Source organism: Balneolaceae bacterium (assembly GCA_034521495.1).
GTDB lineage: Bacteria > Bacteroidota > Rhodothermia > Balneolales > Balneolaceae > Rhodohalobacter.
On the sequence record JAXHMK010000008.1, the window covers coordinates 1 to 56,233 of the forward strand.

The 56,233-nt window shown below is 41.9% G+C and carries 69 protein-coding genes (1 of these 69 cut by a window edge); 49 read left to right on the plus strand and 20 right to left on the minus strand.

All coding sequences use genetic code 11. The annotated features are described in order from the left end of the window. The 12 genes from U5K72_04460 to purB form a co-directional block, all read left to right on the plus strand. On the plus strand, window positions 1–235 hold a 235-nt coding region (locus tag U5K72_04460), incomplete at its 5' end, for an addiction module protein (protein MDZ7718059.1). Next, on the plus strand, window positions 232–522 hold the full coding sequence (locus U5K72_04465; protein ID MDZ7718060.1) for a type II toxin-antitoxin system RelE/ParE family toxin: 291 nt from the start codon (window positions 232–234) through the stop codon (window positions 520–522). The genes U5K72_04460 and U5K72_04465, both read left to right, overlap by 4 nt. A gap of 351 nt (window positions 523–873) precedes the next feature. Beyond that, window positions 874–2,223 (plus strand): lysine-sensitive aspartokinase 3, encoded by a 1,350-nt coding sequence (gene lysC, locus U5K72_04470; GenBank protein MDZ7718061.1) that lies wholly within the window; start codon window positions 874–876, stop codon window positions 2,221–2,223. After that, a complete protein-coding gene (locus U5K72_04475) occupies window positions 2,223–2,918 on the plus strand; it encodes a dihydrodipicolinate reductase C-terminal domain-containing protein (protein MDZ7718062.1) in 696 nt (231 codons plus the stop codon). Before lysC ends, U5K72_04475 begins: the two co-directional genes overlap by 1 nt. Beyond that, entirely contained in the window at window positions 2,915–3,793 is an 879-nt protein-coding gene (gene dapA, locus U5K72_04480; protein MDZ7718063.1) for a 4-hydroxy-tetrahydrodipicolinate synthase, read from the plus strand. Before U5K72_04475 ends, dapA begins: the two co-directional genes overlap by 4 nt. A 138-nt stretch (window positions 3,794–3,931) precedes the next feature. Next, window positions 3,932–4,678: a 2,3,4,5-tetrahydropyridine-2,6-dicarboxylate N-succinyltransferase gene (locus tag U5K72_04485; protein ID MDZ7718064.1), complete on the plus strand. Its 747-nt coding sequence runs from the start codon at window positions 3,932–3,934 to the stop codon at window positions 4,676–4,678. Between the two features lie 74 nt (window positions 4,679–4,752). Beyond that, a complete protein-coding gene (locus tag U5K72_04490) occupies window positions 4,753–5,190 on the plus strand; it encodes a single-stranded DNA-binding protein (GenBank protein ID MDZ7718065.1) in 438 nt (145 codons plus the stop codon). A gap of 274 nt (window positions 5,191–5,464) precedes the next feature. After that, window positions 5,465–6,859, plus strand: a complete 1,395-nt coding sequence (locus U5K72_04495; GenBank protein MDZ7718066.1) for a hemolysin family protein — start codon at window positions 5,465–5,467, stop codon at window positions 6,857–6,859. 9 nt (window positions 6,860–6,868) lie between these two features. Further along, complete coding sequence (gene murB, locus U5K72_04500) at window positions 6,869–7,906, plus strand: UDP-N-acetylmuramate dehydrogenase (GenBank protein ID MDZ7718067.1); 1,038 nt, start codon at window positions 6,869–6,871, stop codon at window positions 7,904–7,906. Window positions 7,907–7,908: 2 nt separating this feature from the next. Further along, entirely contained in the window at window positions 7,909–9,789 is a 1,881-nt protein-coding gene (locus U5K72_04505; protein ID MDZ7718068.1) for a DUF2779 domain-containing protein, read from the plus strand. A 60-nt stretch (window positions 9,790–9,849) separates the two neighbouring features. Next, window positions 9,850–11,340 carry a M48 family metalloprotease gene (locus U5K72_04510; GenBank protein ID MDZ7718069.1) on the plus strand — a complete coding sequence of 497 codons (1,491 nt, stop codon included), beginning with the start codon at window positions 9,850–9,852 and terminating at the stop codon, window positions 11,338–11,340. A 7-nt stretch (window positions 11,341–11,347) separates the two neighbouring features. Next, window positions 11,348–12,640, plus strand: a complete 1,293-nt coding sequence (purB, locus tag U5K72_04515; GenBank protein ID MDZ7718070.1) for an adenylosuccinate lyase — start codon at window positions 11,348–11,350, stop codon at window positions 12,638–12,640. A gap of 150 nt (window positions 12,641–12,790) precedes the next feature. Here purB and U5K72_04520 read toward each other — a convergent pair whose 3' ends face one another. Beyond that, window positions 12,791–13,303 (minus strand): Fur family transcriptional regulator, encoded by a 513-nt coding sequence (locus tag U5K72_04520; GenBank protein MDZ7718071.1) that lies wholly within the window; start codon window positions 13,301–13,303, stop codon window positions 12,791–12,793. A 151-nt stretch (window positions 13,304–13,454) separates the two neighbouring features. On the opposite strand from U5K72_04520, the gene U5K72_04525 reads away from it, so the two are divergent. Together U5K72_04525 and U5K72_04530 are read left to right on the plus strand one after the other, a co-directional pair. After that, on the plus strand, window positions 13,455–15,020 hold the full coding sequence (locus U5K72_04525) for a long-chain fatty acid--CoA ligase (protein MDZ7718072.1): 1,566 nt from the start codon (window positions 13,455–13,457) through the stop codon (window positions 15,018–15,020). Between the two features lie 13 nt (window positions 15,021–15,033). Further along, window positions 15,034–15,336 carry a hypothetical protein gene (locus U5K72_04530; GenBank protein ID MDZ7718073.1) on the plus strand — a complete coding sequence of 101 codons (303 nt, stop codon included), beginning with the start codon at window positions 15,034–15,036 and terminating at the stop codon, window positions 15,334–15,336. A gap of 155 nt (window positions 15,337–15,491) precedes the next feature. Here the strand turns inward: U5K72_04530 and U5K72_04535 are convergent, their stop codons facing one another. The 5 genes from U5K72_04535 to U5K72_04555 all read right to left on the minus strand — a co-directional run bounded on the left by U5K72_04535 (window position 15,492) and on the right by U5K72_04555 (window position 19,086). Further along, complete coding sequence (locus U5K72_04535) at window positions 15,492–15,872, minus strand: hypothetical protein (GenBank protein MDZ7718074.1); 381 nt, start codon at window positions 15,870–15,872, stop codon at window positions 15,492–15,494. A 4-nt stretch (window positions 15,873–15,876) separates the two neighbouring features. Further along, window positions 15,877–16,284, minus strand: a complete 408-nt coding sequence (locus U5K72_04540) for a DUF1499 domain-containing protein (protein ID MDZ7718075.1) — start codon at window positions 16,282–16,284, stop codon at window positions 15,877–15,879. A 38-nt stretch (window positions 16,285–16,322) separates the two neighbouring features. Beyond that, a complete protein-coding gene (locus tag U5K72_04545; GenBank protein MDZ7718076.1) occupies window positions 16,323–16,862 on the minus strand; it encodes a TIGR00730 family Rossman fold protein in 540 nt (179 codons plus the stop codon). A gap of 320 nt (window positions 16,863–17,182) precedes the next feature. Beyond that, window positions 17,183–17,848: a hypothetical protein gene (locus U5K72_04550; protein MDZ7718077.1), complete on the minus strand. Its 666-nt coding sequence runs from the start codon at window positions 17,846–17,848 to the stop codon at window positions 17,183–17,185. Between the two features lie 77 nt (window positions 17,849–17,925). Next, complete coding sequence (locus U5K72_04555; GenBank protein ID MDZ7718078.1) at window positions 17,926–19,086, minus strand: cysteine desulfurase family protein; 1,161 nt, start codon at window positions 19,084–19,086, stop codon at window positions 17,926–17,928. A gap of 292 nt (window positions 19,087–19,378) precedes the next feature. On the opposite strand from U5K72_04555, the gene U5K72_04560 reads away from it, so the two are divergent. Further along, a complete protein-coding gene (locus U5K72_04560; GenBank protein ID MDZ7718079.1) occupies window positions 19,379–20,572 on the plus strand; it encodes a phosphoglycerate kinase in 1,194 nt (397 codons plus the stop codon). A 42-nt stretch (window positions 20,573–20,614) separates the two neighbouring features. Here U5K72_04560 and U5K72_04565 read toward each other — a convergent pair whose 3' ends face one another. The 3 genes from U5K72_04565 to U5K72_04575 form a co-directional block, all read right to left on the minus strand. After that, window positions 20,615–20,935: a four helix bundle protein gene (locus U5K72_04565; GenBank protein ID MDZ7718080.1), complete on the minus strand. Its 321-nt coding sequence runs from the start codon at window positions 20,933–20,935 to the stop codon at window positions 20,615–20,617. A gap of 113 nt (window positions 20,936–21,048) precedes the next feature. Next, entirely contained in the window at window positions 21,049–21,450 is a 402-nt protein-coding gene (locus U5K72_04570; GenBank protein ID MDZ7718081.1) for a type II toxin-antitoxin system VapC family toxin, read from the minus strand. Beyond that, window positions 21,447–21,689 carry an Arc family DNA-binding protein gene (locus tag U5K72_04575; GenBank protein MDZ7718082.1) on the minus strand — a complete coding sequence of 81 codons (243 nt, stop codon included), beginning with the start codon at window positions 21,687–21,689 and terminating at the stop codon, window positions 21,447–21,449. Before U5K72_04575 ends, U5K72_04570 begins: the two co-directional genes overlap by 4 nt. A gap of 246 nt (window positions 21,690–21,935) precedes the next feature. Here U5K72_04575 and U5K72_04580 point away from each other — a divergent pair, with 246 nt between their 5' ends. Beyond that, window positions 21,936–22,550: a hypothetical protein gene (locus tag U5K72_04580; GenBank protein ID MDZ7718083.1), complete on the plus strand. Its 615-nt coding sequence runs from the start codon at window positions 21,936–21,938 to the stop codon at window positions 22,548–22,550. 709 nt (window positions 22,551–23,259) lie between these two features. On the opposite strand, the gene U5K72_04585 is transcribed toward U5K72_04580, so the two are convergent. From U5K72_04585 to U5K72_04620, 8 genes are all read right to left on the minus strand, one after another. Then, entirely contained in the window at window positions 23,260–23,430 is a 171-nt protein-coding gene (locus U5K72_04585; GenBank protein ID MDZ7718084.1) for a hypothetical protein, read from the minus strand. A gap of 148 nt (window positions 23,431–23,578) precedes the next feature. Next, on the minus strand, window positions 23,579–23,782 hold the full coding sequence (locus tag U5K72_04590; protein MDZ7718085.1) for a hypothetical protein: 204 nt from the start codon (window positions 23,780–23,782) through the stop codon (window positions 23,579–23,581). A 322-nt stretch (window positions 23,783–24,104) separates the two neighbouring features. Then, complete coding sequence (locus U5K72_04595) at window positions 24,105–25,283, minus strand: hypothetical protein (protein MDZ7718086.1); 1,179 nt, start codon at window positions 25,281–25,283, stop codon at window positions 24,105–24,107. Next, window positions 25,258–26,031, minus strand: a complete 774-nt coding sequence (locus U5K72_04600; GenBank protein MDZ7718087.1) for a helix-hairpin-helix domain-containing protein — start codon at window positions 26,029–26,031, stop codon at window positions 25,258–25,260. Before U5K72_04600 ends, U5K72_04595 begins: the two co-directional genes overlap by 26 nt. A gap of 319 nt (window positions 26,032–26,350) precedes the next feature. Beyond that, window positions 26,351–27,478, minus strand: coding sequence for a bile acid:sodium symporter family protein (locus tag U5K72_04605; protein ID MDZ7718088.1), 1,128 nt, complete (start codon window positions 27,476–27,478; stop codon window positions 26,351–26,353). Between the two features lies 1 nt (window position 27,479). After that, the gene (locus U5K72_04610; protein ID MDZ7718089.1) at window positions 27,480–28,964 is read right to left on the minus strand and encodes a mandelate racemase/muconate lactonizing enzyme family protein; all 1,485 of its coding nucleotides are present in this window, start codon (window positions 28,962–28,964) and stop codon (window positions 27,480–27,482) included. A gap of 12 nt (window positions 28,965–28,976) precedes the next feature. Continuing rightward, window positions 28,977–29,921 (minus strand): hypothetical protein, encoded by a 945-nt coding sequence (locus tag U5K72_04615; GenBank protein MDZ7718090.1) that lies wholly within the window; start codon window positions 29,919–29,921, stop codon window positions 28,977–28,979. A 208-nt stretch (window positions 29,922–30,129) separates the two neighbouring features. Next, a complete protein-coding gene (locus tag U5K72_04620) occupies window positions 30,130–30,951 on the minus strand; it encodes a hypothetical protein (GenBank protein MDZ7718091.1) in 822 nt (273 codons plus the stop codon). 99 nt (window positions 30,952–31,050) lie between these two features. Here U5K72_04620 and U5K72_04625 point away from each other — a divergent pair, with 99 nt between their 5' ends. From U5K72_04625 to rfbB, 5 genes are all read left to right on the plus strand, one after another. Next, window positions 31,051–31,947, plus strand: coding sequence for a DUF4835 family protein (locus U5K72_04625; GenBank protein MDZ7718092.1), 897 nt, complete (start codon window positions 31,051–31,053; stop codon window positions 31,945–31,947). A gap of 121 nt (window positions 31,948–32,068) precedes the next feature. After that, entirely contained in the window at window positions 32,069–32,776 is a 708-nt protein-coding gene (locus U5K72_04630) for a sugar phosphate nucleotidyltransferase (protein ID MDZ7718093.1), read from the plus strand. 3 nt (window positions 32,777–32,779) lie between these two features. Beyond that, window positions 32,780–33,664 carry a dTDP-4-dehydrorhamnose reductase gene (gene rfbD, locus U5K72_04635; GenBank protein MDZ7718094.1) on the plus strand — a complete coding sequence of 295 codons (885 nt, stop codon included), beginning with the start codon at window positions 32,780–32,782 and terminating at the stop codon, window positions 33,662–33,664. A gap of 9 nt (window positions 33,665–33,673) precedes the next feature. Beyond that, window positions 33,674–34,222, plus strand: coding sequence for a dTDP-4-dehydrorhamnose 3,5-epimerase (rfbC, locus tag U5K72_04640; GenBank protein ID MDZ7718095.1), 549 nt, complete (start codon window positions 33,674–33,676; stop codon window positions 34,220–34,222). 19 nt (window positions 34,223–34,241) lie between these two features. Continuing rightward, window positions 34,242–35,243 (plus strand): dTDP-glucose 4,6-dehydratase, encoded by a 1,002-nt coding sequence (gene rfbB, locus U5K72_04645; GenBank protein ID MDZ7718096.1) that lies wholly within the window; start codon window positions 34,242–34,244, stop codon window positions 35,241–35,243. A 115-nt stretch (window positions 35,244–35,358) separates the two neighbouring features. Here rfbB and U5K72_04650 read toward each other — a convergent pair whose 3' ends face one another. Continuing rightward, complete coding sequence (locus tag U5K72_04650; protein MDZ7718097.1) at window positions 35,359–35,949, minus strand: FISUMP domain-containing protein; 591 nt, start codon at window positions 35,947–35,949, stop codon at window positions 35,359–35,361. 467 nt (window positions 35,950–36,416) lie between these two features. Continuing rightward, complete coding sequence (locus tag U5K72_04655) at window positions 36,417–36,941, minus strand: hypothetical protein (GenBank protein MDZ7718098.1); 525 nt, start codon at window positions 36,939–36,941, stop codon at window positions 36,417–36,419. Between the two features lie 173 nt (window positions 36,942–37,114). On the opposite strand from U5K72_04655, the gene U5K72_04660 reads away from it, so the two are divergent. After that, complete coding sequence (locus U5K72_04660; GenBank protein MDZ7718099.1) at window positions 37,115–38,578, plus strand: M20 family peptidase; 1,464 nt, start codon at window positions 37,115–37,117, stop codon at window positions 38,576–38,578. Between the two features lie 75 nt (window positions 38,579–38,653). Further along, a complete protein-coding gene (locus U5K72_04665) occupies window positions 38,654–39,127 on the plus strand; it encodes an EVE domain-containing protein (GenBank protein MDZ7718100.1) in 474 nt (157 codons plus the stop codon). Window positions 39,128–39,149: 22 nt separating this feature from the next. On the opposite strand, the gene recG is transcribed toward U5K72_04665, so the two are convergent. Continuing rightward, window positions 39,150–41,216, minus strand: a complete 2,067-nt coding sequence (gene recG, locus U5K72_04670) for an ATP-dependent DNA helicase RecG (protein ID MDZ7718101.1) — start codon at window positions 41,214–41,216, stop codon at window positions 39,150–39,152. 190 nt (window positions 41,217–41,406) lie between these two features. Between recG and rpsL the strand changes: the two genes are divergently transcribed. The 26 genes in view from rpsL to map are tightly spaced (at most 42 nt apart) and all read left to right on the plus strand, a layout consistent with a single transcriptional unit that may run on beyond the window. After that, entirely contained in the window at window positions 41,407–41,781 is a 375-nt protein-coding gene (gene rpsL, locus U5K72_04675; GenBank protein ID MDZ7718102.1) for a 30S ribosomal protein S12, read from the plus strand. A 24-nt stretch (window positions 41,782–41,805) separates the two neighbouring features. Continuing rightward, on the plus strand, window positions 41,806–42,273 hold the full coding sequence (gene rpsG / locus U5K72_04680) for a 30S ribosomal protein S7 (protein MDZ7718103.1): 468 nt from the start codon (window positions 41,806–41,808) through the stop codon (window positions 42,271–42,273). Window positions 42,274–42,315: 42 nt separating this feature from the next. Further along, a complete protein-coding gene (gene fusA, locus U5K72_04685; GenBank protein MDZ7718104.1) occupies window positions 42,316–44,460 on the plus strand; it encodes an elongation factor G in 2,145 nt (714 codons plus the stop codon). A gap of 16 nt (window positions 44,461–44,476) precedes the next feature. Further along, entirely contained in the window at window positions 44,477–45,664 is a 1,188-nt protein-coding gene (gene tuf, locus U5K72_04690) for an elongation factor Tu (GenBank protein ID MDZ7718105.1), read from the plus strand. Window positions 45,665–45,677: 13 nt separating this feature from the next. Further along, on the plus strand, window positions 45,678–45,989 hold the full coding sequence (rpsJ, locus tag U5K72_04695) for a 30S ribosomal protein S10 (protein ID MDZ7718106.1): 312 nt from the start codon (window positions 45,678–45,680) through the stop codon (window positions 45,987–45,989). A 22-nt stretch (window positions 45,990–46,011) separates the two neighbouring features. Beyond that, window positions 46,012–46,647, plus strand: coding sequence for a 50S ribosomal protein L3 (rplC, locus tag U5K72_04700; GenBank protein ID MDZ7718107.1), 636 nt, complete (start codon window positions 46,012–46,014; stop codon window positions 46,645–46,647). Window positions 46,648–46,652: 5 nt separating this feature from the next. Then, complete coding sequence (rplD, locus tag U5K72_04705) at window positions 46,653–47,303, plus strand: 50S ribosomal protein L4 (protein ID MDZ7718108.1); 651 nt, start codon at window positions 46,653–46,655, stop codon at window positions 47,301–47,303. Further along, window positions 47,300–47,590 (plus strand): 50S ribosomal protein L23, encoded by a 291-nt coding sequence (gene rplW / locus U5K72_04710; protein ID MDZ7718109.1) that lies wholly within the window; start codon window positions 47,300–47,302, stop codon window positions 47,588–47,590. The genes rplD and rplW overlap by 4 nt, the downstream gene beginning before the upstream one ends. A gap of 13 nt (window positions 47,591–47,603) precedes the next feature. Beyond that, on the plus strand, window positions 47,604–48,440 hold the full coding sequence (gene rplB / locus U5K72_04715; GenBank protein ID MDZ7718110.1) for a 50S ribosomal protein L2: 837 nt from the start codon (window positions 47,604–47,606) through the stop codon (window positions 48,438–48,440). Window positions 48,441–48,448: 8 nt separating this feature from the next. Next, complete coding sequence (gene rpsS, locus U5K72_04720; protein ID MDZ7718111.1) at window positions 48,449–48,718, plus strand: 30S ribosomal protein S19; 270 nt, start codon at window positions 48,449–48,451, stop codon at window positions 48,716–48,718. A gap of 13 nt (window positions 48,719–48,731) precedes the next feature. Continuing rightward, window positions 48,732–49,106, plus strand: a complete 375-nt coding sequence (gene rplV, locus U5K72_04725; GenBank protein ID MDZ7718112.1) for a 50S ribosomal protein L22 — start codon at window positions 48,732–48,734, stop codon at window positions 49,104–49,106. A 14-nt stretch (window positions 49,107–49,120) separates the two neighbouring features. Beyond that, window positions 49,121–49,861, plus strand: coding sequence for a 30S ribosomal protein S3 (gene rpsC, locus U5K72_04730; protein ID MDZ7718113.1), 741 nt, complete (start codon window positions 49,121–49,123; stop codon window positions 49,859–49,861). A gap of 14 nt (window positions 49,862–49,875) precedes the next feature. After that, complete coding sequence (rplP, locus tag U5K72_04735; protein ID MDZ7718114.1) at window positions 49,876–50,301, plus strand: 50S ribosomal protein L16; 426 nt, start codon at window positions 49,876–49,878, stop codon at window positions 50,299–50,301. 14 nt (window positions 50,302–50,315) lie between these two features. Further along, entirely contained in the window at window positions 50,316–50,513 is a 198-nt protein-coding gene (gene rpmC, locus U5K72_04740; GenBank protein MDZ7718115.1) for a 50S ribosomal protein L29, read from the plus strand. Between the two features lie 3 nt (window positions 50,514–50,516). Continuing rightward, the gene (gene rpsQ / locus U5K72_04745) at window positions 50,517–50,783 is read left to right on the plus strand and encodes a 30S ribosomal protein S17 (GenBank protein MDZ7718116.1); all 267 of its coding nucleotides are present in this window, start codon (window positions 50,517–50,519) and stop codon (window positions 50,781–50,783) included. Window positions 50,784–50,805: 22 nt separating this feature from the next. Next, window positions 50,806–51,174 carry a 50S ribosomal protein L14 gene (rplN, locus tag U5K72_04750; protein ID MDZ7718117.1) on the plus strand — a complete coding sequence of 123 codons (369 nt, stop codon included), beginning with the start codon at window positions 50,806–50,808 and terminating at the stop codon, window positions 51,172–51,174. A gap of 12 nt (window positions 51,175–51,186) precedes the next feature. Beyond that, window positions 51,187–51,540, plus strand: a complete 354-nt coding sequence (rplX, locus tag U5K72_04755) for a 50S ribosomal protein L24 (GenBank protein ID MDZ7718118.1) — start codon at window positions 51,187–51,189, stop codon at window positions 51,538–51,540. Between the two features lie 11 nt (window positions 51,541–51,551). Continuing rightward, window positions 51,552–52,097: a 50S ribosomal protein L5 gene (gene rplE, locus U5K72_04760; GenBank protein ID MDZ7718119.1), complete on the plus strand. Its 546-nt coding sequence runs from the start codon at window positions 51,552–51,554 to the stop codon at window positions 52,095–52,097. Window positions 52,098–52,126: 29 nt separating this feature from the next. Next, on the plus strand, window positions 52,127–52,396 hold the full coding sequence (gene rpsN, locus U5K72_04765; protein MDZ7718120.1) for a 30S ribosomal protein S14: 270 nt from the start codon (window positions 52,127–52,129) through the stop codon (window positions 52,394–52,396). 17 nt (window positions 52,397–52,413) lie between these two features. Further along, window positions 52,414–52,809 carry a 30S ribosomal protein S8 gene (gene rpsH, locus U5K72_04770; protein ID MDZ7718121.1) on the plus strand — a complete coding sequence of 132 codons (396 nt, stop codon included), beginning with the start codon at window positions 52,414–52,416 and terminating at the stop codon, window positions 52,807–52,809. An 18-nt stretch (window positions 52,810–52,827) separates the two neighbouring features. Then, window positions 52,828–53,382: a 50S ribosomal protein L6 gene (gene rplF, locus U5K72_04775; protein ID MDZ7718122.1), complete on the plus strand. Its 555-nt coding sequence runs from the start codon at window positions 52,828–52,830 to the stop codon at window positions 53,380–53,382. A gap of 20 nt (window positions 53,383–53,402) precedes the next feature. Beyond that, window positions 53,403–53,771 carry a 50S ribosomal protein L18 gene (gene rplR, locus U5K72_04780; protein ID MDZ7718123.1) on the plus strand — a complete coding sequence of 123 codons (369 nt, stop codon included), beginning with the start codon at window positions 53,403–53,405 and terminating at the stop codon, window positions 53,769–53,771. Window positions 53,772–53,782: 11 nt separating this feature from the next. Continuing rightward, on the plus strand, window positions 53,783–54,307 hold the full coding sequence (rpsE, locus tag U5K72_04785) for a 30S ribosomal protein S5 (GenBank protein MDZ7718124.1): 525 nt from the start codon (window positions 53,783–53,785) through the stop codon (window positions 54,305–54,307). 26 nt (window positions 54,308–54,333) lie between these two features. Then, a complete protein-coding gene (rplO, locus tag U5K72_04790) occupies window positions 54,334–54,786 on the plus strand; it encodes a 50S ribosomal protein L15 (protein MDZ7718125.1) in 453 nt (150 codons plus the stop codon). Between the two features lie 30 nt (window positions 54,787–54,816). Continuing rightward, window positions 54,817–56,124 carry a preprotein translocase subunit SecY gene (gene secY / locus U5K72_04795; protein ID MDZ7718126.1) on the plus strand — a complete coding sequence of 436 codons (1,308 nt, stop codon included), beginning with the start codon at window positions 54,817–54,819 and terminating at the stop codon, window positions 56,122–56,124. After that, a protein-coding gene (map, locus tag U5K72_04800) for a type I methionyl aminopeptidase (protein ID MDZ7718127.1) crosses the window boundary here: on the plus strand, window positions 56,124–56,233 show its start. It continues 700 nt past the right edge of the window; the window shows 110 of its 810 coding nt (coding positions 1–110); its start codon is at window positions 56,124–56,126; its stop codon lies beyond the right edge, outside the window. Before secY ends, map begins: the two co-directional genes overlap by 1 nt.

Consider the following 56,233-nt stretch of genomic DNA (forward strand, 5'->3'; position numbering starts at 1 on the left):
TATGATCAACGATTTAAAAGAGATTGAAAATTCAGCCCTGAATCTGAACAAAAAGGATAAAGCACGTCTGGCTGACAAATTACTGCAAAGCATTCATGGCAAAATTGATCCTGAAGTTGAGCAAGCGTGGATTGATGAAGTCCAAAAGAGAAAAGAGTCACTTAAATTGGGAAAAGCTTCCCTTCATTCTGCATCGAATGTCTTAAATGAAGCAAGAAAACGTCTTCAAAAGTGACTATTAGATTTCATTCGGAAGCCCGAAAAGAATTTTTTAAAACGGCTGAATATTACGAAGAACAGGTAGTTGGCCTTGGTGATAATTTTGTTGATGAAGTAGAAAAAGTGTTGGATGTCATTGAACAACAACCAGCATCGGGGACTAAAATCACGAATTCTGAAAGAAGATTCTTGGTTTCTCGCTTTCCTTATGGAATAATTTATTCTGTTGAAGTTAGTCAAATTGTAATTTTCGCAGTGATGGATTTAAGACGAAAACCAGGTTACTGGAAATCCCGAACATAAACTGTGGGTATAACCAGTGGTTCAAGCACACGAATTTGCGGTTCGGGGCTTTGGAAAGTTGGTAGTCTCGCTGCTTAGCTGCCAGGTCATTAAATAAACTTTACTCAATTTTAAATTTAAGTAAAAAAGGGAATGATCAATGTTTGCAGAGCAATCAGATTATTCCTTTTGAGATGTACAACAAATCCTGTCTTATCTTCATTAAAAGAATCTCATCCATAACCTCGAAAAGAGATTTTAGCGGCTTTTCTTAAACCCAATATTGGCACCTATAAAATTCCTGTAAAACAATCCTGCCAAAGGGCTTAAAATTTCGTTATTTTCCATGCTCAATTTTATTTGAATAAAACAATGCCAGATTTAGTAAAAGTTGCAAAGTTTGGCGGCACCAGTATGGCAGATCTTACAGCCATGAAACGGTGTGCGTCAATCGTATCGTCAGATCCGGACAAAAAAATTATTGTGGTTAGCGCCACGTCGGGGACAACGAATCTTCTCACGGAGTTAACCATTGAAAAATCGGTTGATGCCCGGAGCAAGATTGTCTCCGATATCAGGAAAAAACATCTCTCCATTTGTGCAGATTTGGGAAATCCTGACTCGCTTGTAGAAGATGTGGAATCCCTGGCAGAGGACCTGGAGTCAATTACTTCGCGCAAACAAATTATGACTCCAATGCTGCGCGACGAGATTCTCTCCTTTGGTGAGCGTTTGTCGTCTAAAATCTTTACCGAGGTTTTGAAGAAGGAATCCGGAAGTAATGTAAAATGGTTTGATGCGAGAAAAGTGATCAAAACAGATAATCACTTTGGAAGTGCGGAACCGGATATCCCGGAAATTGCAAAAGCCTCATCAGCGACGTTGCAATCTGTTTTAGTGGATGCCCGCGTTGTAACACAAGGCTTTATAGGATCGGAGCCAAATGGACATACAACCACACTTGGCCGTGGTGGAAGTGATTATTCTGCCGCACTTTTTGCTGAGGCTATAGATTCAGACGTTCTTGAAATTTGGACCGATGTAACAGCTATCTATACAACCGATCCCCGGATTGTTTCTGATGCGAGGCCCATAACAGAGATTAGTTTTGATGAAGCGGCCGAGCTCTCCGTTTTTGGTGCAAAAGTATTGCATCCGGCCACGATGGTTCCGGCTATCCGAAAAAATATTCGGGTTTATGTAGGATCCAGTATCCACCCCGAAAAACCGGGTACGTGGATTGTCCGGGATACGAAAGACAAACCGGTCATCAGGGCTATTAGCCTTCGCCGAAATCAGACTCTTTTGAAAGTCCACAGCCTTGATATGCTTCACCGTTATGGTTTTCTTGCAAAACTGTTTCAGGTTCTGGCTGAGCACAAAATTAGTGTGGACCTGGTAACCACAAGTGAGGTTAGTGTAGCACTTACTCTCGATACAGATGTAAATAAACCGGATCACCCGGTGATGGACACGGAAGTTCTGGAGCAACTACAAGAGTTTAGCGAAGTAGAAATTGTGAAGGATCTATCATTGATTGCACTTGTAGGTAATAACCTGGATGCAACGGCTGGTCTCAGCGGTCCGGTTTTTGGATCTCTTCAGGAAACAAACATTCATTTGATATGCCACGGTGCCAGTTCTCATAATCTCTGCTTTTTGGTTGCAGAAGATGAGGCCGAAGACGTTGTACGCATATTACATAAACGATTTATAAAATAATGACCCAATCAAACCAAAATAGAAAATATGCCGTTATTGGCACCGGTAAAACAGGCGGTACTGTAGCTGAACAGCTTGGAACATCAGCTATTCCTTTTGATGAATTCAATAAACCCACACCTGAAAAATTAAAAGGAGCAGACTGTGCCATTATTTTTGTGCCTGGTGCAGCAGCGGATGAGATTATTGAGATCTTGCTTGAAACCGATATTCCTGCAATTTGGGGAACCACAGGATACCAATGGCCTGAAGAACTTCCTGAACAGGTAAAGGACGCTGGAAATCGCTGGATTATTGGCTCAAATTTTAGTTTGGGAATGAACCTGGTTCGGAAATCACTCGATATTTTGGGAAAGGGATCAGAATTCCTGGATAAGCCGAAGTTTCATATTCACGAAATCCACCACGTTCACAAACAGGATGCTCCCAGTGGCACAGCATTATCATGGAGAGATTGGCTCGGAAAGGATGCGTCAATCTCATCAGACCGCCAGGGGGATGTTAAGGGGGTTCATGAATTACACTTAAAAACGCAGGGTGAATCGATCTATTTAAAACATGAAGCTCACGACCGGTCTATTTTTGCAGAAGGTGCTATTTGGACGGCAAATTATATACTTGATCATCCGGAGATAGAACCGGGTGTGTATCCGTTTTCAGAACTTTTTGATCGTGCATATAAAGAACTGTTATGACTGATATTCAACTTTGGACAGCACTTATCACTCCCATGAATCATGATGGGAGTATTCATTTTAAAAATCTGGAGGATATAATTTCCCGACAGGAGGAAGCCGGAAACGGAATTCTTGTTCTTGGGAGTACGGGTGAAGGCCTGGCACTTTCGGATGATGAAAAGAAAGAGATTGTTGATTTTGTATCCAACCGTAACAATACAGTACCAATTATGGTGGGGGTTGGCGGATTTAATCTTAAAACCCAAACAGACTGGATTTCATACTGTAATGGGAAAGATATTGAATCTTTTCTGCTGGTAAATCCACTTTATTCCAAACCGGGATTGAAAGGACAAATTCACTGGTTCAAGACTCTGATGGATACAGCAGATAAACCGTGTATGATTTATAATATTCCTTCGAGGACCGGAGTGAAATTGTACCCGGAAGTATTGCAAGAGCTTAAACACCATTCAAATCTGTGGGCGGTAAAAGAAGCCAGCGGAAGTATTGCCGAGTTCCAGGAGTTTAGAAAAGCTGTGCCTTCAATTCCTCTTTTTAGTGGCGATGACGGACTTATGCCATTTTTTGCAACAGCAGGCGGAAGCGGACTTGTGTCGGTTGCATCAAATATTTGGCCAAAAGAGACGAAACTCTATGTTGAGAAATGTTTGAAAGGTCAAACCGCTTCACTCTTCCCGATCTGGACGGATGCTGTGAAAGCCCTGTTCTCGGCGTCTAATCCTATTCCGTTGAAAGTATTGATGAAAGAAAAAGGATTTATAGAAACATCGGTTCTGCGTTCTCCGCTAACGGATGAAGAGCTGTCATCGACCAAGCATCTGCGTGCTTCTGATGAAGCGATTACTAACTGGTATCAACTGAATAAATGAAATAGAAATCAACCTGTCAGAGTCCGATAGGTCCTGACAGAGTTGATTGGCAGACTCTGGCAGGAACCGAAAATTCGCCGGCACTCTGCCAGGTCTTTCACAGTATTAACAAATAAATTTTAAACTAAGAAACACCGTATGAGCTGGGAAAAAATATTAGATCAACTGGAAGAAGGAACCGTTCGCGCTGCCAATCCCGCAGCCGATGGATGGGAAGCGAATGTAGAAGTGAAAGAGGCGATTCTTGAAGCATTTAAAGCCGGTAAAAATGTAAACTACGGGGGAATCTACGATGGATTTGTTGATAAAGAGAATCTGCCGCCCCGAATATTTAATGCCGAAGATGGCGTTCGCCTGGTTCCCGGCGGGTCATCCGTTCGCAGAGGAGCGTTTGTTGCGGAAGGTGTGATTATTATGCCGCCTGCGTATGTAAACATCGGTGCATATGTAGATTCCGGTTCTATGATTGACAGCCATGCGCTGGTAGGATCATGTGCACAGATCGGGAAAAATGTACATTTGTCAGCCGGAGTGCAGATCGGCGGTGTTTTAGAACCGGTTGGTTTGAGTCCTGTTGTGATTGAAGATGATTGCTTTATCGGGGCCGGATCGGTAATTGTAGAGGGAGTTCTTGTGAAGAAAGGGGCCGTTATTGCGCCGGGCGTAACCCTCTCAAAATCCGTTCCTGTGTACGACAGCGTGAACGAAACTGTTCTTGGAAAAGGAGCAGCTATTCCCGAAGGTGCAGTGGTTGTGCCGGGTAGCCGACCCATTAATACAGATTGGGGAATTGAAACCAAATTATCTGTTTCTTGCCCCATTATTATTAAGTACAGAGATGAGGGCAGCGATGCCTCCTTAGTGCTCGAAGATGCCCTTCGATAAAAAAAATCTGTAAGGGATCGTAAAATTTTGGTTCTTACAAGTAGAACAATAACAAAAATAAAAAACTACTTATTATGAGTTCATTAAATAAAGCAATGATAATTGGCAGGCTTGGAGCCGATCCCGAAGTACGTTATACACAGTCGAATACGGCAGTTGCAACGTTAAGTGTTGCTACGACCGAACGTTACAAAGACCGAAACGGTGAGCAGCAGGAAAGTACTGAATGGCACAGAATTGTAGCATGGGGACGTCTTGCAGAAATATGCCAGGAGTATCTTAAAAAAGGGTCGTTAGCCTATTTCGAAGGCCCGATTCAAACACGCCAGTGGGAAGACAAAGAAGGTCAGAAAAAATACACAACCGAGATTAAAGCACTGAACATGCAGATGCTCGACAGCCGTGGAGATAAAATGGGTGGAGGCGGAGCACCTGCAAAGCCAAAAAATAGTTCGCCAACCGCAGAAATCGATGATTCATTCGATGATATGGATGACGATCTCCCATTTTAAAACAGAAGTTTTGTACATTTACAGGTGGCGATGGCTTTCATCGTCACCTTTTTTTATTCATATTTAACAGACTTTAAATAAGTCTGATATATTTCAACACCATGGATTGTTTGGGGCAGATTGCTCCGCTGTGCTTAATATTTTGTCAGTTTGAGTGTGCTCGAGGCATTCCTTTTGAGACAGCGAATATGCAGGATGAATGAAGTCGCAAATAAATATGATATGTAGGTAACGATTTTTAACAAGCTTTATCTTTCAACCAACAAAATTATTATTGGAATCTTTAGACGAACCTCCGAGTCATAATTTCAGGTTTTTTCTCGTGCTCTCCGCTGCATTTTTGATCGCCGCTGAACAGGTTGGAACGCTGCAGTTTGGTGAAATAGCTATGGAAGTGGGAGTCATGATTGTTGGCTTATTTTTAAGCGCATTGTATTCAGGCTCAGAAGTGGCTTTCTTTTCGTTGGTAAATCAGTTGGAAGATCTTCACGATTCTGGATTGCATTCAAACACCGATAGCCGGATTCTGACTATGCTAAATAAGCCGCGCCGGTTGTTGGCCACCATCTTGATAGGTAATACATTTGCCAATATTGTAAGTTCTGTATTGGCGGCAGTTTTGGCAGGAAAAATTGCTGTTGCATATGATCTTTCAACATTTGTGATCTATACGATCCAGATTTTTGTGCTCACATTTATGATTTTGATTTTGAGCGAAATCACTCCTAAGGTCATTGCCATTAATAATCCGTTGAGGGTTTCCCGGAATATGAGTGGCTTTATTTATTTCAATTTTATCCTGTTTACTCCCATTTCTAAATTAATAGCAAACAGTACGTTAAGTCTCGAAAAAAATCTCCCCAAACCTGATAACAGAATGACCGCACAAGACCTGAAAACTATGGCGGAGATGGGTGAGAAGGAGGGATCTCTCAAAGGGGATGAACGAGAGATTATTGAGAATGTAATTGAGTTTGGTAATACAACTGTTCGCGAAATTATGACCTCACGAGTGAATATTGTGGCTGTAAATGTGGAATTGACTTTGCCGGAGGTGATTACCCTGATCCAGGAAAAGGGACTTTCCAGGATGCCACTTTATGAAAATGATCTTGATACCATTCTCGGTGTGATCTACTCAAAAGATGTATTGCCATACATCAATACAAATTTGGAAAAAAGTGGAATCAACTGGAAGACAATTGCACGAAAAGCCCTCTTTATTCCCGCTACCAAAAAACTGGATGATCTGCTGCGGGATTTTCAGCATGAAAAAACGCACATCGCCATCGTTGTGGATGAATATGGCGGAACCGAAGGTATCGTTACGCTCGATGATATTCTTGAAGAGATTGTAGGAGATATCGGAGATGAATATGATGAGGAGGAAGAGAAGCTTTACACGAAGTTTAAAAACGGAATCTATATTTTTGATGCAAAGGTAGACCTGGATGACCTTGACGAAATTCTTGGAACTTCCATCTCTGCAGATGACGATGAATTTGAAACACTCGGAGGGCTGGTATATCACCTTACAGAGCGAATTCCAAACGTAGGAGAACGCGTAACTTATAAAAATCTTGAGTTAACCGTCCATTCTGTAAAAAACAATCGTGTACGAAAATTGAGAGTGAAGCCGCCGACATCCGTCAGAAATCAAAAGACTTAATTCACCACTTTGAACAGAGATATTCCGGAAATTAAAACAAACGTCGATCTATCACCTTATAATACCCTTTCCATTTCTGCAGTAGCAACAGAGTTTGTGGATATTACCTCGAAGAATCAACTTCAGGAACTATATAAGAGTGGTTTTTTTGAGGATAAACAACCGTTTGTTCTCGGCGGTGGCAGTAATATTCTATTTCTTGATGATCCCTCTCAACCAATAATGAAAATTTCGATCCGGGGAAAAGAGATTCTCGGGGAGGGTTCTGAATTTGTAAAGATAAATGTTGGAGCCGGTGAGAACTGGCATGAGTTTGTTACATGGGCGGTGGAAAATAATTATGGAGGAACTGAAAACCTTGCGCTTATTCCCGGTACCGTTGGAGCTGCACCCATTCAGAATATTGGTGCTTACGGCGTGGAGTTGGAAAATGTGTTCGATTCACTGGAACTGTTTGATATGCAAGAGGGTAGTTTCAAGACATTTTATAAGCACGATTGCAAATTCGGATATCGTGATAGTGTATTTAAACAAGATTTAAAGGGTAAAATCGTGGTTACCGGTGTAACACTGCGTCTATCAACAAAAAATCATACCATTGAAGATAGTTACAACTCACTTCAATCCTGTTTATCTGATAAGAAGATTTCCAATCCATCTATCCGGGATATTTATGATACGGTTATTGAAATACGGAGATCGAAGCTTCCCGATCCAAATTTAATTGGTAATGCGGGCAGTTTTTTTAAAAACCCGATTATGAATGCAAAAGACTTTAAGGTACTTCAGGAGAGGTACGAGGAGATACCGTTTTACAAGCTCAATCACAATCAGGTTAAAATTCCGGCAGCATGGCTTATTGAAAAAACCGGGTGGAAAGGAAAGCGAATTGGTGATGTTGGAACCTATAAAAATCAGGCACTTGTCATTGTAAATCATGGGAGTGCAAGCGGTTCAGAAATCTTCAAATTTTCCAAAATGATATGTGAATCGGTACAAGAAAAGTTCGGTATTGAATTAGTACCTGAAGTAAATGTTGTAGAGTAACTATGCCTGAGAAAGAAACCATTGTGATAAATGACGATCTTTTTCTGAATACTGTATCCTGTCCGTTGAAGTTTACCCACATTACAAACAACTGCCTGAATCGGGATTCTTCAAAACTATATTTTCGGCAGCGAAATAAGTTGCATATAAGGGATGCAATTGCCAACCGGTTTGAAAATAACAGGCAAACCTCAAACTCCACGAAAGATGCTGCCAATGAGACGAAAACCTGGCTGAAGAGAGATCATGTATCGATCTGTGGTGCAGTTATCCAGCATAATTTATTGTTAACCAGAATTCCAATCCTGGTGAAAGAGGATGAAAAGCTGACAATTATCCAGGTTCATGGAAAATTGCGGAAACGATCTGAAGGAGATGAGATAAAACCGGGTATCAAAAAAAGAAGTATTATTCGATACCTTTTGAAAGCAGCATATCGGCTGGAGGTGTTGAGAAGAAACTTCCCTGAAAGTGAGATTGATATTCATTTCTATTTTCCGGATAAGCATTTCAAATCTTCTGCAGGGAACCTTCACCTGTTCGATCAGCCATCACTTTCTGGTTCTGAAAGAATAGAAAAGCAGCTTAATGAGCTTTTTAGAAAAGTTCGGGCCACAGATGCTGTGAAACATGTGAGTGAACAGATCCCCTCAGAACAGTCCTATCAAATATTCCATGGTAAATCGGTATCAGAAGCAATTCAAAAAATAGAATTGCTAAGGGAAGATTCCACAGAACAACCAAAAATTGATCGGCACAGGAGCTGCAAATATTGTGATTTTAGATTGCCGGGAGATAAGGGTGCTGAAGGATGCTGGAGTCAGTTTTTTCCGACAGAAAATATTCAACATCCTGAAAAACATATTTTTGAACTTATTGGACAGGGTAACAGAGCAGAATCAGAAAATGGTACGTATTACCAGGAGGAGGCAGAATTTTCCAGAAGTTTTGACTCCCTGAAGGATTTGACAGATAAGAATACTCCCACAATCACTATTTTAAATCGCAGAAATTTGCAGATTCTAAAAGCCAGAGATCGGGAGATTCCAAGTTTATGGTTAAAGCAGAGAATAAAATTAATAGACGATCTGGCATATCCTTTACATTTCCTGGACTTTGAAGCAGCTACATATGCTCTGCCCATGAAAAAAGAAACGCGACCTTACACACCGGCGTATTTTCAGTTTTCATGCCATACACTTCGGGAAAACGGGGAGTTGATTCATACAGAGTGGTTGGATATGCAAGCGTGGGATACCCACCCACATGCAGAATTTGTTCAACAGCTGGGAAAGGTTCCCGGCATCTGTGAAGGAACAATTATGCAGTATTCACCCTTTGAAAAGCAGGGCGTTAATCGGTTGATAGCGGATTTAGGGCGGGAGGATATCAGGTACCAGGATGAACTGGAAATTCTTGAGAAAATCCGACGACCCAAGCCGCAGAAGTATGAGCATCGGTTTTTTGATGTGAGCAGAATTATTCGAGATTATTATTTCAATGAATATTTAAATGACAGTCTTGGTTTGAAACAGGTGTTAAAAAGTATACTTCAGTGGGAACAAGCTTCGGAATTAACTGATTTCTTAGATGATACGATGAATGAAATTTTATACGGCGAGACAAGAGATCAGCACAAAAAAAATTTAGATCCATATAAAAATTATCAGAACTCAAATTTTTCAATTAATGATGGATCAGATGCAATGAATGCCTGGCTTTCATTCAAAAACGGCTTAATGTCGGAGGATGAGAAAGAAGTTTTACCGGGAATTCTAAAAAAATATTGTACTCTTGATTCCTATGCACTCTTCGTAATTTTCAAACATATCAAACAGTTTACAAAAGTAATGGGTGATGAAGATTATATCCTGTTTCAATAGAAATAGTCGTTATAATTGCAGGAAACTCTTACCTTTTAATCAAAATTTAATTTATTGGATATGCGTACAGTTCTGTCCTATCTGCTGATATTTTTTTCAATATTTATATTCACAAATTCCTGTACAGTTCAAAAAAGTCCTGTAAGTGGAAATAAGCGGGCCTATGCTTATACATGGGAGGAAGAAATTCAAATTGGACAAGATGTTGATAAACAGATTATCGCCCAATATGGTCTCTACCAGGACGATGAACTGAGCCAATACGTGGAGAGCCTCAGCCAGGATATTCTGGCAAACAGCCACATGAGGCGTGAAGATACCCCCGCCAAATACAGAGATACGGAATTTACATTCAGAGTTTTGGACAGCCCGGTTGTGAATGCTTTTGCGCTGCCCGGTGGATATGTATATGTAACCCGCGGTTTGATGGCGCACCTTGAAAATGAGGCCCAGTTTTCTGTGGTAATCGGGCACGAGATTGGCCATGTAGCAGCAAGGCACGCCTCACAAAGAGGACTCACACAGACAATTGGACAGGTGGTTGCCGTAGGCGGAGCTATTTTGGGCCAGGAGTTCTTAGGGTTATCCGGAGAAAATCTATTGGCCTTGAGCAGTCAGGCTGCCCAGTTATTGTATTTGAGCTATAGCCGAGATAACGAACGGGAATCGGATGAACTGGGTGTTGAGTATGCAGCCAAAACCGGGTATGCTGCTGCCGAAGGGGCGGAATTTTTTACCAGTTTGAAACGAATATCTGAAAACGCAAACCAATCGCTGCCTACATTTCTCTCCTCGCATCCCGATCCCGGAGAACGGGAAAAAACGATTCCGCGAAAAGCCCAAAACTGGGCAGAGCAGGGATACGAGCAAACCATTTATGATGCTGAAGAATACATGAACTATATTGACGGAATTATTTATGGAAATAACCCGCGGCATGGATTTACCGAAGACGGTCTGTTTTACCACCCGGATTTAGAGTTTCAATTTCCTGTTCCCGAAAACTGGCAGGTGATTAACCAGGCTCAGCAGGTAGCATTGGTGAGTCCCGAGCAGAATGCGGTGATGATTTTTCAAATTGATTCTGAGGCTTCCAATCCGCAAAAGTCTGTTCAGAATTTTTTGTCTTCAAATGAACTCCAGGCAGAGTCACAGCAATCCACAAGAAGCAGCGGACGATGGGATGCTTATGCAGCTACAACTACAGCACAAGGCGAACAACAAGATTTGGGTGTTCACGTGTATGCTGTAGAGTATGAGGGCAATATTTATAGATTTATTAATTACTCCTCAGTGGATCAATATTCAACTTTTGAACCTGATTTTAAAGAAACAACCACTGAGTTTGATCGCCTTACAGATCAGCAAATTTTAAATATCAATCCTGTGCGGCTTAAGATCATTTCTGTAGACAGGAGAACACGATTTAGAGACCTTCTTCCAGGCTCTTTACCTATGGATATTCAACCCGAAGAGATTGCCATTCTGAACCAGGTTCAACTGGACGAGATGATTGAAGCCGGCACAACCATTAAAATTCCAATTCAATAATTTTTCAATGATAGACAGATATTCCCGAGAAGAAATGGCCAACATTTGGACGGAACAAAACCAATTCCAGGCATGGCTGGATGTAGAACTTGCCGCCTGCTGGGCGTGGAGTAAGATGGGAAAAATTCCCTCCAAAGATGTTGACAAACTTTACGAGAAAGCAACGTTCGAAGTCGACAGAATCAAAGAAATTGAGAAGGAAACCCGGCACGATGTTGTCGCTTTCACTCGAACAGTTTCAGAATCACTCGGGGATGAGAAGAAATGGGTTCATTACGGACTGACATCAACGGATGTTGTAGATACAGCCAACGGGTATCGGCTCAAACAGGCTAATGAGATATTAAAGAAAGGACTGGACCGGTTTTGTAAAGCTCTTGCTGAAAAAGCAGAAGAACATAAATTAACGGTGATGATGGGCCGAACTCACGGCGTTCACGCTGAACCCACAACATTTGGCTTGAAATGTGCCTTATGGTATGCAGAAATGCAGCGAAATGTTGAGCGGTTTGAACGAGCCGCGAAAGATGTAGAGTTTGGAAAATTATCCGGCGCGGTTGGAACCTTTGCCCACATACCTCCAAAAGTGGAAGCACTGACATGTGAACGACTTGGAATTCAACCGGCGCCTGTATCAACCCAAACTTTGCAGAGAGATAGGCATGCCTACTACCTGGCAACTCTGGCTGTGATCGGATCAACCCTTGAAAAGATAGCTGTTGAGATTCGTCATCTGCAGCGAACAGAACTCAGAGAGGCTGAAGAGTTTTTCAGCAAGGGACAGAAAGGATCATCGGCCATGCCGCATAAACGGAACCCAATCAGTTCTGAAAATATTTCCGGTTGTTCGAGAGTGCTTCGGGGTTATATGATGTCATCCTACGAAAATATTCCGCTTTGGCATGAGAGAGATATTTCTCACTCTTCTGTAGAACGAATTATTCTTCCGGATGCAACTATTTTGCTGGACTACATGCTTCACCGCTTCTCAGGTGTGATTGAAAAGCTGATGGTATACCCCGATAACATGAAAGAAAACATGCAGAAAACACATGGCCTGGTATTCTCTCAAAGACTGCTTTTAATGTTGGTTGAGAAAGGACTTTCACGGGAACACGCATACGATACCGTTCAGCCGCTGGCAATGAAAGCGTGGGAAGAAAAACGAGCATTTCGTGAACTGGTTGAAGCTGATTCTACCATTCGGGAAAATCTCTCCTCAGAAGAAATTGACGATGCGTTCGATCTCAACTATCACACAAAAAGAGTGGACGAAATTTTTGAAAGAGCTGGTTTGTGATAGCCACGAAAAAAGAAAAACACGAAAAGTACGAAGTGAGAGTCATTCTGAACTTGATTCAGAATCTCCTTTTCTAATTTAAGTTTGGAGATGCTGAATCGAGTTCAGCATGACCTTAAAATGTGTTTTCGTTCTTTTATGGTAGAAAAATTATTCCTTTTTCTCTTTCATTGATTTAATCTTATCGCCGCTCTCTTGTCGTTTTTTGCAAGCTTCGCGGTCTTTGCACCGCCCAAATAGGTGTAGGGTGTGCCCCTCAACTTCAAAGTCATGGATTTTTTCCATCAGGTTTTGAATCTCAAGAATCCGGGGGTCGCAAAATTCAATCACCACACCGCACTCTTTACAAATTATATGATCGTGCTGCTGATAGGCATAAGATCGTTCGTAGTAGTATTGATTTTTTCCAAACTGTTGCCGCTGTACGAGTCCGCACTCAATAAGGAGGTCAAGCGTATTATAAACTGTGGCACGTGATACTCGTGTACCGGCATTCTTCATATTGAAGAAAATATCATCGGCATCGAAATGTCCGTCTGAGCGATAAATCTCCTCCAAAACCATAAACCGTTCTGGTGTTTGTCGTTGATTTCGTTCCTTTAGATAGGTTCTGAAAATCTGTTTGACCAATTGTATGGTTTCTTCTTGTGCGTGGTGTGCCATGAAATACGATATTAAAATGAAACTTTAGAAACCGAACGAAATTACTTGAATGTTCTTACAAAAAAAATTACTTACGTTTACAACAGTATATTAAAAAACCTCGAAAATTTTATCTTATTTAAAATCTACCATATAAACGAATCTGAATAATATGCCTACACTCGTTGCTTTTGAGACTTTGACTGATCTGTTTTTAAATCTCACAAAAAAATACGAAAATTCTGATAAAACGGCTTTTGCTTATAAACCATCTCCAAATGAAGAATATAAAACAGTAACATGGGATACAGTAAAGCAAGATGTAACGGCAGTTGCAAGTTATCTGCTGGACAAAGGAGTTGAAAAAGATGAGAGGGTGGCCATCCTCAGTGAAAACAGGTACGAGTGGATGGTGGTAGATTTGGCAATTCAGATGATTGGTGCTATCAATGTATCCCTGTATACAACTCTTCCTCCAAATCAGTGCGAATTTATTTTAAAAGATTCGGAGGCAAAAATATTCTTCGTTTCAACAGGTATTCAACTAAAAAAGGCAGTAAAGGTTTTTGATAATTGCCCCGATTTGGAATCAATTATTGCGTTTGACGAGCCAAAAGTAAAGAAATACCTCGCGGGCAATCATGTAAAATTGTTTGATACCATTTGTGCAGCGGGCATGAAAGCAGAAACAAAAGTTCAGGATAAACTGAAAAAACGGGTAAAAAGTGTAAAACCTGAGGATGTTGCAACCCTGATCTATACCTCTGGTACAACCGGCCAGCCGAAAGGAGCTATGCTTACCCATCGCAATATAGTCAGCAATGTAAAATCCGCTCACGAAGCTATCAATATTAACGACAGTGATCGATGCCTTTCATTTTTACCGCTTTGCCACTCCTTTGAACGAACCGCCGGTTACTATGCAATGATTGCAGGCGGTGCCGAAATCTACTATGCCGAAAGTGTGGATACAGTTGCCCGGAATATGACGGAGGTTCACCCCACAATTGTAGTTAGTGTACCGAGGTTGTTTGAGAAAATTTATAACCTGGTGAACAAAAATGTGAAAGAGGGCAGTGCCATCCAGCAATCGATCTTTTCATGGGCAATGAATGTTGGCGAAAAATACTGGGATGGCAAACGTGGGTTAACAACGATCCAGAAGAAAATTGCCGATAAACTTGTATTCGATAAACTGAAAGAACGCACTGGTGGACGAATCCGGTTTTTTGTGTCGGGAGGGGCAGCGCTTCCGTCTGAAATAGGTATTTTCTTTATGGCTGCAGGCCTGAACATTATTGAAGGATATGGGTTAACAGAAACCTCGCCTGTAATGTGTTGTAATCCATATGGAGATGAAGTAATTGGTACAGTAGGGCAGGTTATTAATGGAGTTACAGTTGGAATTCAAAGCCTGGAAGACAACCGGATTCTTGCCCAGGTGAGTGGTGAAGATTATCCGACAGATATAACCTCTGAGGCCGGCGAAATTTTAAATCGGGGACCGAATACCATGAAAGGTTACTGGAAAAACGAGGAAGCTACACGGGAGATGATTGATGACGACGGCTGGCTGCATACCGGTGATGTGGGACGGTTTGTAGATGGACGGCTCAAAATTACAGACAGGATTAAACATATGATTGTAAATGCCGGAGGAAAGAATATCTATCCCGGGCCGATAGAAGATATGTTTAAAACCAGTCCCGTGGATCGATCAGTTAGTTGTGGTTGGTGAGAAAAAAGCGTTTATGGCGGCTCTCATTGTTCCTGATTTTGAAGCACTTGAGAAACACGCCAAACAGGAAAATGTTGAATACTCTGAAATTGAAGAACTTCTGCAAAAAGAGTCTATTCAAAATATTTACAACAAAGAGATCCGGGAGTTCTCAAAAAAGCTGGCCTCGCATGAGAAAATCCGGGATTTCCGATTGGTTCCAAATGAATTTACAGTTGAAACCGGAGAACTTACCCCCACACTTAAAGTGAAGCGGCGTATTATTGAAGACAAATACGGCCACCTGATTGAGGATATTTTTGCTGAGGATGTTTAACACTAAAAAAAATCCCTCCTTGAGGAGGGTGGGCAAATTCTGGGCTTTTCAGAATTTGGACGGGAGGTGTTACTTCAATTCATGAGAACACCCTTCTGAATTTTTAAATACCTTGTTGAAAAACTTTGTCTCTCCCTCAAGGGGAGAATTTAGCTCTACTCTTTCCGTGCTTTCCTCGCATCCACAAAAGATTTGATTCCCGCAATCAAGAAGATGATGCAAATGACAGCCATAATGGACTGGCTTACTGCGGCAGCCATTCGTTCCGGCATGGTTCCTGAAATAGCTCCGATCAAAGTTATTAATCCGCTAAAGGAACCTCCCAAGCCCAGGAGTGCTAATAATAAAGCGGCGTGCATTGTATGTTTTCGCATCGACTCACTGCTATTGCCCCAGAAGCCAAGTCCGGCGAATACAATTCCAAAAAAAGCGGGGATCAATGCCGTAATGCTGACAAAATCGGTGAGGATATAGGAAAGAATTCCCAGCAGTATTAGCAAAATTCCAATGTTGATAGACATTTTCGGTATGCTCATAATTTTATAAAATTTGTTGATGGATTGTTGATAGTATTTGTTGAATCCGCCGCCTGTTTACACCTAAATCACTTTCACCGATTCGGCTTGAACTTTTTACGTATAAAATACTGCCACCCGTTTCATCCGCTTTGATAATGATTCTCAAATCATCTTTAAATCCAAATACAGGAATTCGAAATACAGCATCTATTTGAAGAGATTTTGAATCGGCGTCCATTCTGTATGGTGATATGTTACGCATCACGGAATGAACAAGCTCAAATAACCCTGTTGCTTCCTTATCGATCTTTACGGCGTGATAGGTGCAATTTGGCGAATCGGGACATTCTTTAAAGGGCGAATTCTCAACGGCTTGGTTAAAATCGTCCGGCGTTGAACCATAAAAGTAGGTGATGATGGATCGTATCAAAGAAAAACCAGTTAGTTATCTAAAGATAAATTAAATGTTCAATTCACTGATTCACAAAACTCCAAACAATCCTCAAGCGTTTCGGCTATTTGTAAAATATTTCTGTTTTCCGGATTGATAAATCCGGTATCCACGGCATGGTCAATCATCTTAATAAGCGAATTGAAGTAACCGTTAAAGTTGTAAACCACAACCGGTTTATCAATAAGTCCAATTTGATTCCATGTGATAATTTCAAACAGCTCTTCGAGGGTTCCGAAACCACCCGGAAGTGCAAGAAATGCATCGGCACGGTCGGCCATAATTGATTTACGCTGATGCATTCCATCTACGGTAATGAGTTTGGAAATTCCCTGGTGAGCAATCTCATCTTTGAATAAATTTTTCGGAATTACACCAACCACTTCACCGCCGTTTTGCATCACCGAATCAGCCAGTACCCCCATAATGCCACGGGAAGCTCCTCCGTAAACAAGGTTATGACCTTTCTGGCACATCAGCTCTCCTAATAAAATAGCTTGTTCTTCAATCGCTTTGTTATTACCCGTCGAGGAACCGCAGTAAACGCAAATATTCATATTTTGAAAAAGTATTCGTCAGATCGAGCGCAGCGAAGCGTAGACGAGATCTCATGTGGTACCAAGAACTTCTCGACTTCACTCCGTTGCGCTCGAAGTGACGTTCTGAACTTTAATTTAGAGAATAGTGTCTTGTCAATGCTGGAATGACAGATCATCATAGACTTCCGAAGTCTCCCGAACCGTTGCTAAAGTTAACTCCTCGTTACAATAAAGGAAGTATTCATCTTGTTCTGAAAGACTTCGGAAGTCTCATCTACATGACACGTTATTGTTGACACAACAATAGGAATGAATACAATGTTTGATGCAAAAACGATCTATAACCCCCACCAGGAAAATACCATCCAATTTTCTGCAGAATCGGCATATTGTGAAACTAATTCACGATTAATTTCAGGTACCTGTTGCTCCATCTCCGACTGCTTTTGTTCAAACTGTTCCAGGTTTATGTTGTTAAAGTTTCCTTCGCTGGCAGTTTCGGCTATTTCGTCGATGTTATAAGAAAACAGTTCCATGCCCAGTGCGCTATAAAATGATTGCTGGACAAATCGATATTCCTGCAAAGAGAAATCGTGCTCATTCAGGGCTTCCACCTGTATCTGTTTAGCATCAGAATAGAGATCAATAATATCCCCCCAGGCATTCATAATATCGGTAATGCCGGGTTCCTGGTTTTGGTTCTGAAGTTCCTGTTCAAGTTCTTCGTATTTCTGTTGAAATTCATTCAGACGATCCTCAACTCCACTTTGTATCTGTTTTTGAACGGATACAAAACGTTTGACCTGTTCTTCAGTCATGGCATTATCTGCGGGAGCTTCGTACGCAGACTGATCCTGTATCTGGTTGTTTGTCTGGTGAATTTCCTTCAATGAATTTACACTGCCCACCACCGGTTTATAGATATAATTGTAGGTTAAAAGGCCTCCGCCGATGAGCAGTACCAATCCAACTCCCAAACATCCAAGTGCAATTTTCTTTCCCATAGTAGTTTTTTATGATTTATAATAAATGCGTAATGTCCCCGAAAAACCTATCAGTGACTCAAGTGATAATAGCTAAATCAACCGGCCATTGCCAACATCCGGTCCAAAATTCCTTCGAGCTTTTCAGCTAAATATTTTATCTCTTTTTTCGTGTTGTGCTTTCCAAAACTGATGCGAATACTCGAATTACAACGCTCCTGGCTCAATCCAATGCCGCTTAAAACGTGCGAAGGTTCCGTGGCTCCAGAGGTACAGGCCGATCCGTTGGATACGCAAATTCCCTCAATATCCAGGTTCAGGAGTAACATTTCTCCATCCAGTCCTTTTTGATCCGGGGATAAAAATGCAACATTCAGCACATGCGGGGCACCACCGGTTTTCGGTCCGTTGATATAAAACCGTTCGCCAAATCTTTCTTCAAGCTGTTGAATGGCAAACTCGCGGAGGGAAAGAAAGTGGCTTGCATTTTCTTCGAGCTCATCCAATGCAATTTCCATCGCTTTGGAAAGTCCCACAATTCCCGGCACATTCGAAGTACCCCCTCGTCGTTCCCTTTCCTGTGAACCGCCTTGTAGCCAGGGCTCCCATGGAGCGCCATTTTTCACATAAAGCACGCCAACACCTTTCGGACCATAAATTTTGTGCGCGCTGATACTCAGTGCATCCATTCCAAGTTCTTTCACATCCACCGGAATTTTTCCAATGCTTTGAACGGTATCGGAATGGAATGGAACACCCTTTTCACGGCACACCGCGGCAATCTCTTTGATAGGGTTGATGGAGCCAATTTCGTTATTCACGTGCATCAAGCTAACGATTGCAGTTTTATCAGAAATGGCTTCAGAAACTTGTTCCGCCGTGATAATCCCTGTCTCGCTCGGCTTTAGATATTTGACACTCACATCTTCATTTTCAAGAGCTTCCACCGGATGCAGAACCGCGTGATGTTCAATCGGGGAGGTGATAATCTCTTTCTTGCCTGTTCCGGCAATCATACCTTTTATGGCGGCATTATCACTTTCCGTTCCGCCACTGGTGAAGATAATTTCCGATGGTTCTGCGTTGAGCATCTTTGCAATATTTTCCCGGGCATCTTCAATCGCTACTTTGGAAGTGCGTCCCAACTGGTGAGCAGAGTTCGCATTCCCATAATTTTCTTTCAGAAAAGGCATCATCGCTTCCAATACCCGGTCTTCAATTGGGGTTGTAGCAGCGTGATCAAAATAGATAGAGTCCATTTCCTTGATTTTTGGCATTAATATCAATCCGAAAAATATCCAAAATGAACTTCAAATACAGGTGCAAATACTCTTCACCTGTCGATTGGTTTTTTCGATTGGCGAATCACAGTTTCCTACACCATGTATTCGGCACCCAAACTGGTACAAGTTTGCAACTTGGACCACTACGAATTTGCCAAAGTGGATTTGGCAGCCGAGGGAGTTTAAAAAGCGCACAAAAAACTTTCTTTTAGAGTATTTAAACCTGTATTTTTCATTAAATTAAATACGAAATTAAACAAATACCAGAATGGCTAAACTAACACTAAACGATGTGGACCTGAAGGGCAAAACGGTCCTCATGAGAGTTGATTTTAATGTACCCATTAAAGATGGAGAGATCTCTGATGATAACCGAATTGTGCAAGCGCTGAAATCGATCAATTTTGTGGTTGATGCGGGTGCAAAATTGATTTTAACAAGTCACCTTGGACGACCGGGCGGCTCACCTGATCCTGAATTTAGTTTAAAACCCGTGGCAGATCACCTCGCAACATTGGTAGATGTACCTGTGCATTTTGCGACAGATTGTATTGGTGATGTCCGCAGAGAAGTTGTTGACAATGCAAGTGAAGGTGAAATTGTTCTCCTCGAAAATGTGCGATTCCATGCCGGTGAAAAAGCAAATGATTCTGAATTTACCAAACAGCTTGCTGAAGGTGCGGATCTTTTTGTGAATGATGCGTTTGGCAGCAGTCACCGTGCGCATGCTTCTGTTGCCGGTGTTACGGAATACTTGCAGCCATCCGTTTCCGGATTCTTGCTTGAGAAGGAGATTAAATATCTTGAAGAGAGTGTGGAAAAACCGGAACGACCGTTTGTAGCCATTCTTGGAGGAGCCAAAGTTTCTGATAAAATTGGGGTGATTGAAAACCTGCTTGGCAAAGTAGACAGCATCTTAATCGGCGGCGGAATGACCTACACTTTTTACAAAGCGAAAGGCCTGCCAATTGGAAATTCTTTGGTTGAAGAAGACAAAGTAGATCTGGCGAAAGAGCTGCTCGAAAAAGCTGAAGCAACCGGAGCTAATGTCATGCTTCCGATCGATTCAGTTGTAGCCAAAGATTTCAACAACGATGCCGAGTATAAAGTAGTCGGTGAAGATGGAATTGAAGACGGCTGGATGGCCCTCGATATCGGTCCCGAAACGGCGATTGCATTTGGAAATACCATCAAACAAGCAAAAACGATTGTTTGGAACGGCCCGATGGGCGTGTTCGAAATGTCGAACTTTGCCGATGGTACAATTGAGGTTGCCAAAGCTCTTGCCGCAGCTACAAAAGACGGAGCGATATCCATCATTGGCGGTGGAGATTCAGCCTCGGCAATCCGCATGGCCGGACTTGAGGATGAAGTTTCTCACGTATCAACCGGTGGTGGTGCAAGCCTCGAATACCTTGAAGGGAAGGAGTTGCCGGGTGTGGCTTATTTGACGGATAAGTGATTTTTGTGAGTGGGTGATAGGGTGATGGGGAGAGTGGGTGAATTACTCCCCAATCGTCCATTGATCGGCCGATTGAACCATGTTGACAATCATTCCAAGAACATGTTCATATTTTTGGTTTAGTTCTACGCAGGTTTCTGAAGTGATATAATTGCAGTCCCGGGCAAAATCAAGCCAGGTTTGAGTTTCGGCTGCTTCTCCTTCCGAATCCGACAATTTTGCGATAAATGCTTTTTTATATCTTCTTTTTCTGAAGGCTTCTGCAAGATTAGCAGCCACTGACCTTGAACTTTTTCGAATTTGAGAAGTGAGAGCGTACTGTTTTTCTTTCGGAAATGCTTTAGATATTTTAAAAATCTCCATCGCTTAATTGTATGAAAGCTGATAGATCAAATTTTAAAACAACTAAAACAATAATCAACGAGCAGATAGCGTATAAATCCATTTGATTTGCTTACCATATCGCTTGTACTGGTTTATAGAGCAAATTCTTCAGGATGGATAGCGATGGCAGGAAATTCACGGAGAATCTTTTTGTCAAATGTTACTAATGGCACATTTAAATCGTCAGCTAATGCTACAAATTCACAATCATATGCCGAACATGAAGAATCTGCAACAAGACTCATAACCTGTGTTGAGTTTACTTCGAATTCATTGGCATCCATTAGCTGTTCGGCTTCTTCTGTTGCCTGCAAGACCACCGAGAATTCTAAAATTTCCTTCCGGAGATATATCGATAATACATTTCTAAATTCAGATCGCCAGAGAAGAGGGGCAATCCAATCATCATCTTTCTTAAGTACCTTATAAACCCATTCATCCATATCGTTGGGTACCCACATGCCGGCAATCACATTCGTATCGACCACAATCATGGACGCCCTTGATCAATGGTTTGTTGAATTTCATCCATAGAGAGTGTGCCTTTCGCTTTTTGTTTAAGTTTTTTGGCACGGGTTATAACCTGATCAGGATCCCGGCGATTACTTTGGACTAACTTTTTCAAATAGACAATCACTTCACTGTTAATACTTCGGTGATGTAGTTCGGCCTGTTTTTTAATTTTTGCATACACTTCATCGGGGATGTCCCGGATTGTAATATTTGTAGCCATGACGAATGAATTTAATTTAGTTACAAAATAAAACTATAAAAAAAAGGCGATTATTACAACTAAAGAGGCATAACGACCTGCGGTTTAACCGGCTTGGCCTTATTGACAGGTAATGTAGTTAGAACTGGGAATTACTTTTAGCCAACAAATTTTGAACTGGCAAACAGCGGCCAATTCCGCGTTGAAACCGTTTTTAGGCATTTTTTTCTTAAGTTATTGCCCCAATAATTTCTCAAAAGTACTGGAATGACAAAGAAGAAACTACCTAATTGGAAAACTTTCAAGGAAATCGGATTTATTTATACAGAGCAAGAACAAGATTATTTACATGCTATCTACACTAATCTTAATGATGAAACATGGAACCACTTCGTTCAACTTTATGGCTCTGAAAAAAGGTTTGTAGAAGCATTTAGTAGGTTTGCATATTGGTTTGTCAAATATCAAAATGATCTGAATCAACCATTTAATCCTGTAGAATGGTTTAAGCACCAACATGATTTAGCAACCAAACTAAAAGAGGCTGTTGAAAAATCAGAGTTAGAAGTAGGGCTACAAATAATTTCAGATTTCAAAGAGAAATATGAAAATAAGGTAGTCTTTAACCTTTGGCGAAATGAGGACTATTATAAAATCATATCCAGAGATCTCTGTGAAATACTTGGAGATTTCGAAAAAAGCTGGGAGTTTCAAAAAACCAGAAAGCGAAATCATGGTTTGCGTGAAACTTGGAGATATTTAAAGCAAATTTCTCCCAAACCATTAAGTGCAAATATCATCATTGCAAGCTTTGGTAAAAACTATTTGGGACTTACTGATTATGGAATAAAAAATCTTACTTCCGTTGAAGTGTGTTGTTAATGAAATCCTTCAGAATTATTTTGAAGAACATGGTAATAACCCTATATATCAATTGGTAAACAAGTATAGAAAACCTATTCTGAATGGCGATAAATTTGATGATTTAAAAAAATATTTTTCTCTTAATGAAGAGTTTGAAGATTGGAAAACTACAACATTAGAGTACTGTATAAATAATGAATCGAGTAAAGGGAATTGAAAACAGGATTTCCTCTTTTTTCTGAACCTTGGTTTAAAAATTTTGATCTATACGTTTCATCAGAGAATGACTACTTTCCCAATATACTCCATAAAGCTTTATCTAATTTTTTTGAAGACATGTTTAGAAAAGCGGAAAATGAGGTTAGATGTTAAACGAAAGGAATCCCCATGAATCTGCGATGAAGGTAGGAGTTAACGAAACTGCAGTTATATTAATGGAAAAAGAGTTTTTCAAGCTTTAAAATCGTTCAACATGCCACCCCGAAATGGCTAAATGGTCAGCATTTCGATATATATTTTCCAAATGAAAGAATTGCTATCGAGTACCATGGGAAGCAACATTTTGAACCTGTAGAATTTTTTGGCGGTGAAAAGAGCTTTAAAGAGCAAAAAGAGAGGGACTTAAGGAAAGCCAAATTATCGAAAGAAAATAACTGCAAGTTGATCGTTGTTAGGAAAGGATATGATTTTGATAAAGTTAAAAAAAAATTAGCACCTATATTCAATCTTAAAAATTGCCGTGATTATCAGCTTTTTGAATAAGCTCGGCTCCGATTTTTAGTTGCTCACTTCTTTCCTGATTAAATAATCTAAGTTTTGATTTTAAATCAATTTGTTCCTCGTTGATTACGGGGCAATTTTCATCAATAAGGACAACCCAATAAACAAAAACCTTCATGTATATTGTTGGTTCATTTTTCAAGCCTTCATAATGAAAACAACACAACGCAAGTAGCTGATCATTAATTGTATCGTCAAAGTCATCTAAAATACCGTCAGGATCTTTGTCTGCATGTTTAAAAAAGTAGAAATCTTGATTAAATATTTTAAAAATTTCTTTTTGTGTTCATCAGAAATGTTTCGTATATATAGAAGCTCGAATCTCCTTTAATCTCAGTTAAGTCACGTAATACTCTAAATGCAGCAGAACCAATTGTATGGACTACAATAGGATCATATCCAAAAAAGTGAAGCTCAATGGCACTATCGATATGTCTTCTTGCAGATTCAATCTTTGTTATTGCTTTCATAATTCAAGTATTGAGGAAATGCCTAACATACAATTCCACGACAAATCACTTGCCGCATTTCATGTCGTAGAATATTCCATTTATGGTTTACTCGCAAAAACGATTTTTTTCAGTGAGGAAAGCATTCAGATGAAAGCCAGATCCATAATCATATAAAGTTTGGAGATTCTGAATCAAGTTCAGAATGACCTTTCTGCTGCCTTTGATTGATCTCAAAACCTAACCCTCGCCTGAATCCCAAAATCACTCCTTCGATCTCCCTGAATCTCATTTAATCCGCTGCTGATGGTTCGACGATCTTCATAGATGGTGGTGGAAAGCTTCATCCAGAGTTCAAGCCAATCGGTCGGTTCGTAATTGAATAGAATGTACATCCGTTGGCCCTGATCGAAAGCATGGTGTTTGACAGCACGTAGAGCAGATCGTTTTCGAATTGATACACGCGTGAATCGTATCCTTCGGTTTCGAACATGGTGACCCTGGCGTCAATCTGAAATCGGTCGCTTACGTAGTACCGGATATCCTGGAAAACGAGATATCCCCAACTGGTATCGCTGTTGGGTGGGGTTGCTTTTGCGAGGTCAAAACGGGTTCGCAGCCGTACGTTTGGATGAACTCGGTATTCGGCCTGGTAGCGAATCGAGCTTCGAATATCATCATCAAGAAGGCTGATTTCCCGGCCGAATTCATCTGTGGAATCGTATTCCTCTTCTCTTGTTTTGGAGCGGAAAAGCAGGTACATGTTCAAATCTGGATTGGGTTCATATTCTATCATCCCGAGCCAGTCGAACCCGGACGTAGGCTGACTTTGCAAAAATCTCGCACCGGGAAATCGGAACTGATCGAAATAACCAGTGAGTTGAATTTGTTCGGTCAGTTCATGTTCAATTCCAATATAAAATCCCTCCTCGTTTCCCGGAGTGCCGGATTGCTCCCCGAAACCGGCGCCGAAAATGGATTGTAGCTGTTTATCATAATATCGGTAGGAGAGGGCAAGATTGGTTCGGTTTCCGACTTCAAAATCGGCCCCGGAAAGGAGTCCGTAACCGCCATTATCGGTATAGGCAAATTCTCCGAACAGGATGACATTTTGAATTAAGAACCGGTAGTCGGCAGAATATCCTGAAAGCTCTTTGCCGGAGAAATCAAACACCTGGTAGGGTTGATTTCCTGCTTCAACGGTCATATCAAACCGATTGTGGTAGGCAGTAAGTCCAAGAAAGCCAAATGGGACACGGGCCCGGATTCGTCCGCCAAAGGTTTCCTGCCCAAGATTATTTCGGCGGCCCACCTCATTTTGTGTTCGGTGATAGCCGGTTTCTGTCGGAAAGTTTACCACGTTCTCTTCAATGAGACTGGCCGTTCGATTGCGGTTGGAGTAAAAACCACTCACTTGAATCTGATCGCCATACGTAGCCGCAATACCGCGAAAACCAATCGCTTCCTGGGCAGAGGTGAATGGGCGAATTCCCCGCTCATTTTTTGATACGCCGTTGGTCACATCGCGTCCTTTGCCAAAAGCTCCGCCACTCCAAAGTAAGCAAGCCCTGACCAAAGGAAATACTGTAGTCGCCAATCACCAAATCCTGCAAATTCCCAACATCATTCACGCCGATGTGCCAGGATGTATAATCAAAATCGGTGGGACCGGAAAGTGGTTCACCGGGATCTTTATCCTGGGTAATATTCAACGAGAGATGGTTGCTGGTATATCGAAATCGCTGGTAGTATTTTGCCGGGCTGCCCAGGTATCCGCCCATCGAATCGGGGCGGGCGTATCCTTCCTGCTCCTGGAGTGTTCGTTGATATCGGGTGAAGCCCTCAAAACGCCCGTTATTCGTCCAGTAATTTGGGTTTAGATAAAGATCCCGGCTCAATTCCATTCCGGTTCCAACAGTGATGTAGGGACGAATTCGGCTGAGAGTTGCCGGTCCGATTCCGGGTACATTGGTGAGATCATCAACGGTAGAAAAGGGTACCTGATTGGATCGATATTGAACAATTCCCTGAGCGAGACGGAAATTCAATCCCGGAATCTGCATCAAATCATCTACAGACGCCCGATTGATGTTAATTGGGTTATTGGCAAGGCTCTCAAGGAACTCAACCAGTTCTTCGAGGTCCAGGTCAGATTCTTCGGGATCGATCTCTTCAATCGCTTCTTCAAGATCGCGTTCTATTTGCGTTCGAACGGTGTCAGCTTCCTGGGCAAAGGATTCAAGTGGAAGAAGAGTACCGAGAAGAAACAAGAGGCAGAATAATAAACTTGCCAGAAGATCTTCCCTTGAAAATAGTTTGCGTTGTGTCTGTTGTGCCCATCAAAATAATAGTTTTTAACGACATAAAAAATGTCGAGTCCTTGCCAACGTTGCGAATGATCTTATTACTCAATCACTCCTGAGAATATAAATTATGAACTTCCTAAAACCTGAAGCTTTTAAAAAGAAGAAATAGCGAGTTGATGAGCATTTACACAAAAACTCACCAACTCAATAACTCACAAACTAATCAACTCACCAACTCACAAACTATCCAACTCATCAATCAAAAAATAAATGCTCTAAATTATTATGTTGCCGGATTCATAGCAGGCTCAGGTGCCTCTTCCTCATCCAGTTCTTCTTCTGTTTTTCGTCGCCAATAGTTGGCAAGAGTCGAACCTGAAATATTCATCCAGGGGCCAAAAATTGCCGGCGCAAGACCAACGGTTGCCAGTCGGCCCATCTCTTGGGCAAGCCCGGAGGCCATTCCGCCATTTTGCATTCCTACTTCAAATGCAATGGTACGGCATGATTTTTCATCCATACCAACAAGACGGCATCCCCAATATCCAAACAGGTATCCAAGAGCATTGTGAATCACAGCTGCAAGAATCAGCAGAAGACCGATTGAAACCAGTGAGTCGCGACCAGCCGCGGTAATTACAGCAATAATAAAGGCAATCCCAGCCATGGATACGACCGGCATAATATCATCCAGCCATTTGATTTTTCCATGCAGAAAGTGATTAAACAACAATCCAAGCACAATTGGTAGAATAATCATATTCAGGATGCTGATCATCATTCCATAGGTATCAATCGGCACAAACTGACCGGCCAGGAGCTGCATCAAATAGGGAGTAGCCAATGGTGATAACATGGTTGAAACGGCCGTGAGCGTAATAGACAATGCAAGATCTGCTTTTGCGATAAAGGCCATTACATTTGAGGCCACACCGCCGGGACAGGAACCAATCAATACAACTCCGGCAGCAACTTCGGCCGGAAAACCAAAACTCAAGGCGAGGCTTATTCCAACAACCGGCATGATGGTGTATTGGCAAATGATACCTACACCCACACCTTTTGGTTTTTTGAATACGCCTTTAAAATCCTGCATGCTCAATTGAGTTCCCATCCCAAACATAATGAGCTGGATAAGCGGAACAATCAGGTTGCTAAGGTCATAACCTCCCCAGGATGTCATGTATTGCGGATAAAACATAGAGAATGTTACGGCCGCAAATATCCAGAGGGAGAAGGCGAAGGATTTAAAGAGGGTCTCTGTGCCTCTCACTCCTATTGCCAGTGAGATAAACATACCGGTTGTGAACACAGCCATTAATGGGGAACTGCTGTCCACAAACAGCATGACGATCATACCGATGAAGCAAATCAGACTCAGCCAAAGAAGTGATTTCAAAACAGATTTCATACTAACTCCAGGTTCTGTCCCATGTTCGGATTTCGTTCCATTCCGGTGTTGGCTCGAAATAATCGGCATCTTCAATCAGGTGTTCGCGAACGGCTTCTTCGTTGATCTCAACACCAAGACCCGGTTTTTCGGGAACGGGTGTGTATCCATCCTGGAAAATCGTGCTCTTGTCCTCCTGGATGAGATCATACCAGTTTGGCGTATCTACGGAGTGATGTTCAAGCGCGACAAAATTTTCGGTTGCGGCCGCCGCATGAACACTTGCCATAAATCCAAAAGGAGATCCTGCGTAGTGCAGCATCATGGCAATACCGTTTTGCATGGCATAATCGCCAATTCGTTTGGTTTCCAGGATTCCGCCGGCAGAGCCGAGATCGGGGTGAATCATATCCACCGCTTGTTTATCGATCAATTCTCTGAAGCCATCGAGCAGGTAGATATCTTCGCCGGTCATGGTGGGAGTGGTTGTTGATTCAGAAATCTCTTTCCATTCATCTACATACTGCCAGGCGATAAGATCCTCAACATAAGCAAGCGTGTAAGGCTCAGTTGCACGGGCAATTTTGATCGCTTCATTCTTATCGAAATGTCCCCAGTGATCGGTTCCCATTGGAATTTCGTATCCAATTGTGTCACGCATTACACGCAAATATTCCATCATTCGTTCGAGGCCTTTTTCTGTAACCTGGACTCTCGTAAACGGGTGATCAATCTGTCCGTAATCACCCTGTTCACCGGAATATTGAGACCGCAATTCGCGCTGTCCCTTCGGACCGTACTCCCGGGTATTGGCCAGCGATCCCTCTTCATCATCCACCAGGCCAATTCCCATATCCATCTTTAAAAAAGTGTAGCCCATATCCACACGCTCCTGCATTCGCCGGGCGTATTCGTGCGGATCATCTGAAGTGGTTGTATCACAGTAGAGGCGCACTTTGTCGCGATATTTTCCACCCAATAGTTGATAAACCGGAACTCCATATGCTTTCCCGGTCAGATCCCAAAGAGCGGTTTCCACACCGGAAACTCCGCCACCCTGGCGTCCATGTCCTCCAAATTGTTTGATGATTTTGAAGACCTTCTCAACATTGCATGGATTTTCACCCAAAAGCCTGCTTTTCAGAAACAGAGCGTATTCTTTCGCACCACCATCCCTAACTTCACCATATCCCGAAATTCCCTGGTTGGTGTCAATTCGAATCAGCGGCACCCGAAATGGAATTCCATCAATTTCTGCAATTCGCAGGTCGGTAATTTCAAGGTCGGAGGGGCTTGAGTTCCTGTTTACATTTTGTGCGAGATGACTGATTTGATCTTCAAAAGGGAGAGCAAACATGCCAAATAATCCGAGTCCACCGGCACCGGCTTTTTTGATGAAATTGCGTCTGTCAACTTTGTTAGGCTGGACACCCCTCCCTCCGACATCCGTCGGAGTACTCCCCTCAAGGGGAGATCTACTTGTGCCATTGCTTTTTTTATTGCTCATAATCTATTCCTCCTAAATTTCTTCGGTTTCAATGATGCGGTCGATGGTTGATTCGCCAATTCCGTACTCTTCGTGAAGCATTGTCCGATTTTCTTCAAGCCAGTTTAAAAAGTCTTGACGGATCGATTCAGTCCAGTCCGTATCCATCTGGCCGGCCGTATACGTTCCTTCCTGGACTCGTTGGTGAGCAAAAATATCGGTAAGACGAATCACGTCAGATTCATTCACAACTTTTTCAGCAAGATGAGCGGGAATAAATATAACTCCGGTCTCTTTAGCCAGAACTACATCGCCGGGCAGTACGGTCGCCTCACCAATCATGATGGGCGTATTCAATCCCATCAGCATCATCTCCTGGAGGAATGAAGGATCCCACTCGCGGACAAAAGCATTAAACCCATCTATAGCTGAAAGTCCTTCACGGTCTCGCGATGATCCGTCAAATACAACGCCATTGCCGGAATTGGCGTAGATTGTATTTCCGAGCCGGTCGCCGATCAGCGTTCCGTCTTTAATTTTTCCAAATCCATCGGCAACATATACATCTCCCTGGACCAACACATCAATTGGCCAGGTATTCATCGGGCCGGAGCGACCGTCTTCCATTCCTTGAGCAATAATGGTTTCCTCGAGTGCGGGCCGGCTCGGCATATATTGAGCGGTTACAGCGCGACCGACCACAGCTTCCCCGGGATTCAAAATTTCCCAGTCTCCGCCCGTAAATTGATTGTGGTATCCAAATCCCCGGATGATGCCCCAGGCTTCCTCAATCGAAACATGTTCCATTCGTTCAAGAACATCATCAGCAACTTTAGGTCTGCCGTCCTCAAACCGTTCACCTTCCCATTGGGGGGTGAGCCAGATCATTTTTTCTTTTGAAATGGTTTGAGCTTCGGCAGGTATGTAAGTCGCAAATATCAGAGCAGATAAAAATAGTAGTGAGATCAGTTTTTTCATGTTAAACGATATGGTTGGATTTGTTACTGTTTGCGCAGCAATAACGAAGCGCTTTTTCAAATAAGAATTTAGTTTGAATTAATCAATATTTCAGGGAAATAAGGTGGAAGATAGTAAGCTATTACATAGATTTTGATGAAAACCAGATTACATTTTGATATCACATTGGGAGATTCTGAGTCAGGCTCAGAATGACGAAATTTGAAATCTAAAACTTCACCGCCAGATCAAGTGCAGGGCTTAGTCCAAGAGGATTGTGCTGCTGTAGGGCAAAGTTTACATTCCACATGTTGGATTGATATCCAAATCCAAACGAATACGTTTCCGGTTGGGTGGTAATGCCGGCACGAATAAAGAGAGACTGAATAATTTCAAACTGAACGCCGCTACGGAAGGAGAGAGGGAACATCACATCTTTTACAATTTCTGCGGTAACCAGGGCTTCGGGAGTGAGCATATAACTCAAGCCGGTGGCCAGTTCTCGGGGCAGTTCCTCATCTGTATCACCGTAGGAGGGTTGATTGAGATTGGTTGCCCGGGCACCAAACCATAAATCTTCCGTGATTTCTGCAGCCAGCCCCAAATCGAAACCGATAGCCCCGGCCGCACCATAATCACCCCCCTGAAATATGTGGGTATACGATACAGATGCTCCATAATGAAAGCGATCGAGATTGTTCTTGTATGCAAGCAGAAATCTGTTTTCGTTGAAGAGATTGAAGCCATACCGGTGAACACCTGCACCGACAGTTCCCCAGCTTGTTTGAGTGGTAAGGTTGGCCGCCATGTCGGTAATCTCCGCAATGCCTACATATCGAAAACCGTAAAATGAAACACGGTTCCCATCCGTCGGCATCAGGGCTACATTAGAAAAGAGTGACCAGTTGGAGTTGGGTACGGCGACACCGGTTTGGCCCATTGCAACAGAACTTGCACCGAGGCTTGTTTGAGCATGTACCTGAGAGCAAATCCCCAAAAATGTAACAAGTAAAACACCCAGGAAGTAATTAAGCCGAATCCTTTGTATCATAAAAGAAATCAAATTATGCCACGTAGTAAGCATCCCCAAAAGACAGTAGTTTTGTTTGAACAGTAGTATCATAAGATGGAAGCTAAACATCAACTAAACATGATTAGAATTTTAATTTTTTCACTTTTTGGTTTGATTTTGCCGTCCGTTGGTGTAGCCCAGGAGTTTCAATGCGATGTATCTCTCAACACCCGCCAGATTAGCGGTACATCGTACGATTATATATCTGAACTGGAAACTGCCCTTGAAAATTATATCAACGATTACCGCTGGACAAATGATCGTTACCAAGATCATGAGCGTATTCGATGCAGTTTTCAAATTGTACTTACAGGAGTGGATAATAATTTTAATTACACTGCAGAAATCGCTCTGTCTGTCCGCCGGCCTATCTACAATACCAACCAGGAGTCGCTTGCTATTCTGCTAAGTGATAACAATTGGCGGTTCCATTATCCACAAAATAACAACCTCATTCACGATGATCTTCAGTTCGATGATCTGACCAGTTTTGTAGACTTTTATGTATATGTGATGCTTGGATACGATTACGATACGTTTTCTGAACTTGGCGGAACCCGTTATTATAGCCAGGCACAATCAATTTTTGAGATTGGCCAGAATTCAGGTTCCCAGGGCTGGGGGCGATCTATCGGGGCCCAGCGCAATCGGTATGGGCTGATTAATGATATTACCAGTCCGGCGTATGAAGAGTTCAGAAAAGCAATCTACCGGTACCACCGGCTTGGGCTCGACCAGTTTACAACTCAACCGGAAGAAGCGCGAAACCAAGTATTAGAAGCCCTTGAAATGATCCAGGAGAACAAACAGCTTACCAATAATAACTACCTGTTTGATATTTTCTTTAGTGCAAAGTACACAGAAATTGTCGCAATTTTTCGCGATGCGGATGCCCAAATGAGAACCCGTGCCTATAATATTCTGAGAGATGTTGATCCTGCCCACACCTCTGAATACGAAAATTTACAAAGCTGAAAAAGGTGTTTTTTATGTCGATGTCTGATGAAGATTCCGTTTCATGGTTCCGATAAAATTTCCGTATTCTTGAGATGTTTGAGAATCCCGTCAAATAAATACTAATCGAAAGTAAGATTTCATGAAAGGAATAATATTAGCCGGGGGAACCGGTTCGAGATTGTACCCACTCACCAAAGTGACAAATAAACACCTGCTGCCTGTTGGCAACAAACCGATGATCTACTACCCCATCGAGAAGTTAACGAGTGCCGGAATTGAAGAGATACTGATTGTAACCGGAACCGAACATATGGGCGATGTTGTAAATCTTTTGGGATCTGGCAAAGATTTTGGTTGTCGGTTTACCTATAAAGTGCAGGATGAAGCCGGCGGTATAGCCCAGGCACTTGGATTGGCAGAAAACTTCTGCGGGGATGAACCGATGACTGTAATCCTGGGGGATAATATTTTTGAAGCAGGGCTCTCCAAAGCTCTTGAGAATTTTGATGGGTCCGGCGCTCAAATTCTGATCAAGCAGGTGGAAGATCCCGAAAGATTTGGTGTTGCCGAGCTTGAGGGTGATAGAATTGTGGGTATTGAAGAGAAGCCCGATCAGCCCAAATCGGAATTTGCAGTAACGGGTATATATATGTACGATCCGCAGGTTTTCGACCTGATTAGAAACCTGGAGCCTTCGGACCGTGGCGAACTCGAAATTACGGATGTAAACAATCACTACATCAAAAATGGGGCGATGAAATATTCCATTCTGGATGGATGGTGGACGGATGCGGGAACCCCCGAATCGTATAAAGTGGCGAATAATCTTGCCCATAAATTGGTTTAACCGATGAAATTTTTGATCACCGGAGCCACGGGACAATTGGGCCAAGAGTGGGTTCATTTTTTGACTGAAAAGAGCTTGCCGTTTGAAGCTTTTTCTTCTGGTGAACTGGATATTACGGACAGAACAAAAGTGGCTGAAATACTGAGCGAGATTAAACCGGATGTGGTGATCAATTGTGCGGCGTACACGGATGTTGATGGATCAGAATCCGAATCAAAAAAAGCCTTTCTGGTGAATGAAAGGGGAGTCCAAAATCTGGCAAATGGGTGTGAATCGGTCGGCGCAAAGTTGGTTCACTACAGCACCGACTATGTTTTTTCCGGCAGTAAGGAGGATCAAAAAAAATATCCCGGCGGATATCCGGAAGAAGCTGAAACAGATCCGGTGAATGTGTATGGAAAATCGAAAGAAGCGGGTGAAAAAATTCTTCAGCAATCGAATGGTGAGTGGATGTTGGTGCGGGTGTCGTGGCTGTGCGGGCGATTTGGAAATAATTTTATAAAAACGATGCTTCGGTTAGGTTCAGAGCGGGATAGGTTACAGGTTGTGGAGGATCAAACCGGCTGTCCCTCGCTGGCGTTTGATGTAGTTGAGAAAACATTTCAGCTTCTTAAAAAAGATTTAACAGGAATATTTCATATCAGTTGTGAAGGAAAAATAAGCTGGGCAGATTTGGCTGAAGAAATTTTTGAACAGAGTGACCTGAATGTGAATGTAAATAGAATTACCTCCGACCAATATCCATTTACTGCAACCCGGCCAATGTTTACATTACTGTCCACCAAAAAAGTTGAAGCAACGGGATTAAATCCTTTGTGGTGGGCATCTGGAGTAGATAAATTATTGGATCAGATTGAAGAACTCAATGAACAGAAAAAAGCTCTTTGAATAGATAGCATGCAATTTGAAAAAACATCGCTGGATGAAGTTTGGTTGATTAAACCCCGAATTTTTGAGGATGACAGGGGACATTTTCTTGAATCGTTTCGAAAAGAGATTTTTAAAGAAAAGGGCGTGGAGTACGATTTTGTACAGGATAATATCTCAACATCGACAAAGGGCACGGTTCGCGGGCTTCATTATCAAAAACATCCGTACAGCCAGGCAAAACTGGTGATGGCCATTTACGGCGAAATACTGGATGTAGCTGTTGATATACGAAAGGATTCACCCACTTTTGGCAAATATTTTTCTGCGATTTTAAATGATCAGAATCGATATATGATGTTGGTGTCATCTGGCTTTGCCCATGGATTTTCTGTTCTTTCTGATCAAGCGACGGTAGCGTATAAATGCAATCAATATTATCACAAGGAATCGGAGCGGGGTGTTCTCTGGAATGATCCGGCTCTGCAGATCGACTGGCAAACCAAATCACCTATTTTATCAGAAAAAGATAAACAGCAACCGTTATTAAAAGACATTCAACCAAACGACCTATTCTAACAAACCTGGAAAAAGAGATATGAAATTAATTGTAACCGGCGGTGCCGGATTTATCGGTTCGAACCTGATTCTTTACCTCCACAATAACTATCCCGATATAGAAATTGTAAATATCGATAAACTTACCTACGCTTCCGATTTGAGCTACCTGGAGCCGATTAAACAGTCGGACCGGTACCGCTTTAAAAAACTGGATATCGTGGACAGGGATGCCATTCGCGACCTGTTTAAGAAATGGCATCCGGACGGAATCATCCATCTGGCGGCTGAATCTCACGTGGATAATTCAATTAAAGGACCTGAACCGTTTGTGTACTCAAACATGGTGGGTACGTTTAACCTTCTGGAAGAAAGCCGGCTGATTTGGGAGCAATACGAAAAAGATCTGAAGCCCAAGCGGTTTTTGCATATCTCAACAGATGAAGTGTATGGAACTCTTGGAGATGAGGGAAGCTTTAGTGAGTCCACTCCGTATGCTCCAAACTCTCCCTATTCGGCATCGAAGGCGGGAAGTGATTTTTTAGTTCGCTCGTACCATCACACCTTTGGAATGAATACGGTGATTACCAACTGCTCAAACAATTACGGTCCGCACCAGCACGATGAAAAACTGATTCCAACCGTGATTCGAAAAGCTTTGAGCGGAGAAGATATTCCCGTTTATGGGAAGGGCGAAAATGTGCGCGACTGGCTCTTTGTGGAGGATCACTGCCGGGCACTGACCACAGTTTTTTTGGAGGGAAAATCCGGCGAGCAGTATAACATCGGCGGAGATAATGAGTGGCAGAATATAGAGCTGGTGAACCATATCTGCGAAATTTTAAATAATGAAATAGGTGACGGGCCAGATGGAGATTACAAGAACCTAATCAGCTTTGTAACCGACCGCCCCGGCCATGACTACCGCTATGCCGTGGATGCCTCAAAGATTAAACAAGAGCTGGGGTGGACACCTTCGCAGGAATTTGATAACATGCTTAGAGAAACGGTTCGTTGGTATATTGACCGGTATGCTAAGTAATCAAAAGGATTACTCGGCACTGGCGCAAGCGTCCGCTTGTGTCAGTTATACTTGTAACCCGGAGAGTTGCCCCAATTAAATGAAAATGAACAGTAGTTATACTTGTAAAAAAAGTTCAGTTATCTTTTACACAACGGCAAGATTGTCCATTTGATTTCATCAACGAGGGAGGTAATGACATAGATTTACCCGATCTTCTTAAAGATAATCCAACAGCTGTGGGTCCTGCATAACCGGTGCTTTCCGTAGAAGACCAAAAATATGCCATTTCCCCCTTATCCATAAAACCATGGCTTTGTGTGTGCTCTCCTTTTTGTATGTATATTCCACTTCCAAATGCAGACCATCCTGAGCTGTTACTGGCGCCAACATTAGGTTCATTCCATCCTGTAAGTCCTTTTAATTTACCACCGGCAACGTCTGTTCCACCTAATGTATTCGCTAAAACCAGCCACTCTTCTTCACTGGGTAAATGCCATCCATCAGGACAGGCAGATTGTGCTGTTTGCCAGTCATATAGTCGCCCCAGGCTTTTACAATTTTCGGAATCATTGTCGTAGCACCAGCTATTACCGGTATTATAGTTCAAGTTTTCAGCAAACCAGGTTTGATCGCCGATACAAGCTAATTCATATTCTTTGTTGTTTCGTGGATCAGTAAACGTTCCGCAACTGTAGCTGTAATCAGCGTCAAAATAATGGTTCAAAAACAGAGGTTTCTTTGCACTTTGTTCATCATATCTTCTGAAGCTAATGGAATCACTTACAGATAAAAGTCTGAATTGTAATCGAGATCGAAATGACCTTCGATACATAAACGGCTGAGGCTATGTACTTCGACTAAATCGCTACTTTTGAGAATCATAACGATTCTGAATGGAAAAGACTTAGTATACTATCGAAGCAAGGCTCGAAGATGCTATGTCCATCAAAAGCATTTACCAATACAGCATCATTAAATGCAAAAAGGTAGTTTTCAGTCCAGACAGCAATGAAACAATCTGTTTTTCGAAATCAGACAAGCGGCAATGAAAGGATCTTGGAACATAAAGCTTCAATAATACCTGGAGTATCAAGTATCTTGAAAACAGGCTTCATGAATTAGCAAAAAAGCTAATCGCTACAATATTGAAAACAATAACACTCCTACTCAATCATCTATTTCTGAACCTGATCAAGCGGAAATGGAAGAATTTCTCGAGAACATTAAAATGCTTGTTAATACGCTTGGCCATAAAGTTTTTGAAGAAAAAAGGGACTTCAGATCTAAACACAAGAAAGAAACTTTTTTTATAAAAGCAGCAAGGGGAGCAGATGCAATATCATTCGTCTCTTTCAATGCTTTACGGTATACCAGTCCGGCACCCTGCTGGATATTCAGAATGTCGGCTACCTTTTCTTGGGTTGGGTCACTGCTGCCGCCGTTAAGCGGAGATTCCCCGCAGGCACTCAAAATCAGCAGGATTACACAGACACTGAGAAGTAGAGTTAATATATTTTTCATGGATTGAATGTTTTGAATAAAGAGAATAATTGGAGCAAAAAGCCCCATATACATTAAATGCAACGAAATCGTAGAAAAAGGATCATTGTCATAAATTTTTGTGTTACCCCCTATAGATTCATCTCTATAAATTTCTAACAATACGTTTTGAATCTTTTTCCCAAAATGTTTAAATCCAATAACTGCAAAGAACACCCAAAAGCAAACATTGTCTTTTTGAGTTACAGGGAATAGGTTATTTAAAGACCTGAATGATTACTACTGAAATACGGAATCGCATAATTTTCATACTATTCAGTTTTTAAAATAGATTTGTTTTATCATTGTCATACTGTAATTTTACAGATTAAGAGAAATTATAATGCGATATGGCCAAAAAAATTCTGTTTATACTTCTGGGAGCTTTCCTAACATTTGTAGTTGTGGTTCTCGTGAGAACTTTTCAGCTCGGAGACACTCAAATTGAACCACAAGCGAATCCGCAGGTAACATGGGATGAGGATGCGATGATTCGCCGTTTTTCGGAATCCGTTCAATACCAAACAATATCCGGGGATGATGGTGCAGAAATGGATTCAACTGCTTTTTATGATTACCTGGATTTTCTAAGAGTATCATTCCCGCGTGTACATAATACTCTGGAAGATACTCTCTTCAATGATTTAACTCCCCTGTATTACTGGGAAGGAACCGATCCATCCCTGGATCCTGTCTTATTAATGGGACATTATGATGTAGTGCCTGTGGATTCTTCAGATATTGATGGTTGGACATATCCCCCGTTTTCGGGAATTGTACAGGATGGATTCATCTGGGGACGGGGTACAATGGATAATAAATTCAATGTGATGGGACTATTGGAAACGGCTGAATACCTGATTGCTGAGGGATATCAGCCCACGCGGAGTATTTACTTTGCATTTGGTCATGATGAGGAGATTGGTGGAGATCAGGGAGCAAGAGCCGTATCGAGATACCTGCAAGACAATGGCGTTTTCCTGCAGACAGTACTGGATGAGGGCGGGAGAGTAGTTGAAGGAGCGTTCCCTCTTGACCGGCCTGTTGCCATGGTGGGGATCGCCGAAAAGGGATATTTGTCACTTGAATTGATTGCAAAATCTTCCGGCGGCCATTCTTCAAGGCCCTCAAAGCAAAATTCTGTTGCAATTCTAAGTGAGGCGATTGTAAATCTTTCGGAGAACCAGTTTCCCGCCCGAATTGACGGAGTTGTTGAACAGATGTTTAATTCGTTTGCGGATGAAATGCCATTTAGCTTTAAGATTGTCTATGCGAACAGATGGTTAACAGAAGGATTCTTCCGAAATCAGTTATTATCTGATCCGGCCACTGCAGCAATGATCCGAACCACAATTGCTCCAACCATGGTAAGAGCCGGCGTGAAAGAAAATGTACTACCAAATGAGGCAAGAGCAATCGTCAATTTTAGAATTCTCCCCGGGGATACATTTGAAACGGTTACGAGCCATGTGAGAAATGTGATTGACGATGAACGAATCAGCATTCAGCGGTACGGTGATATCCAGGTTTTGCCTTCCAGCATATCCAATGTAAACAGTTCCGGGTTTGAATCATTACAACAAACCATTATGGATGTCATGCGGGATGTGTACGTTGCACCCTATCTTGTCTTTGGAGCCACTGATTCAAGACATTTCTCATCCATATCCGACCAGGTTTATCGATTTGCCCCGATGACCATCTCAACAGATGATTTGAGCCGCATGCATGGAACCGGCGAACGTGTGAGCGTGGAATCCTACTTGAATACAGTTCGGTTTTATTCGCACTATATTCGCCTGAATACTGAGTAGCGGTTTGTTGGAATGCAGGATAGTGCCTCGTTGTTTTTAAGCAGTAAATCTTAAACAAAGTACAGAAAAATAGTTATGAGTAAACGACAGTATTGGTTGATGAAGTCAGAGCCGGATGTCTACAGTATTGATGATCTTGAAAAAGATGGAACCGAACCATGGGATTCCATTCGAAATTATGAAGCGAGAAACAACATGAGAGATGAGATGAATGTGGGAGACCGTGCTCTGTTTTATCATTCTAATGTGCGTCCACCTGTTATAACCGGAGTAATGGAAGTTTGCAGTGAATCCTATCCCGATCCCACACAGTTCAATCCGGATCATGATTACTTTGATCCGAAAAGCAGTGAGGAAGATCCCACCTGGCATTTAGTGGATGTAAAGTTTATCCAAAAATTCGACAATCCTGTCACAAGAGATGAGTTGAAAAAGCATGATGATCTGTTGGAAATGCAACTTTTTAAACGAAACAGACTTTCGATTACCAAGGTAAGGGAATCTGAGTATAAGAAGATCTTAAAACTTGCCGATGCCGAAGAAAAATAAACTCAGGTAATTTTAATGGTTTTTACCCAATCCCAAAAAATTCTGCCCTCTCTTTAAAATAAGGTTCAAAAACTTTCTTGAGTTTTTGATGTTTGGATGATCTCAATTCAGAATCCAATTGAATAATCTCTCTTGCGGAGTTTTTTGCACTTTCCAGGAGCAGACGGTCTTCGATAATATCAGCATACTTAAACTCGGGCAGGCCACTCTGTTTCGTTCCGAGAAAATCGCCGGGACCGCGGAGTTTCAGATCTGCCTCGGCAATTTCAAAACCGTCTGTTGTTTCTACCATTTTCTTTAAACGAAAGCGCGCGGATTCTGTCAATTTTTGATCGGGTAACAGAATGCAGTAGCTCTGCTTTTTACCCCGCCCGATTCGTCCCCGAAGCTGATGAAGTTGAGATAATCCAAATCGTTCTGCGTGCTCAATCATCATGATTGTGGCATTCGGAACATCCACGCCAACCTCAATCACTGTAGTAGAAACCAAAATCTGAGTTTCTCCCTCCGAAAATTTTCTCATTTTGGATTCTTTTTCACTCGAATCCATTTGACCGTGAAGTAGATCGATCGAAAAATCAGGAAACCGTTTTTTTAGCTTTTCATATCCCATGGTAGCATCTTTCAGATCCATTACTTCGGATTCTTCAATCAGTGGGAAAATTACATAGACTTGATCTCCGGATTCAACTTGCTGCTTTACAAAACTATAGACGGCTTCGCGTTCACTGTCAGATCGCACAGCTGTTTTTGCCGGTTTTCTTCCTGATGGCAGATCTTTGATAACGGAGATGTCCAGATCACTATAAATCGTCATAGCCAACGAGCGGGGGATGGGAGTAGCAGACATTACTAACAGATGAGGGTGATCACCTTTCTGTAAAATCTCATTTCGTTGTTTCACGCCAAACCGGTGTTGCTCATCAATCACTACTAATCCCAGTTTGTTGAACTGAACTTTATCCTGGAAAATGGCGTGAGTACCAACAGCAATCTGGCAAGTACCCCCGGCAATATCAGAAAGAACATCATTTCGCAATGATGTGGACTGACTTCCCGTAAGCAAGCGGAAATTGACCCCGAGTTGTTCGAGGTACTCTTTGATGGTATAGTAGTGCTGCTCAGCCAGAATTTCGGTTGGAGCCATAAAGGCAGTTTGCCAGCCGTTGTCAATCGCCATTAACATAGCTCCAATGGCAACAACTGTTTTTCCGGCGCCAACATCTCCCTGTATCAGCCGGTTCATTTGGGTACCGGACTGGAGATCTTGCTTAATATCAGAAAGTGAGGTTCGTTGTCCATCCGTTAACTGAAAAGGAAGAATCTCATTAAAGAACGTTTTTGTAAGCGTACCTGGCTGCAATTGAATTCCCGGCGCTCGTTCAATGCGCTGCCGTTTGATCTTCATCATGCTTAGTTCAAACAGGAAGAACTCCTCAAATTTAAACCGTTCAAGGGCACGGGTAGCCTGTTGTCTTGTTTTGGGTTGATGGATCATCTGAAAAGCCTTTCCGCGCGCTGGAAAATTATGGTTTGATAGGATATTCTCAGGTAGAAAATCCTCAAATGATACTGTTTCAAGAATTTCCTGGATCCAGCCGGTTACAATTTTGTTGGAGATGTACGCTTTTGAGAAATGTTTATTCGATGGATAGATAGGAATCAGTGTATCCGGTATTTTCATCTTATCCAGGCTTTCAAGCTGCTCCACTTCAGGATGAGCCATACTCATATACTTACCATACTTTTTGGCTTTGCCATAGAGAGAAACCCATGAGCCTTCTTCAAACTGATTAATGAAATATTTCCACCCTTTAAAAAAAACAGCTTTGCACACAGCGGTGTTATCCTGAACCAAAACCTCGAGTCGCCGTTTGTATTTATAACCGGCTACATTTTTGGATTTAACTTTCCCCACTATGGTTACAGGATCTGAAAATTGATACAAATTTTTAATCGGTTGGATATTTGATTTATCAATATATCTCCGCGGGAAGAGGGTTAACAGATCAAGAGGGGTTTGAATGCCGCTTTGATGAAGAGCTTTGAGCCGTTTTTGACTTAGGTTATGGAGATCAAGTAGTTTCAAATCGATATAAAGTTATATATCAGTATAATATAAAATTAAAGCTTTTTAGGTAGTTAAATCATTGGATAGAGCTAAATATGCCTGATTGTAGATATTTTTGTAAAAAATAGATTAAATTTTTTGCAATCTGTTGTAGAAAATTAGTACCTTTATAAGCTCTTGAATTTACGAAAACAAACAAGGTAAATCCGTGCCAACAATACAACAACTCATTCGCAAAGGTAGAAAAAGCAAGACCAGTAAAACAACTGCTCCTGCTTTACAAAGCTCCCCGCAAAAACGCGGTGTTTGCACACGTGTTTATACAACAACACCCAAAAAGCCGAACTCAGCACTCCGTAAAGTTGCAAGGGTTCGATTAACGAACGGCTTTGAAGTAACCGCTTATATTCCAGGTGAAGGTCACAATCTCCAGGAGCACAGTATTGTGCTTATTCGTGGCGGTCGTGTGAAAGACTTGCCTGGTGTTCGGTATCACATTGTTCGTGGTACGCTGGATACTGCTGGTGTAGATGACAGAAAGCAAGGAAGAAGTCGCTACGGCACCAAGAAACCAAAAGGGTAACAAGGATTTTTAACCTTATATATTATGCGAAGAAAAACAGCTGAAAAAAGAGAAATTCAACCCGATCCAATTTTTCATGACAAACTGGTTACACGGTTTGTGAATAATCTGATGAGGGATGGAAAGAAAGGAGTAGCCAGAAAGATTTTATACCAGGCTTTTGAAATGGTCGAAGAAAAAACCGGCGAACAACCTCTTGAAGTATTTAAATCTGCTTTAAGTAATACTACACCGGTTGTTGAAGTTAAAAGTCGTCGGGTAGGTGGAGCTACTTACCAAGTGCCTGTTGAAGTACGTACGGACAGGGGAACGGCTCTTGGAATGAGATGGATAATTAGTGCCTCGAGACAGAGAAATGATAAATCGATGGCCATAAGGTTAGGCCGTGAACTGATTGATGCCGCTAATAATGAAGGTGGTGCGGTTCGCAAGAAAGATGAAACCCACAGAATGGCAGAAGCGAACAAAGCATTTGCTCATTTCAGGTTCTGATTAAACAAATTTACAATAACTACCAGTAAAAATTTTTTTGAAATGTCTGAAGTAACGACGAAAACAGATCCCAAAATTTTAGAACGAATTCGCCGCACGCGAAATATCGGAATTATGGCTCATATTGATGCCGGTAAGACAACGGTAACTGAGCGTATACTTTATTATACAGGGCGAAGCCACCGAATGGGTGAGGTGCACGATGGTGCAGCCACAATGGACTGGATGGAGCAAGAGCAGGAGAGAGGTATCACTATTACTTCGGCTGCCACCCACTGTCACTGGAAAGATCACAGAATTAATATTATCGATACACCGGGTCACGTTGATTTTACCGTTGAGGTAGAACGTTCACTTCGTGTGTTAGACGGTGCAATTGGAGTTTTCTGTTCTGTAGGTGCAGTACAGCCTCAGTCAGAAACCGTATGGCGTCAAGCAAATAAATACAATGTGCCGCGAATGGCATTTGTAAACAAGATGGACCGGACCGGCGCCGACTTTTTCAATGTAATTCACCAAATGAGAGAAAAACTGAATGCGAATCCTATTCCCATTCAGATTCCAATTGGTGCTGAAGACAATTTCCAGGGCGTTGTAGACCTTATTAATATGAATGGAATTGTTTGGGATGATGAATCTCTCGGTGCGAAATATGAGATTGTTGATATCCCTGAAGATTTGCAGGAAAAGGCTGAAGAGTACCGAAAGATAATGCTCGAAGCTATTGCTGATCACGATGATGAGCTGATGGAAAAATATCTCATGGAAGAAGAAATTTCTGAAGATGAGATTAATGCGGCGATTCGTAAAGCAACATTAGCCCAGGATATCACACCTCTGCTTTGTGGTACTGCTTTGAAAAATAAAGGTGTACAGATTCTTCTTGATAAAGTGATTGAATACCTCCCAAGCCCAATGGATGTTGAGGCTGTAACAGGTACGGAGCCAGGCAATCCTGATAATAAAATGACACGAGAGCCTGATATTAACGCTCCGTTTTCTGCTTTGGCCTTTAAAATCATGACGGATCCCTATGTGGGTAAATTGACTTTCTTCCGTGTGTACTCTGGTACGCTTGAGAAAGGTTCCTATATACTAAACTCTGCAACTGGAGAGCGGGAACGAATTGGCCGTCTTCTTGAAATGCATGCAAATGACAAGAAAGACATTGATGTTGTTCGTGCCGGAGATATTGCTGCCGCTGTTGGAGTGAAAAAAGTAGGTACAGGAGATACATTCTGTGATGAAGAGAATCCTGTACTGCTTGAGAAAATTACATTCCCCGAGCCAGTTATTAAATTGGCTGTTGAGCCAAAATCTAAAGCGGATGCTGAAAAACTGACAACCGGTTTGATTAAACTGGCTGAAGAGGATCCAACATTCCAGGTTAAAACTGACGAAGAAACTGGTCAGACAACGATTGCCGGAATGGGTGAGCTGCATCTCGAAATTATTGTAGATCGACTGAAGCGAGAATTTAAAGTCGAAGCGAATGTAGGCGCTCCACAGGTATCATATCGCGAAACGATTACCAAAGCGATTGATCACCAGGAAGTTTACAAGAAACAGACAGGTGGTCGCGGTAAATTTGCTGATATGGAGTTTGAAATTGGCCCAATTGAACATTTCGAACAATATGATGACGATGATAAAAAAGTTACCGTAAGTGAGGGTTTTAAATTTATTAATGAAATTGTAGGTGGTAATATTCCAAGAGAATATATCCCCTCAGTTGAAAAAGGATTCCGCGAGTCAATGAAAGGTGGAATTCAAGCGAACTACCCGGTACAAAATATAGGAGTGCGATTGTTTGATGGATCCTACCACGATGTAGACTCTGATGCATTTAGTTTTGAGCTTTGTGCCAAAATTGCGTTCAGAAATTCTGCAAGAAAAGCAGGACCACAATTGCTTGAACCGGTAATGTCCGTAGAGATAACAACTCCCGAAGATTATATGGGAGATGTAATTGGTGATTTGAATGGTCGGCGGGGAATAATTTCCAAAATGGACAATAACGCAGAAGGTTCTGTTGTGAAAGCGAAAGTTCCATTATCTGAGATGTTCGGATACTCTACCGATCTCCGTTCAATCACACAGGGACGTGCAGTTTATTCAATGGAGTTTGCAGAATATGCCGATGTTCCAGATTCAAAAGCAGAAGAAATAATAGAACAACAAGGATAATAAAACCTAATTAACCATGGCAAAAGAGACATTTCAACGTACCAAGCCGCATGTAAACATTGGTACGATCGGTCACGTAGATCACGGCAAGACAACGCTAACGGCGGCGATTACGACGGTAATGGCCAAGCACTATGGGGGTGTAGCCAAACAGTTTACAGATATTGATAATGCACCTGAGGAGCGCGAGCGTGGAATTACCATAGCGACGGCTCACGTGGAATATGAAACCGACCAGCGCCACTATGCCCATGTGGACTGTCCGGGACACGCCGACTATGTAAAGAATATGGTGACCGGCGCGGCCCAGATGGACGGGGCGATTTTGGTAGTAGCGGCCACAGATGGCCCGATGCCCCAGACTCGTGAGCACATTCTTCTGGCCCGCCAGGTAGGGGTTCCCCAGATTGTTGTGTTTATGAACAAGACCGACCTGGTAGACGATGAGGAGTTGATTGAGCTGGTAGAACTGGAAGTTCGCGAGCTGCTGACCTCCTATGAATTTGACGGGGATAATATTCCGGTGATCCAGGGAAGTGCCCTGAATGCCCTGAACGGCGATGCCGACAGTGAGCAGGCAATTCTGGACCTGATGGATGCCGTCGATGAGACCGTGCCTACACCGGAGCGGGATATTGAAAAGCCGTTCCTGATGCCGGTTGAAGATGTGTTTTCAATTACCGGCCGTGGTACGGTAGCCACCGGGCGAATTGAGCGGGGTGTTGTAAAGCTCAACGACGAGGTGGAAATTGTCGGGATTGTAGAAGATCCGATGAAGAGTGTGGTTACCGGGATTGAGATGTTCCGCCGTTTGCTGGAGGAAGGTCAGGCAGGCGACAACGCCGGGATCTTGCTTCGGGGAATTAACAAAGAGCAGCTGGAGCGGGGGATGGTACTCTGCAAGCCGGGCTCGATTACCCCACACAAAGAGTTTGAATGCGAGGTATATGTACTGAGCAAAGATGAAGGAGGCCGTCACACGCCGTTCTTCAAAGGATATCGTCCGCAGTTTTATTTCCGGACCACAGATGTGACGGGAGCCTGTGAGCTACCCGAAGGAGTGGAGATGGTGATGCCGGGCGACAACGTGAAGATGAATGTAAAACTGATCCAGCCGGTCGCCATGGAGAAAGGACTTCGGTTTGCGATTCGCGAAGGCGGACGCACCGTTGGAGCTGGTGTAGTTACTAAAATTAACGACTAAGAGGTTTTAATACGTGGCAACACAACAAAAGATCAGAATAAAACTGAAATCATACGATCATAACCTGATCGATAAATCGGCAGAAAAGATTATTCAGACAGTAAAATCTACAGGCGCGGTAGTGTCTGGTCCGATTCCATTACCGACCAAGAAAAATATCATTACTGTGAATCGATCTGTTTTTGTGGATAAAAAATCACGTGAACAGTTTGAATACAGATCACATAAACGGCTGATAGATATTCTTTCAACCGGATCGCAAACTGTTGATGCTTTGATGAAGCTGGAGCTTCCATCAGGCGTAGATGTGGAAATTAAAGTTTAAGATAACAGACAGAGATAGTTTAATGAGTGGTTTAATTGGAAAAAAGGTTGGGATGACAAGTATCTTTGATGACCTTGGAAGAAGTATTCCTGTTACGGTTATTGAAGTTGAACCCTGTACCATTACTCAGATAAAAACGGACGAAACGGATGGATATAATGCCGTTCAACTCGCCGCTTTTGATAAGACCGGTAAGAATACGTCCAAAGCTGTTGAGGGGCATTTCGCAAAAGCCGATACATCTCCCAAAAAAATAGTTTCAGAATTCAGAGATTTCATTCCGGAAGGACTTGAACTTGGAGATCAGCTTACTATTGAAGACGTTTTTAATGTAGGCGACATGGTTGATGTAGTGGGTATATCAAAAGGAAAAGGTTTTACCGGGGTAATAAAGCGGCATAATTTTCACGGTGTTGGTGATCAAACTCACGGACAGCATGATCGTGAAAGAGCTCCGGGGGCGATTGGTCAGGCTTCGGATCCTTCGCGGGTTTTTAAAGGAACGAAAATGGCCGGACGATCCGGAAATGCACGAACGAAAGTGAAAAACTTATCTGTTGCGAAAATTTTATCTGAATCTAATATGATTCTCATAACAGGTTCAGTGCCCGGAGCAAAAGGCGGGTATTTGGAAATTTATAATCAATCAGAGGAATAAACCTCATGAAATTGACGATTTATAAAACTGACGGAAAAAGCAGTAGTAAGAAAGCTGAATTGAATGATGCTATTTTTAGTATCGAACCAAATGAAACGGTTCTCTATGAAGATGTTCGGCGAATTCTTGCTAATAAACGCCAGGGAACGGCCAGTACAAAAGAGCGTGGTGAAGTTCGCGGCGGTGGTAGAAAAGCATACAAACAGAAAGGAACGGGTATGGCCCGTCGTGGATCGATCCGATCTCCACTTTTGAAAGGCGGTGGTACAGTTTTTGGACCAAAACCAAAAAATTATACTGTTCGTCTTACGAAAAAAGCGAAAAGTCTTGCAAGGAGATCCGCACTCTCTCTAAAAGCTACTGAAGAGGGGATCATCATCACTCAAGATTTTACGTTTGAAGAGCCAAAGACAAAACAAGTTGTTGAAATTCTGGAAGCACTTGAACTGAGTGATAAAAAGGTATTGTTCTTAACAGCCGAAACGGATAAAAATCTTTATCTGTCTGTAAGAAATATTCCTGGAGTATCAGTCATTGAAGCGAACAAACCCACATCCTATCAAATTATGAATGCAGATGTTCTTGTAATTCAAGAAGGGGCTTTGGCTGTACTTGAAGAAAATTTTGAGCCTAAAGTTGAGGAGGAAGCAGCATGAGTGTTTTAGTTCAACCATTAATTACTGAAAAATTAACACGGCTTCAGGAAGAGCATCAACAATATGCTTTTGAAGTAGATCGAAATGCAACTAAACCTGATATTCGCCAGGCAATTGAAGATAAATATCCCGATGTGAAAGTAGGCCGGGTTAACACAATGATTATGCCTTCAAAACCGAAAGGACGATATACCCAAAGTGGATTTGTGGAAGGACGAAGTAAGGTTTGGAAGAAAGCGATTATTACATTGAAAGAAGGCGAAATTGATTTCTTCGCAGAAATTTAAAACGATTTAGACAATGGCTACTAAGAAAATAAAACCAAATACTCCAGGGCAACGGCATAGAACGGCACCCGTTTTTAATGACGTTACAACGAATAAGCCCAACAAGAAGCAAACAAAGGGTATTCATAAAACCGGCGGACGAAATAATCGAGGCCGGATGACTATGCGCCATCGTGGTGGCGGTCATAAACGCAAGTACCGGGTCATCGACTTTAAGCGTGACAAAATGGATATTCCGGCAAAAGTTCAGACCATTGAGTACGATCCGAACAGAACGGCTCGTATTGCACTACTTTCATATGCTGATGGAGAGAAAAGATATATCATTGCACCTAACAAATTGAAAGTAGGTGATACGGTGCTAAGTTCCGAAACAGCACAACCGGAAGTTGGAAATGCAATGCCAATGATGAAAATGCCTCCCGGTACATTTATACATAACATTGAATTACAGCCTGGTAAAGGCGGGCAGCTATGCAGAAGTGCAGGAACTGTTGCCCAGATGGTTGCAAAGACAGATCGGTATGTTACGGTAAAACTTCCATCTGGAGAATCACGACTGATATTAGGTAAATGTTTTGCTACTGTTGGAGCTACCAGCAATCCTGATCATTTCAATACATCGAAAGGGAAAGCGGGCAGAAGCCGATGGCTCGGACGGAGGCCACGTGTTCGTGGTGTTGCGAAAAACCCGGTGGATCACCCAATGGGCGGTGGAGAAGGAAAAGCTTCCGGAGGTCATCCAAGATCTCCCTGGGGACAGTCTGCTAAAGGTTTGAAGACAAGACATCCAAACAGATTGTCGTCTAAGTACATTGTAAGACGAAGAAAAACTAAAAAAGCTAAATAAGTTAGAGTATGCCAAGATCATTAAAAAAAGGGCCTTACGTCTATTATAAGCTGCAGCGCAAGATTGATGCGATGAATGACAGCAGTAAAAAGAACGTCATTAAGACGTGGTCCAGAAGTTCAATGGTAACACCAGACTTCATCGGATTAACGATTGCAGTGCATAATGGAAAGCAATTTATACCTGTATATATAACTGAAAATATGGTCGGACATAAACTGGGTGAATTTGCAGCAACCAGAACATTCCGTGGCCATCCTTTAAAAAAGGCAAAATAATTTAGATTGATTCATGGAAACGTCAGTATTAGAAGCAAGAGCAATCCAACGCCATCTTAGAAAGTCGCCAAGAAAAGTTCGGCTTGTGGCCGATGTTGTTCGTGGTGAACGAGTAGATAAGGCATTGAAAAAACTTTCATTTTTGAATAAGGCTGCATCTGTAGATGTATCAAAAGTAGTTCGCTCTGCTGCAGCAAATATTAGAGATAAGTTCCAGGAAGAACGTCTTGATGATGATCAGATCTTCGTCAAAACGATCTATGTAAATGAAGGAACGACTCTAAAACGAATCCAACCGAGAGCACAGGGACGGGCAAACAGAATCAACAAGCGAAGCTGCCACATAACTGTTGTTGTAGCTAAGCAAGAAGAAACTTTAACTGATTAATAAACGAGGATAATTTGGGACAAAAAACCAATCCAATCGGACTTAGACTTGGAATTATTCGAGGGTGGGAATCCAATTGGTATTCCGAAGACAACAAACAAGAAGTATTGTATGAGGATACCAAACTAAGAGAGTATCTCCATGCTCGACTCAGAAATGGAGGCCTCTCCAATGTGGTAATTGAACGGACTCCGAAAAGAATACTTTTGACCCTTAATACGTCTCGACCGGGTGTTATCATTGGTAAAGGCGGCGAACAGATTGAACTGCTCCGTGAAGAGTTGAAAAAAATCACTAACAAAGAAGTACAGATAAATGTTAGTGAAATTAAAAGACCTGAACTGGATGCAAGCTTGGTTGCTCAAAATATTGCTCAGCAGTTAGAAGCACGGGTTTCTTTCAGAAGAGCAATGAAAACGGCTCTTTCATCAGCTATGCGAATGGGAGCTAAAGGAATTAAAATTCGATGTGCCGGCCGATTGGGAGGTGCTGAAATGGCCCGAACTGAACAGTATAAAGAGGGTCGCGTTCCACTGCACACACTTCGTGCAGATATTGACTATTCCAATACAACAGCCAACACCATTTATGGTTCTATTGGCGTAACTGTTTGGATATTCAAAGGTGAAATTATCGGAGATGTAGACTTGTCTCCAGGGGCGAAAGCCAAGCAGGAACAAGATCAGGGCAGAAAACGCTCTGGCGGCCGGGGAGGCAGAAAATCCCGAAGAAGCAGAAGACGTTCACGTAACTAAAAGGATTAGAAAAAATGTTAGAACCCAGACAAATTCACAGACGCCGCGTTCACCGCGATAAATTAAAGGGGAATGCACAAAGAGGTCATACTTTGGCTTTTGGAAGTTTTGGATTGAAAGCACTTGAACCAAAATTCATTACCTCCAGGCAGATTGAAGCTTGCAGGGTAACTATTGCACGAACCTTGCAACGTGAAGGGAAAACATTTATAAGAATTTTTCCTGACAGACCCATTACTCGTAAACCTGCTGAAACCAGGATGGGTAAAGGTAAAGGAGCTTTAGATCATTTTATTGCCGTTGTAAAACCCGGAAGAATTCTATTTGAAGTTTCCGGTGTGGATGAAGATTTGGCAAAAGAAGCATTGAGACGAGCATCTCATAAACTTCCGATTAAGACAAAATTTATTAAACGTCGGGATTACAATAGCGAAATTTAAGACGGACAAATACAATGAAAGCACACGAAATGCGTGATTTATCACTGACGGAATTAGAAGCAAGATTGAATGATGAAAAAGAGGCACTGTCCGATCTTCACTTCAATCAAGCCATTGCCGGTCAGGTTGAGAATCCTGCAAGAATTAAAAATACACGTCGGGAAATTGCCCGATTGAAGACGATTATTAATGAAAAATTAAGTGCTGAATAAACTATGGCAGAAGCACAACAAAGATCACAAAGAAGAACACGTACCGGTAAAGTTGTCAGCAATAGAATGGATAAAAGTATTACAGTTGCTGTAGACAGACAGATAAAACATGCTATTTATGGCAAGTTTATCACTAAAACAACAAAATATATGGCACATGATGAGAATAATGATGCCAATCCCGGTGATACTGTTCTTATTATGTCAACACGACCTTTGTCTAAGCGCAAATCCTGGCGTTTGGTTGAGGTATTGGAAAGAGCAAAATAACGATCAATTTGTAAGGTAGATCATGATTCAAACGCAATCTTTACTGAATGTTGCTGATAACAGCGGCGCCAAAAAAGTATATTGTATTAAAGTTCTGGGAGATTCCAGAAAACGATACGCACGTATTGGCGACCTTATTTCTTGCTCCGTAAAAACTGCAATACCGGGTGGTACTGTTAAGAAAGGAGAAGTTGTAACTGCTGTTGTTGTTAGAACAAAAAAAGAAATTCGACGCCGCGACGGAAGCCATATACGCTTCGATGAAAATGCGGCGGTAATTATTAACAAAGAAAACGAGCCTGTTGGAACACGTATTTTCGGTCCCGTAGCAAGAGAACTTCGGGAAAGAAATTATATGCGCATTGTTTCATTGGCTTCGGAAGTACTTTAAACCGAATTCGTTATGCCCAGAAAGTATAACACTAAAAAGAAATTACATGTTAAAAAGGGTGATGACGTTTTAGTCATCGCCGGAAATGATAAGGGACAGCGAGGCCGTGTACTCATGGTAAACCCTCAAAAAGAACGAGTTCTTGTAGAGGGTATTAATATGAGAACTCACCACGATCAGCCAACCCAGGAAAACCCTCAGGGTGGCCGTCTTAAAAGAGAAGCCCCTGTTCACATATCAAATGTGATGGTTATCGACCCCACAACGGATGAACCTACCAGAATAGGTAGAAAACGAATTGATGAGGAAGGTGGTGGCCGTTGGGTACGATATTCCAAAAGCAGTGGCGAAATTATTGATAAATAAGTTTAACCAGAATGGCAGAAGCAAGACTTTACACACAGTATAAAGAAGAGATCGTACCAAAGTTAAAGGAAGACTTTGGATATGAGAACATTATGGCAATTCCCAAGCTCCAGAAGATTGTAATTAATGTGGGAGCCGGAGAAGCTATCAACGATACTAAATATTTAGATACAGTTGTTGAGAATGTAGGTGCGATTACCGGGCAACAGCCGATTAAAACCAAAGCGAAAAAATCTGTTTCTAATTTTAAACTTCGTGAGGGTGTACCCATTGGCTGTAAAGTAACTCTTCGAAAGAAAGTTATGTTTGAATTTCTGGATCGATTGATTAACCTGGCTCTGCCCAGAACAAGAGACTTTCAGGGAGTTCCCAACAAAAGTTTCGACGGAAGGGGTAATTATACAATGGGGATTAAAGAACACACCATTTTCCCGGAAATTGATGTTGACAACACAAAAATAGTACATGGGATGGATATAACATTCGTAACAAATGCTGAAACTGATGAGGAAGCATTCGCGCTTCTGAAGCATTTTGGAATGCCCTTTAAGAAGTAATTTTAATTTGATAATAAAGCAATAATACAATGGCTAAGAAATCCTGGATTGCTCGTAACGAAAAAAGAAAACGAACAGTTGAAAAATATGCTGAAAAACGTCGTGAGCTGAAAGAAGCCGGCGATTATGAGGCATTGCAAAAATTACCGAGAGATGCCAGTCCTACAAGAGTGGTAAAAAGATGTGCTCTTACCGGACGAGCTCGCGGATATATTAGTGAGTTTGGTGTTTCAAGGATCAAATTCCGCGAACTGGCACTGAATGGAAAAATTCCCGGTGTTCGAAAAGCAAGTTGGTAAAACAGATATAACAGAACATGAATAGCGATACGATATCAGATTATTTAACACGAATTAGAAATGCTCAGCAGGCAGGACACCGTCGAGTTGATATTCCCGCTTCTAAAGTAAAAAGAGCAATGTCTAAAATTCTTGTTGATAAAGGTTACATCAGCAGGTTTATAGATATTGAAGATAATAAGCAGGGTGTATTGAGACTTTTCCTGAAGTATGATGCATACGGACTACCGGTTATTAAAGAAATGAAACGAATTTCAAAACCCGGTCTCAGAAAATACAGCGACAGTGATAACTTGCCGAAAACCTATGGTGGATTGGGAATTGTAATTATTTCAACCTCCAGAGGAGTTATGACTGATAAAGAAGCACGAAAATTAAAAGTAGGTGGAGAAGTCCTCTGCTCAGTTTACTAAAAAAAGATTGATACGATTATGTCGAGAATAGGAAAACGTCCTGTCCCATTTACAGATAAAGTTGAGCTCAGTATTGGGGCCGACAATGTAGTAACTGTAAAAGGCGAAAAAGGTACCGGAACGGTACGAATTCACCCAGACATTACGGTAGAAACCAAAGACAACGAAATTGTAATCACCCGGCCGAGTGAATCCAAAGAGCATAAGTCTTTGCATGGACTTTACAGGTCTCTGTTGAGTAATATGGTTGAAGGTGTAACTGAGGGGTATAAGAAATCCCTGGAAATTATCGGAGTTGGTTACCGGGCTACATATACAAATGGTATACTGGAACTCAACCTTGGATATTCGCACCCAATCTATTTTGTGCCACCTGAAGGAATTGATATTGAGGTTGATACAAAAAGCCGGAAAAATCCAGTGATACATATTTCAGGAATCAATAAAGAATTGGTAGGCCAAGTGGCTGCTAAATTAAGATCACTTAGAAAACCAGAGCCATATAAAGGTAAAGGCGTTCGATACCTGGATGAATATGTAAGACGAAAAGCTGGTAAATCTGCAGCTAAATAATCCATTAAGAATCTGAAACAATGAGAAAAAACAATTTAAAACAAAAGCGTAGAAGTAAGATTCGGAGACGAATCCGTTCTACCATACGTGGAACAGCAGACCGACCAAGATTGTGCATTTACAAAAGCAACAAGCATGTATATTTGCAATTAATCAACGATCGGGAAAGCGTAACAATTTTATCTGTTTCAACTCAGACTGCAGATTTGCAAAAAGAGCTGAAAGATAAAGAATCAGTTGAAGCAGCAAAGATTGTAGGAAAAACACTTGCAGAAGCTGCTACGGACAAAGGAATTTCAAAAGCTGTTTACGATAGAAGTGGTTACAAATACCATGGTATTGTAAAAGCTGCAGCAGATGGTGCTCGCGAAGGAGGTTTAGACTTATAAATAATTGAATTATGCCAAAAGTAAGACGTAAACATAATATACCCGCAGCAAACTTAAATCTTGAAGAAAAACTGGTTCATATTAACCGGGTTTCTAAAGTTGTAAAAGGTGGACGCCGATTCAGCTTTAACGCAATTGTTGTGGTTGGAAATGGTGAAGGTGTTGTAGGCCACGGTTTAGGAAAAGCCAATGAGGTAGCTGATGCTATCCAAAAAGGATTTGATAACGCGAAGAAAAATCTCATTAAAGTACCTTTAACGAAAACGGGAAGTATTCACCACCCAGTTGTAGGAAAAGCCGGAGCTGGTAAAGTTTTATTAAGACCCGCTTCAGACGGTACAGGAGTAATTGCAGGCGGTGCAGTTAAGTCCATTTTGGATGTTGCCGGTGTACAAAATATTCTTTCCAAGTCTCTTGGATCACCAAATCCACACAACATGGTGAAAGCTGCTTATGAAGCTTTAAAGCAGGTTACAGATCCTGTTGAAGTTGCTCAGCGGCGTGGGATAAGCGTAAATAAAGTTTTTGAAGGATAAGAAATAGATTTAATACGGACTGCATTATGAAATTACACAATTTAAAAGCACCCGCAGAAAATAAAAAAAAGCGGAAACGAGTAGGTCGCGGACAAGGATCTGGTATGGGCGAACAGTCCGGCCGGGGACATAACGGACAGAATTCTCGAAGCGGTGGTGGTGTAGGTGTCTGGTTTGAAGGCGGACAGATGCCACTACAGCGTAGAATTCCAAAGTTTGGATTTACAAATAATTTCAGAACCGAATATCAGGTTTTGAATGTCCAGAAAGTTGCAAACTTTATAGAGGCCGGAAAACTCTCTGATGAGATTTCAATTGAAGATCTTATTCGTGCAGGAATTGTTAACAAAAATGAGAAAGTAAAATTGCTCGGTTCCGGTGATATAGACAAGAAAGTTAGCATTGAAGTTCATGCAAGCAGTGATTCAGCAAAAGAAAAAGTTGAAGCTGCAGGCGGATCAGTTACAATCATATCCTAATAATCAAAAGTCCTTTAGGACTATTTTTACATGAGCATAATTGAGAATTTTAGAAACATCTTTAAAATAGAGGACCTGAGAAACCGCATTCTTTATGTGGTAGGTGTTCTTTTGGTTTATCGTATTGGAAGTTTCGTAACAATGCCCGGGGTAGATGCCAGCATGCTTACCCAGCAGACAGGGAATGCTTCGAGTCTTCTGGGGCTTTTTGACATGTTTGTTGGAGGTGCATTTTCCAGAGCCGGAGTATTTGCACTTGGAATTATGCCCTATATTACCGCGGCTATTATCATCCAGTTGATGGGAGCTGCTGTTCCCTACTTCCAGAAATTACAGCGGGAAGGCGAAGAAGGACGTAGAAAAATTAACCGTTTAACCAGGTACGGTACCGTAGGAATTACTGCCGTTCAGGCTATTGGATTTGCTATCAACTTGATGGCTACTTCACCAAATGCAATTGTTGTTAGCAATACAGCATTTATTCTTACATCCATTATCGTATTAACGGCTGGTACAACCTTTGTAATGTGGCTGGGTGAGCGAATTACAGATCGGGGAATTGGAAATGGTATTTCATTGTTAATTATGATTGGTATTATAGCCGTTCTTCCAACAAACTTGATTAATGAAATTACTACAACCAATAATGCAATAATTGTAATTATAGAACTGGCTGGACTCGCACTGGTAATTGCTTCATGTGTGTTATTGACTCAAGGTGTTCGAAAAATACCCGTTCAATATGCGAAACGTGTTGTAGGCCGAAAAGTGTATGGCGGAACAACCCAATATTTACCTTTACGTGTAAATGCTGCAGGTGTAATGCCGATTATATTTGCTCAGTCCATTATGTTTATCCCAAGTACAGTTGGTACATTTTTTCCTGAGAGTCAAACCGTGCAATGGTTAACGGCTTGGTCAGCCGACTTTACGGGCGTTACATACTCAATTATCTTTTTTATTGTCTGTGTGTTCTTTACGTTTTTCTATACGGCTATCGCTATCAATCCAAAAGAGATGGCTGATACCATGAAACGGCAGGGTGGATTTATCCCTGGCGTAAGACCGGGAAAACAAACAGTAGAATTTATTGACAATATTTTGACAAAGATTACATTACCGGGTTCTTTGTTTCTCTCTTTTGTTGCAATTCTACCTGCAATTATAGCAAACATGGGTGTTACACCCGGATTTGCTCTTTTCTACGGAGGCACAAGCCTCTTAATTATCGTAGGTGTTGCATTGGATACGCTTCAACAGATAGAGAGCCATCTGATGATGAGACACTACGACGGATTTATGAAATCCGGAAAAATAAAAGGTAAACGAAGATCTTAATGATTTTTCTGAAAAGTGAATCTGAAATTAAAAAGATGCGTGCTGCAGCTCAGTTGGTTTCAAGAACTCTTGCTGAAGTTGCTAAAGCAATAAAACCCGGCATTGAAAC

Bases quoted from the DNA above. Each gene is read 5' to 3' on its own strand.
- secY (MDZ7718126.1), top strand. From the start codon at position 54,817: ATGAGCATAATTGAGAATTTTAGAAACATCTTTAAAATAGAGGACCTG.
- rpsS (MDZ7718111.1), top strand. From the start codon at position 48,449: ATGCCAAGATCATTAAAAAAAGGGCCTTACGTCTATTATAAGCTGCAG.
- rpsG (MDZ7718103.1), top strand. From the start codon at position 41,806: ATGCGAAGAAAAACAGCTGAAAAAAGAGAAATTCAACCCGATCCAATT.
- U5K72_04620 (MDZ7718091.1), bottom strand. From the start codon at position 30,951: ATGATACAAAGGATTCGGCTTAATTACTTCCTGGGTGTTTTACTTGTT.
- U5K72_04630 (MDZ7718093.1), top strand. From the start codon at position 32,069: ATGAAAGGAATAATATTAGCCGGGGGAACCGGTTCGAGATTGTACCCA.
- U5K72_04485 (MDZ7718064.1), top strand. From the start codon at position 3,932: ATGAGCTGGGAAAAAATATTAGATCAACTGGAAGAAGGAACCGTTCGC.
- U5K72_04660 (MDZ7718099.1), top strand. From the start codon at position 37,115: ATGGCCAAAAAAATTCTGTTTATACTTCTGGGAGCTTTCCTAACATTT.
- U5K72_04525 (MDZ7718072.1), top strand. From the start codon at position 13,455: ATGCCTACACTCGTTGCTTTTGAGACTTTGACTGATCTGTTTTTAAAT.
- rplC (MDZ7718107.1), top strand. From the start codon at position 46,012: ATGAGTGGTTTAATTGGAAAAAAGGTTGGGATGACAAGTATCTTTGAT.
- lysC (MDZ7718061.1), top strand. From the start codon at position 874: ATGCCAGATTTAGTAAAAGTTGCAAAGTTTGGCGGCACCAGTATGGCA.
- U5K72_04665 (MDZ7718100.1), top strand. From the start codon at position 38,654: ATGAGTAAACGACAGTATTGGTTGATGAAGTCAGAGCCGGATGTCTAC.
- rplP (MDZ7718114.1), top strand. From the start codon at position 49,876: ATGTTAGAACCCAGACAAATTCACAGACGCCGCGTTCACCGCGATAAA.
- rfbC (MDZ7718095.1), top strand. From the start codon at position 33,674: ATGCAATTTGAAAAAACATCGCTGGATGAAGTTTGGTTGATTAAACCC.
- rfbD (MDZ7718094.1), top strand. From the start codon at position 32,780: ATGAAATTTTTGATCACCGGAGCCACGGGACAATTGGGCCAAGAGTGG.
- U5K72_04610 (MDZ7718089.1), bottom strand. From the start codon at position 28,964: ATGAGCAATAAAAAAAGCAATGGCACAAGTAGATCTCCCCTTGAGGGG.
- rplE (MDZ7718119.1), top strand. From the start codon at position 51,552: ATGGCAGAAGCAAGACTTTACACACAGTATAAAGAAGAGATCGTACCA.
- rplN (MDZ7718117.1), top strand. From the start codon at position 50,806: ATGATTCAAACGCAATCTTTACTGAATGTTGCTGATAACAGCGGCGCC.
- rfbB (MDZ7718096.1), top strand. From the start codon at position 34,242: ATGAAATTAATTGTAACCGGCGGTGCCGGATTTATCGGTTCGAACCTG.
- U5K72_04510 (MDZ7718069.1), top strand. From the start codon at position 9,850: ATGCGTACAGTTCTGTCCTATCTGCTGATATTTTTTTCAATATTTATA.
- U5K72_04590 (MDZ7718085.1), bottom strand. From the start codon at position 23,782: ATGAAAGCAATAACAAAGATTGAATCTGCAAGAAGACATATCGATAGT.
- tuf (MDZ7718105.1), top strand. From the start codon at position 44,477: ATGGCAAAAGAGACATTTCAACGTACCAAGCCGCATGTAAACATTGGT.
- U5K72_04520 (MDZ7718071.1), bottom strand. From the start codon at position 13,303: ATGGCACACCACGCACAAGAAGAAACCATACAATTGGTCAAACAGATT.
- rplD (MDZ7718108.1), top strand. From the start codon at position 46,653: ATGAAATTGACGATTTATAAAACTGACGGAAAAAGCAGTAGTAAGAAA.
- rplO (MDZ7718125.1), top strand. From the start codon at position 54,334: ATGAAATTACACAATTTAAAAGCACCCGCAGAAAATAAAAAAAAGCGG.
- rplX (MDZ7718118.1), top strand. From the start codon at position 51,187: ATGCCCAGAAAGTATAACACTAAAAAGAAATTACATGTTAAAAAGGGT.
- rplR (MDZ7718123.1), top strand. From the start codon at position 53,403: ATGAGAAAAAACAATTTAAAACAAAAGCGTAGAAGTAAGATTCGGAGA.
- rplW (MDZ7718109.1), top strand. From the start codon at position 47,300: ATGAGTGTTTTAGTTCAACCATTAATTACTGAAAAATTAACACGGCTT.
- rplB (MDZ7718110.1), top strand. From the start codon at position 47,604: ATGGCTACTAAGAAAATAAAACCAAATACTCCAGGGCAACGGCATAGA.
- rpsE (MDZ7718124.1), top strand. From the start codon at position 53,783: ATGCCAAAAGTAAGACGTAAACATAATATACCCGCAGCAAACTTAAAT.
- U5K72_04475 (MDZ7718062.1), top strand. From the start codon at position 2,223: ATGACCCAATCAAACCAAAATAGAAAATATGCCGTTATTGGCACCGGT.
- U5K72_04560 (MDZ7718079.1), top strand. From the start codon at position 19,379: ATGGCTAAACTAACACTAAACGATGTGGACCTGAAGGGCAAAACGGTC.
- rpsQ (MDZ7718116.1), top strand. From the start codon at position 50,517: ATGGCAGAAGCACAACAAAGATCACAAAGAAGAACACGTACCGGTAAA.
- U5K72_04505 (MDZ7718068.1), top strand. From the start codon at position 7,909: ATGCCTGAGAAAGAAACCATTGTGATAAATGACGATCTTTTTCTGAAT.
- U5K72_04490 (MDZ7718065.1), top strand. From the start codon at position 4,753: ATGAGTTCATTAAATAAAGCAATGATAATTGGCAGGCTTGGAGCCGAT.
- U5K72_04530 (MDZ7718073.1), top strand. From the start codon at position 15,034: ATGGCGGCTCTCATTGTTCCTGATTTTGAAGCACTTGAGAAACACGCC.
- rplV (MDZ7718112.1), top strand. From the start codon at position 48,732: ATGGAAACGTCAGTATTAGAAGCAAGAGCAATCCAACGCCATCTTAGA.
- U5K72_04570 (MDZ7718081.1), bottom strand. From the start codon at position 21,450: ATGATTGTGGTCGATACGAATGTGATTGCCGGCATGTGGGTACCCAAC.
- U5K72_04545 (MDZ7718076.1), bottom strand. From the start codon at position 16,862: ATGAATATTTGCGTTTACTGCGGTTCCTCGACGGGTAATAACAAAGCG.
- U5K72_04535 (MDZ7718074.1), bottom strand. From the start codon at position 15,872: ATGAGCATACCGAAAATGTCTATCAACATTGGAATTTTGCTAATACTG.
- U5K72_04550 (MDZ7718077.1), bottom strand. From the start codon at position 17,848: ATGGGAAAGAAAATTGCACTTGGATGTTTGGGAGTTGGATTGGTACTG.
- dapA (MDZ7718063.1), top strand. From the start codon at position 2,915: ATGACTGATATTCAACTTTGGACAGCACTTATCACTCCCATGAATCAT.
- rpsN (MDZ7718120.1), top strand. From the start codon at position 52,127: ATGGCTAAGAAATCCTGGATTGCTCGTAACGAAAAAAGAAAACGAACA.
- U5K72_04565 (MDZ7718080.1), bottom strand. From the start codon at position 20,935: ATGGAGATTTTTAAAATATCTAAAGCATTTCCGAAAGAAAAACAGTAC.
- U5K72_04580 (MDZ7718083.1), top strand. From the start codon at position 21,936: ATGACAAAGAAGAAACTACCTAATTGGAAAACTTTCAAGGAAATCGGA.
- rpmC (MDZ7718115.1), top strand. From the start codon at position 50,316: ATGAAAGCACACGAAATGCGTGATTTATCACTGACGGAATTAGAAGCA.
- U5K72_04605 (MDZ7718088.1), bottom strand. From the start codon at position 27,478: ATGAAATCTGTTTTGAAATCACTTCTTTGGCTGAGTCTGATTTGCTTC.
- U5K72_04585 (MDZ7718084.1), bottom strand. From the start codon at position 23,430: ATGAAGGTTTTTGTTTATTGGGTTGTCCTTATTGATGAAAATTGCCCC.
- rpsH (MDZ7718121.1), top strand. From the start codon at position 52,414: ATGAATAGCGATACGATATCAGATTATTTAACACGAATTAGAAATGCT.
- U5K72_04615 (MDZ7718090.1), bottom strand. From the start codon at position 29,921: ATGAAAAAACTGATCTCACTACTATTTTTATCTGCTCTGATATTTGCG.
- fusA (MDZ7718104.1), top strand. From the start codon at position 42,316: ATGTCTGAAGTAACGACGAAAACAGATCCCAAAATTTTAGAACGAATT.
- U5K72_04555 (MDZ7718078.1), bottom strand. From the start codon at position 19,086: ATGGACTCTATCTATTTTGATCACGCTGCTACAACCCCAATTGAAGAC.
- purB (MDZ7718070.1), top strand. From the start codon at position 11,348: ATGATAGACAGATATTCCCGAGAAGAAATGGCCAACATTTGGACGGAA.
- U5K72_04625 (MDZ7718092.1), top strand. From the start codon at position 31,051: ATGATTAGAATTTTAATTTTTTCACTTTTTGGTTTGATTTTGCCGTCC.
- rplF (MDZ7718122.1), top strand. From the start codon at position 52,828: ATGTCGAGAATAGGAAAACGTCCTGTCCCATTTACAGATAAAGTTGAG.
- U5K72_04575 (MDZ7718082.1), bottom strand. From the start codon at position 21,689: ATGGCTACAAATATTACAATCCGGGACATCCCCGATGAAGTGTATGCA.